This is a genomic window from Pseudoalteromonas fuliginea, assembly GCF_000690055.1.
In the GTDB taxonomy this organism is placed as follows: Bacteria; Pseudomonadota; Gammaproteobacteria; order Enterobacterales; family Alteromonadaceae; genus Pseudoalteromonas; species Pseudoalteromonas fuliginea.
Genome location: NZ_JJNZ01000030.1, coordinates 57,672 through 115,342, shown reverse-complemented (window position 1 = coordinate 115,342; position 57,671 = coordinate 57,672). Strand labels below are relative to the sequence as shown.

The following is a 57,671-nucleotide window of genomic DNA, read 5'->3' as shown; positions in this document are numbered from 1 at the left end:
TACCTGAACGTAAACTGTTGAAACACAAAGGCTTACAGTTGTACGCTGAAAATAACTGTTTTTATTAAAATGACGAATAAAACAGCTAATAAACCTGAACTCTGGATAATAAATCTATCTCTAGCAGCTATTTTCAGCGCTAACTGCGTTGAATTTACTTGCAATAGGCCAGCTATTGACGCGTAAATTCGCCTTGTTTTCATTGAAAATCTCTGGCTAGAGAAAATAAATTTAAATATCACCATGATTCAATATGTTAGTAAATCTCTTAACCAAAGTTCAGGTTAATAAATAAAAATACGATTTGGTGGGATGCAAAATACATAAAATAGGCATAAAAAAACGCAGCATAAAATGCTGCGTTTTTTAAAGTGACGTATGCTTATGGTGCTACATGAACAACTTGTTTACCCGTAAAGCCACCCGCTAATTGCTTATTAAGCGCATCAGACACAGCCTGTGCATTAAACTCAACTGCGGTGAGTGCAGGCGTTTTAATATCGCCATTACACGCGCCTTCTAGCAATAAGTTACCCATAAAGCTTAAACGCTGTTGTGCACATAAACTATTAGCAAGCCATGCACCACCAAGCGATACCACGCTAATATTGGGCGCTCTGCGATACATTAGGTCCTGATCAAAGCATGGCAATGGATTTAGGCATGCAATTTTGCCGCAAAAGCGCATTAACTCAATATTACGAGCTGTTGACTCACCACCAATTGTATCTATAACGGCATCAAAACCTTGCGGGCCGAGCTCTCTGCGAATTTTGTCACACAACTTTTTATCGTTGTAATCAAAAACCACCTCAGCACCTAACTGCTTAACCAGTTTATGGTTTCTTTTCGATGCAGTTGCAAAAACGTTTGCCCCCCGCTGCTTAGCATACTGAATAGCAAACTGCCCTACGGCCCCCGCACCACCTTCGATAAGTACAGTGTCGCCTTCGTTAATACTTAATTTGTCTATGCTTATAAGTGCAGCCATACCGGCACAAGGCAAAATAGCGGCCACCGCAGGGCTTAACCCTGCTGGTAATACCGATACTGCGTAGTTAGGTACTTTTGCGTATTCACTCAATACACCTTGACCACCCACACTGGCATGCCACATGACCCGCTCACCCACGCTAGGAAAAACGCCTTTATTTGCTTTTACCACCACTCCCACGGCGTCAAGACCTAAAACATGGGGGTATTGCCAATTACAAAAACCCGATTTGGCAAATTGCCCATCAACAGGATTTAAGCCAACGTATTCAACTTTAATAAGCAATTCGTTGTCTGCACACTCTGGGACAGGCAATTGAACGTCAGCCAAGCTAATTTCTTCGTTTGGCTCTGGTAATACAATGGCGCGCATAGTGTGCGGTATAGTGTATTCATGTGTAACATCAGTATTAGGCATCAATATAACTCTACTTCTTAGTGTTGCTTAAAGCATAACTCCATCGCCCGTTAAATGACTGATAAGCATTAACTTTAGCGAGTAGCGATGAAATTTTTGAATCGACAGCGTTCTCTTGCGCTATTAAAACATCCTGACGCGCATCTAACAACTCAAGATAAGGAATTTGCCCTTCTTCGTACATTGCCTGTGCTTGTAAAAATGCTTTATTAGCAAAGTCATAACGCTCATCGGCAAAGCGTTTTTGCTGTGCTTGATTGACCAACAATTGCAGTGAAAGTTCACTTTCACTTAGTGCACTTAACACCACTTGTTGATAATCGCTGTAAGCGGCCTCACTTAAAAACTGCTGCGCGTCACGCTGCGCTAAAAGCGCAGGATAACTTAAAATAGACCACTGTAACTGCGGCGCTACTTGCCACTGTTGTTGTGTATCACTAAAGCCATTACTACCTAAACTAAGTACTCCAGCAAAACCACTTAAACTTATATCTGGCAATAACGCTTTGCTTGCGGCAACACTTAAACTGTTAGCTTGGCTAAAGTTATAAAGCGCACGGCTAATATCGGGTCTTAGTGCAATTGCGTTATTTGGCTCATTAAGAGACACCTCAAACTCATGCTCTAAAATAGCTTGTTCATTACTTAATTCAACGTTTTGCGTTAAACGCCCAGTAAGCACGGCAAGCGTAGATAAATCGCGATATTTTGCATATTCAAAAGCAGGAACAAGTGCTTGCTGCTGTCTAAGCTGCGCCATAGTACGATTTAAATCAAGTTCGCTTGCAACACCTTCATCAACGCGAGCTTGTAGTACGTCTATGCTTTGTTCAAGCGCTTCTATTTGCAGCGCTACAATGTGTTGTTTTTCAACATTACCCTGATAGCTAACAAACCCTTTAACAACCGACGAGACTACTTCAATCTGAAGTAAACGTACTTGCTCTGCTTGGCTCATAGCCGATGCATTTGCCGCATCAACCAATGCTGTAATGCGCCCAAACAAATCAAGTTGCCAGTCGAGCGCTAAATTAGCACTTGATTGGCGGCTATTTACATCGCCTAGGCCACTGCGCTGAGCACTAATTTCAGCGCCACCTTGCGGCAGGTATTGTGCTTTTTGCTCACCTAATCGTGCGAGCGCACTTTTAAGCGTTAATTGGCTAGTTTTTAAATCGTAGTTATTTGCAAGTGCCTGAGTTACCAGCTGATTCAATTGGCTTGATTCAAGCCCTTTCCACCAGCTTGTTTCGTCAGCGCCAGTAAGCTGCTCAGCAACGGCTGCTTTTGCAACAAACTCATTAATTGCGTTTTGCTCACTGAGCGTATCTATTTTGCTCGCACAGCCTGATAAAAACGCAGCCACCAATACAGTACTTATTGTTAAGCGTGTTTTTAGCGTTTTATTTGCTAACTTATTCATGTGGTAACTCCTGCGCTTTTTCTTTTTTATTTACTACAAGCATATAAAATACCGGTGTAAACAATAAGCCAAACACGGTTACACCAATCATGCCTGAGAACACGGCATTACCCATTGCATGGCGCATTTCGGCTCCTGCGCCGGTTGCCAATACAAGCGGTATAACACCAGCTGTAAACGCAATTGAGGTCATTAATATTGGGCGCAGGCGCATACGACACGCCGCTAATATGGCATCAAAATGTGATAATCCAGTCTCATTTTGATCTTTCGCAAATTCAATCATAAGAATCGCATTTTTGGATGCCAAGGCAACTAATACGATTAATGCTATTTGCGTAAATATATTGTTGTCTGAACCTACAAACCACACACCAAGTAGCGCTGAAAATATGGTCATTGGCACGATTAAAATAATAGCCAATGGTAAACGCAAGCTTTCATACTGAGCAGCAAGTACCATAAATACCAGTAGCACTACCAGTGGGAATACATACACCATGGTATTACCCGCAAGTACTTGTTGGTAAGTAACCTCAGTCCACTCGTATTCAATACCACTTGGCAAGTTATCAGCAAGGATTGCTTCAATCGCCAGCTGTGCTTGATCTGAGCTGTAACCCGGCGCTGGGCTGCCGTTAAGTTCTGCACTTGGGTAGCCGTTGTAATGCATTACACGGTCAGGACCAATTGTTGGTGTAACCGTTAATACTGAACCTAATGGCACCATGTTACCCGCGCGGTTTCTTACTTTTAAATTAAGGATTTGGTCAGGGTCTAAACGGTAATCAGCATCTGCTTGCGCATTTACCTGGTACGTACGACCAAACAAGTTAAAGTCATTTACATACACCGAACCTAAGTAAATTTGTAATGCATTAAATACTTCATCAAGTGGAATACCCTGAATTAGTGCTTGTTCGCGGTCTACATCTATATCCATTTGTGGTACTTGAATACGAAAACTTGAGTAAAGCCCCATTAACGCAGGATCTTGCTGTGCTTTACCAATAACCGTTTGCAGGCTATTAAATAACGCTTCGAATCCTTTGTTTGATCGGTCTTCAATTTGCAACTTAAAGCCACCTGTTGTGCCTAAACCTTGAATTGGCGGTGGCGGGAATACCGCGACAAATGCTTCATCAATTGCGGCAAACCGTTGGTTTAGCTGCGCGGCAATTGCCATTGCAGATTTACTTGGATCGGCGCGGTCTTCAAACGCATCTAAAGGTGTAAAAACAATACCGCTGTTAGGGCTATTGGTAAAACCATTTACCGACAAACCAGGAAAAGCAACCGTATGCGCAACACCCGGAACATCTAAGGCAATTTGCTGCATTTGTCTTAATACATCTTCAGTGCGGTCAAGGCTTGCTGCGTCTGGTAACTGAGCAATCGCCACTAAGTATTGCTTATCTTGTTGTGGAATAAAGCCACCAGGTACGGTATCAAACAGTTTAATTGTACCGCCAACCAGTGCAACATAGGCCACCATAGCAATTAGGCTTAGACGAATTAGCTTTTTAACCAATTTTTCGTAGCCCTTTGCGCCACGGTCAAATATGCGGTTGAATGGTTTAAATAACCAACGACCAAATAATTTATTTAGTAAACGTGTAAATGCATCTGGTTTTGCATCGTGCGATTTTAATAACAGCGCTGCTAATGCAGGTGAAAGTGTTAATGAATTAAACGCTGAGATAATAGTCGAAATTGTAATTGTAAGTGCAAATTGCTTATAAAACTGACCAGACAAACCTGTAATAAAGGCGGTTGGAATAAATACTGCACTTAATACCAATGCAATAGCAATAATAGGGCCGGTTACTTCGTTCATAGCAACGCGGGTGGCTTCAAGTGGTGATAAACCTTGCTCAATATTACGTTCAACGTTTTCTACAACTACAATCGCATCATCTACAACAATACCGATGGCAAGTACTAAGCCAAATAACGATAAAGTATTAATCGACACACCCAACCACTGCATAACAGCAAACGTACCAATAAGTGAAATAGGCACAGCAATAAGCGGGATAATAGACGCACGCCATGTTTGTAAAAATACAATAACTACAATTACAACCAGTACAATAGCTTCAAGTAACGTTGCAATTACTGCGTCAATCGAGCCGCGTACAAATACAGTAGGATCGTAAACAATGTCGTATTTAACCCCTTCAGGAAAATCTTTTGATAAACGCGCCATGGTTTCGCGCACTTGATCCGAAAGCTCAATAGCATTAGAACCTGGGCGCTGAAATATAGGCATTGCGAGCGCTGGTTGAGTGTCTAACTCTGCGCGCAGTGAGTAAGTATCTTGCCCTAATTCAACACGTGCAATATCAGATAAACGTGTTAACTGACCTTCATCGCCTACTTTAATAATTACTTGTTCAAACTCTTCAATACTATTTAAACGCCCTTTCACATTTAATAGTATTTGGAATTGGCTGTCGTTTGATACCGGCTGAGCACCTAAGCTACCTGCGGCCACTTGTTGGTTTTGCGAACGAAGCGCAGTTACAACATCGGTTGCTGTTAGCTCACGTGCTGCTAATGCATCTGGGTTTAACCACACCCGCATTGAGTATTTGCCCGCACCAAATAAGCGAATGTCGCCTACACCAGGTAGTCGTGCAATTTCGTCTTTAACATACAAATCGGCATAGTTAGATAAATACGCGGTATCGTGTGTTTTTTCTGGCGAATATAAATGCACCACCATGGTTAGATCCGGTGATGACTTTTCGGCTACCACGCCTAAACGTTGTACTTCTTCTGGCAAACGCGGCAATGCACTGTTTACACGGTTTTGTACTTGTACTTGAGCACGGTCTAAATCGGTACCCAATGCAAATGTTACCGTTAGGGTCATACGCCCATCGCTGGTTGCTTGTGAAAACATGTACAACATGTTTTCAGTGCCGTTTATTTCTTGCTCCAGTGGTGTTGCCACTGTTTGAGCAATAACCGTTGGGTTAGCACCGGGGTAACTTGCTGTTACAACTACTGTTGGTGGAACAACTTCTGGATATTCACTGACCGGTAGCTGAAATAAAGAAATGCCACCTGCAATTAAAATAACTAAAGACAACATAGCCGCAAATATCGGCCGTTGAATAAAAAAGTGTGAAAATTTCATCAATAAACCTTATTGCTTAGCCACTAAGCGTGATTCGTCATTAGAGAGTGTGAATGCAACATCACTGCTGTCTATTGTCACTGTGTTTGGTGCAATTGGCATACCTGGGCCTACGCGAGCTGGACCATTTACGGCAATCACATCACCTTCAGACAAACCCGATGTTACTGCGCGAAGCGAACCATAACGCTCACCCACAGTGACTAATTTGTACTGCAATACGTTGTTTTCGCCAACGGTTAATACAAAGCGATTTTTTAAATCAGTGCCGATTGCTCTGTCTGGCACAATAATTTGTTCACTAATTGAATTAGCCGCTAATTTAATACGCGCAAATGACCCTGAACGAAGTTGGTTATTATCTTCGTCAAATACAGCGCGCACACGCAAAGTACCTGTAGAGGCATTAATTTGGTTATCAATAAAGTTGATATACCCTTTGTATGCAAAGTCGTGTTGCCCTACTTTTTGCATAACAACAGGCTGGCGGCTAGCGGCTGTTACATTACTAAAAGCACTATTCCAAGTGCGTTCATCAATATCAAAGTATGCATACATTTTTTCATTAGAAACAATACTTGTTAATACACTTTGACCCGCAATAATATTATTGCCTTTAGTAATGTTTGCACGCGAAATAACACCATCAATTGGCGATACAATTGAAGTGAATTCTAAATCTAGTTCGGCTGATGTAAGCTGTGCTCGCAAAGCAGCAAGCTGTGCTTCACGTTGGCGTAAAACAGATGTACGAGATTCAGCCTGCTCAGTAGAGATTGCTTTACGCTGTGTTAAACGTACCGCGCGTTTAGCTTCACTTTTTGCTTGCTCTAATGCAGCTTGTGCACTGTTAATTTGTGCTTCAAGGCTGGCTACCACAGCCGCAAATGGGCGGTCGTCTAACTTAAATAATAGGTCGCCCTTTTTAACATTGTCGCCTTCATTAAATGCAATGTGATCAATAACACCTGACACACGCGGCATTAATGCCACTTCTTGAGGAGACTCTAAACGCGTTGTATAGGTGTGCCAACTCTGTACTGGTTTAACAAGTACCGTTGCAACATCAATTGGTTGAAGATGTTGCGCCTGAGCTGAAGGTGGTGTGCTTTCGTCAGCACAACCCGCAAGTGTTAATAATGCGCCAGCGAGTGCAGCAGCAATTAAATGTTTTTTCATGAAGACGCTCCTTTTATAATTAGTGTTGCATAGTACGTATTAAGCTTGCGGACAAAAAGCATAGATTTTTAAATTCATTAGTGCCAAAATGGCATCAATAAATTAATTAGGATGTAATAATGGATACGACAAGTCGGCTTTTGATGTTGCTTGAGGTGGTAGAACAAGGCTCCTTTGCCAAAGCGGCTGAAATTCGTAATATTGACCGTTCTGTTATTTCTAAGCAAATTAGTCGCTTAGAAGACGAACTCGGCGTTAGGCTACTTAATCGCACGACTCGCTCATTTTCACTCACTGCTGCAGGCGCAGAAATGATAAAAAAAGCCGCTGAGCTAAGAGAGCTGCTTGGTGAAACAGTGCGCATGGCTGAAAACTACCATTTAGAGCCCCGAGGCGTATTAAAAATCACATCATCAACCTTGATCGGACGCCGTTACTTGCAACCGGTACTGAATAATTTTCAAAAACGCTTTCCTCAGGTTGAGGTAGAACTTCGTTTAGATGATAGGCTCGTTGATATTGTGTCCGAAGGCTTTGATTTAGCATTTAGAGTTGGCGAGCCAAAAGATTCATCGCTTATTGCTCGTAAAATTGCGCGTAACCGACTATTGATTGTCGCAGCACCTGAGTTTATAGAGACTTATGGGATGCCTAAAACAATGGAAGATTTAGCAGATTTGCCCGCAGCAAGCTATGCTAGCAATTCTATAAGGGTTGAAGGAGTCGATTACTACAATAGTAAAGGTGAGCCTTGTGAGCAAAAAATAAAGAGCGTATATCGTGCAAACGATGCGGAAGTACTCCTAATGAAAGCAATTTCAGGCACGGCCTATTTTGTAGCACCCGCATTTATAATTGGCAATGAAATCACCGAAGGTAAATTAATTCCGCTCTTAACGGATATAAAATTGATGGAATACAGTGCTATGTATGCTGTGTACCCACATCGTGACTTACCTGTGCGAACGCGATTGTTTTTTGATGCGGTCCGAGAGTACTTAGGAAAAGATAAACCAATTTGGGAAAATGGCATTCCTAACTTTGAACAAATGTATTAAACCAAGTTGAGTAGAGTTTTCTTCAATACGTTAACCATATACTTTATTGCGCCCAAGGCGTTTTGCTTTATAGAGTTCTTTATCTGCTAAGTTCACAAATTCAAGAAGAGTTTGACCATTTTTGTATTCAGTTACCCCAATACTGATGGTTAAATTAATCACTTTACCGTCAATGTCTATATTAGTGGTTTCAACTATCGATCTTAGTTTTTCTGCAGCGGCAAACGCATCATCAGCGTTTTTGAATGAGCTAAGAAGTGCAAACTCCTCGCCTCCTACTCTAAATACATACCCTTTAGCGAGAGTCACTCTTAACAATGCAGCAATTTCTACGAGTACTTTATCGCCGACATCGTGACCATATTTATCATTCACTTGTTTGAAAAAATCTAAATCTAATAAAAACAAAAAAAGTTGAGATTTATCTTGTAGTTCCACTTCAAAATAATGGCTCATTGAAAGTCGATTGCCTGCTCCTGTTAATGGATCAAGTAATGCTAAGTTTTTTAATCGTTTAGAAGAATGTGCCCTACTCACTTCAAAAATATGTGACACTGCCCATATACTTATGTACGTGAGTGATAAATTTAAGCTTAGATTAAATGTGGTAAAGGGGAGCAATGGCGACTTTTCGAATAAGATAATACTTTGCAGACTAAGTAAGGACGCTGATAAAATTACCCCTGCGTATTTACCAAGCAGAAGATAATACAAAATGGGGAGCGCAAATGACCAAATGAATACACCATTTTTAGGCGTTGCTATGTAAGTTCCAAACACCACTATTAATGTAATAAGCGCGCACATTACAATCGATTGCCAAGCTTGAAGCGCTTGTTTACCTAAGCGAATAAAAGTGTACAAACAATATAAAGAAAAACATATTTCTAAATAACCAAGTGTATAAAAGTTGTTTACTGTTAAATTAAAGGCAGAAAAGATTGCAGATAAGCTGCCAAAGCAGAAGCACATCCACCTAAGTACATTCCATCTCAGAACTTTAGTACTATTAAGAGCTGCGATATCCATTCATAAAACTTAATAATGAAATAAAAATCCAGTTTAACGTGAAAAATAGAGATAACAAGCTTTACAAATATAAAATTCTGAGTATTAGTACTGTTTTTAGTAAGTTAAGTTAGGGCGTGTTGACCTTTGGTGGGTGAATTTGCAGCAGTGTGTTTGGTTTTTAGGGAAGGCAGAGCCTATGTAGTGTGGTTATTCCCCATCAATAGGCGATACCGCAACATAAATACCAAACACGCGCAGCCAGTTGGCTCATCCTAAGAGCGATTTATTCCTTGTTGCATACATAGATGTAACAAGGAAAGTAACGCAGAAACTGTTACCAAATTCGCAAACTTCACGCTGCGATTAAATCGCCCTTCCATAGTAATAAAAAAACACTTTATTGCTGCGGGCTTATTTATACTTAAAAATCAGCTAGCCACCCAACATCGATAAATTAGTCGTAATACCCGTATTACCTTGTTGCAATAAGTGGGATGGCTTTTTAGTTTTAATATAGCGCGATAACAATGCGATTAACGCTTCGTTTGAATCGCTGTTCATATGCTCTCTTAGAGAGATGCCCTCTTCAGAGAATAAACACAAATGTAAATTACCTAACGAAGACACCCTTAATCTATTGCAGGTACTACAAAAGTCGTTGCTATAGGGCATTATTAAGCCAATATTACCTTGATAATCTGGGTGCGAAAACTCTTGCGCGGGGCCGGCTGAAGCACCTTGAATGATACGTTGCCACCCTTTTTGCAATAACTTGGTTTTTATTGATTCACCTGAGAGATGGTTTGCATCAAAAAAATCTTTATTATCGTTTGTCTGCATCAATTCAATAAAACGAATAGTGACAGGTCGGTGTTTAAGCCAACTTAAAAAGGTGTCTAGCTCTGAGGCGTTATATTGTCTCATCAGTACACTATTTATTTTTACTGACGAAATACCGCTATCAACCGCTGCATCTATACCACGCATCACAGACGCAAATTTATCGTGCCCTGTAATTGAGTTGAACATACGTGGATCAAAGCTATCAATACTCACATTAATGGCACTTAAGCCGGCATTTACCCAATCATTAATGTTTTTTTGTAAAGAAAAACCATTTGTGGTCGCGGCGATTTGACTTATACCAGTTGTGTCTTTTGCTGCGCGGATGACATCTATAAAGTCTTTTCGAAGCGTTGGCTCCCCGCCGGTAATACGTACCTTTTTAATACCATGATGAGCAAATGCTTTAATTGTATTACTTATTTCGTTAAGCGAAAGAAAGTCTCGGTCGTGGTCACATTGATAACCATTTGGTAAACAATAAACACACTTAAAATTACACACGTCGGTAATTGATAAACGTAAGTAACTAAATTCTCGTCCTGCTGGATCGACTAACATAACTAAACCTTGGGTATAACTTAAGTATATTTATTACATGTTAAAGAGGTCGCATTAAAATACAAACCTCTTACACATATACTGCTTTTACTGTTTTATGTTGACAAGCCCTTTTTAAGCTCATCTGGTTTCATAGGTAGGTTTCGTAAACGAACGCCAACCGCATTAAACACGGCATTACCAATCGCGGGGGCGATACCAATAACGCCCGGCTCACCTAAACCAACCGGAAACTCGTCACTTTGTATAAATTCAATATCCATATCCGGTACATCTTTCATTCTAAGTGGTAAGTAAGTATTAAAGTTGGTCGCTGAAACCTGTCCATTTTGATACGTATTTGATTCATGCAACGCAAGGCTCGTTCCCCAAAGTGCAGACCCCTCTAATTGCGCTAACGCGCCATCAGGATGAACTATTAAACCTGCATCAACAACAATATACAGCTTTTTAAGGGTAATTTTTCCATTACCACGATTTACATGCACATGTGCCGCTGTAGCAATCCATGCAGGCATTGTACGTTCTTGCCCTGAGCTCGCTGAAAAGCCGATACCTTCACTTTCACCTAACTTAATATTGGCTACTTTTTCAGATACTTTTGTAAGTACGTTATGCAAGCGTGCTGCCCCGCCGATACTCTCTGGTGCTTTACCTGCTTGCTTGCCTTTTGCATCTAGCATTTCAAGGCGAAAAGCAACAGGATCTTTCCCCTGTTTGTGTGCAACCTCGTCAATGAACGATTCAAGGCTCCACGCAATCCAACCTGGCCCAACCGAGCGTAACCATCCTGGAATGAATGTGCTTTGTACAAGCTCATTATTAATGGCTCTTGCGCGATGGCTGTTCATGCTATACCAATGATCGGCACCCGATGCAGAAAACGCGTCAAACTTGCCTTTTCCATCAACACCTGGGGATAAAAACCCCGGTGCCATTGCTTTGGTTGGCCAACCCGCAGCAAAAGCATGTTCTAAGCCCGTGAAAACGCCGTTTTTATCAAACGATGCTGTCATTTTTGCAACAGAAGCTGAGCGTGATTGGTCAAATAAGCTGTCATCAGCTCGAGTAAATACAAGTTTTACAGGTTTGCCTACTGCTTTAGCTGTAAGGGCTGCGGGTACAGTCCAATCACCAAATAATCTACGACCAAAGCCACCACCTAAATAATAAGGGCGAATAATCACTTTCTCTTGCGCTACTTCAAGTGCTTTAGCTATCGCAGGTAGTGTTAGCGACTGCCATTGATTACCGGTATGGATAATCCAATTTCCATCTTTATACTGAGCAAGGGCATTTAAAGGCTCTAATTGGTAATGGCTAGCGGTCGCTGTGGTATACATTGATTCAAGTAATTCTTTGGCATCGCTTTGCGTTTTCTTAATATTGCCTTCATCAACAAATAAAGTGCCTGAATCGGTTTGCTCACACAAACGTATACCCTCTTTTTGAATATCAGACTCAGTTACGTTTGCTGCGTTACCTTTTTTATACTTAACCTTTAGTACATCAACCGCTTTAATGGCACTGGGGTAGTTATCAGCAAGTACAACAACCCACCCTTCTACCGTATTACTCGGGTCGGTTAAAATCTCATAACCTTTGTACCCTTTAATCGCTTTTGCTGCTGTGTCATCAACACTTATCACTTTGCTGCCAAACCGTGTTGGCGGAATTACTGGACGAGCATAGAGCATCCCCTCAACTTCTACGTCAATACCATACACAGCAGTACCATTGGTTTTAGCTGGTATATCAAGCGCTTTAAAATCTTGTTTAAGCCCTGTTAAATGACGTTTATTGGCAGGTTTTAGTGGTAAAGTAGCAACTTCTTCACTTGTAAAAGTACGATTAAACTCACCTTTTTTAACTAAATCAGTATAACTAACAGATTTATCGCCAGAGATTATATACCCTTTTTCAGCGTGGCATGTATCCACAGCCACACCCAGCATTTTTGCGCCTGCTTCTATTAGCGCAATTCTACCAGCGGCACCTGCTTGGGATAGTGGTTTAAAGCTTTGAAAAACCGACCACGAACCGCCAGTTACCATATAACCCCATTTTTCATGGGTATCTACATACGTAATTGATACTTTTTCCCAATCACATTCCAGCTCATCTGCAACTATACGCGCTAATGCAGTGCCTATATGTTGACCCATTTCAGCCTTTGCAATGCTTACTTCAACGCCACCTTCGGTGTTCATTGTCCACCAAATTGTAGGAGAGAATGCTTGCTGAGCTATTGATTCTTTAGCGCTTAGCGAGCCCGAAAAAAATGCTGGAGCAAACGCCATAACCAAACCTGCGCTTGCAGTACCAATCATGAACGAACGGCGGTTTAAATTAACGGTTTCACTATTTTTTTGAAATAATTTTTTCATTATTAGCTCCAGTTAAGCGTCTTGTGCGTTTGGATCAAAAATATTGACAACACTTTGTGACTCATCAGCCGCTCGTTGAATCGCTGTTTTAATGCGTTTGTATGCCATACAACGGCAATAGTTGCCGTTCATATAGTTGGCTATTTCGTCTTCAGAGGGATTTGGGTTCGTTGCCAGTAATGTAGCTGCTTGCATTATCTGACCCGATTGGCAGTAACCACATTGTGGGACTTGTTCGTCAACCCATGCCTTTTGCAGTGGGTGTTCGTTATTTAATCCTTCGATGGTAGTAATTTTTTTGCCCGCAATAGCGCCTACAGGTAACAAGCACGAACGCGTAGCTTGTCCATCTAAGTGCACAGTACACGCACCACACATCCCAATACCACAACCAAATTTTGTCCCTTTTAGTCCAATTTCATCACGAATAACCCATAACAACGGTGTATCTTCACTCGCGTGTGATTCAATCACCTTGCCATTAATTGTAAACGTCACCATAGCTTGCCCCTTGATTAAGCTTTTATAGCAACTCTTTAAGTTATTCGTATAGCTTAAAGAGTTACTATAACTATTAAAAAATGTAATTACTGACCTTACTCATTACTTTTGTCGTGAAAATACTTTACAGCGTTTTTCTATAAACTCATGGAGTTGCGCTTGAGTGTCTATATCCAAACTCGCACATTTTAAATTAACAGTATTAACTTCTTCATCATTGCAACGCAGTAGATGCTGCGCACCTTTATCTGTAGTTAAGTCGCTAAGCTTCGATAGATCAACGTTAGGAAATATCGCAGGCACGCCTAAACGCTCGCCGTAATTAGCGCACCAACGAGCAGGATGCTTTTTAAAATTTGCAACTAATTCACTCAAATGATCTGTAGTAAGCTCAACCTGATCAGCAAGCATAAATAAAATACCATCTGGCTGCTGATCTTTTAAAATAGCTTTTGTGGCTGTCGCAATAGAATCACCTAAACCTTTATCCCATTGTTTATTTTCAATCAGCTTAATATTTTTATTATTTTCGAGCGTGTTTTTTACTTCTTTATGCCATGCACCCGTGACGACAAATACAGGTGAGCTATCAAGTGCTTGTATAACATCAACCGCACGTTCAATCATCGTTTGGCCTGCGCCAATATCGGCAGTTAACTTACAACCATTGAACCGTGATGACTGCCCCGCCGCTAATATCACCTTAGCGATTAACACTTTTCATTTCCCCAGTTACTCAATGAGGTGGCATTTTTATTTGAAAACACGGCGTGTATTTCGCTAATGAGTGAAAGTGCAATGCTCTCCGGTGAGTCGCCGCCTAGATTTAAGCCTACAGGACCAAATACAGGTGACTTTACTTTCTCTAGCGAAGTATTCGCCTGCGTTAGCACTTGCGCCCGTCTATGTTTAGGGCCAAGTAAACCTATGTATTTAAATGTTATATCAGCGAGTTTGCAAAGCACACTAGCATCAAGCTCAACACTGTGGGCCATTAAAACAGCGGCATCCACTTTGTTTTCTATACAATACTCACGTAATTGATTTGGCTTAGAACGTAAAATAGCATCAGCATTTGTAAAGTACTGCCTTTTAGCATTTGCTGGACGCGTATCCCATACGGTTACACTCCAACCAAGTTGTTTAGCAAGTGTATAAACAGGCACCGCGTCTGCCCCACCTCCTACAATAAGTATATGAGGCGCAGGGTAAATAGAAATATCTAAAAACGTTGCATCATTAATTTCAATCAGTTGAGCTTTTCGATTAATTGATAAACCTTGTTGCTCTGCGTTTAGAGCAAATTCACCACAGCCACTGGGTATAATAGGGGTCACTTGTTGAAGGTAGTGCCCCGCTATATTATCGTTAAGTGCTTTTCTCATATGTTCAAGCTGCAAATACTCGTTAGCCTTATGAATTGGCTGAAGTAAAATATGCACTATACCGCCACATCCAATACCTAACTGAAATGTTAAATCATCTTCATCTGTTGCATCGTAACTTATCGTTTTACTAGTTAACGTGCTCATTACTTGCTTAGCATGTCGCTGTATGTCAGCCTCTAGGCAACCACCAGAGAGCATACCTAAACGCTGCCCTAAACTCGAAATAAGCATCATTGCGCCTAGCTTACGATAACTAGAACCTTCTATTTGATACAAAGTGGCTAAAACCCACTCTTGTTTATCTTTGAGAGGCTCCCAGCTATTTAATATATTTTTTAAATCAGTAACCATACACTTTTACCTTAAAAAATCATCGTGTGTGCCGATGATTACTGCCACTTTACGTGACAATTTTTAGATTCGTTTAAACAACTACAAAAATTGAACAGCAACCTTACTTTGCCGTAACCTTATGTAACACTTTTATAGCAAAGTGATTGATTATTAATGTTTTAGCCCTCAATAATATCATCCAATGTGTCGATTAGCTCATCAAAACGTTCATTTACATTTTCGCGTTGTTTATCACTTAAAGTGGTATTTAACTCATTTAATAAATTTACATATAAACTAAGATTTTCATCATTAATTTTAAGCAGCTCTGGGCTCATATATAATTCACGCTCTTTTATAACCGTGCTTAATTGCTCAATAAACTCAGATTGCGTTAAATTTTCACTTTCAAATACTTGCTTAGCAGCATTTAAACGCTGTTGTTTGTATTCGAGCCACAGCTCACTTGAGTCCTGATGTTTATCGTTGGTCAGTTTAATTAGTATTTTTTGCTCAGCATTAAGTTTTCCGAGCCATTGCTCGTAATATTCTAATTGTTCTTCTAAACGATCTTTTTTACGTGCTATAAATGTTTGCTCGTTAAGTTCATCGCGTTCTTCATCAATTTTTTCTTGAATATTATTTATGAATGTTTTGCGCTGTAAAGGCGTTAAATTTTCACCTAATTCAGCCAAAGGCAAATAAGCGAATTCAAGTAAATTTCGCCAATGTTTTTTTGCAAAAACAACGTGTTCTTTAAGCCGAACGGGTTTTAAACCTTCGTTAAACAAGGTTTTTATATTTTGTATATCTTGTTTGTATGCTGGTAACTGCGTTGACCTATGCCAATGCTGTGTTGTTTCGATAATTTTTTTTAGTTGCTTGTTTTGTTGTTTATTTAAATCAACATAATCATCAACCCAAAACGATGAAAGCCAGCTTAAATTATTATAAGTAAATGAGGCAGAGCAACTGCATAAAAACAACATGCTAATAGCGACGCCTACATGTTTGAATTTTTTCATTTTAGTGTTGTTTAGCATCCCATTCCTTTTTTAACTTATATTGTTATTAAATAAATTCATTTGATAATAATTATCATTTACCATTGACTTGCATTCTATTACAAGTGATAATCGTTCGCATAAACACAGTGTAACGACCTCAGTGCCTAAGGAAGAAGTTACAGCAAGGATGCTGATATTTAATTAAGAAGACTGTGCCGCTTCGTGTTTGCTACTTACTCGACCCAAGTAGTCAGCACTCAAGATCACAATTACTTGCTACATTGCTCATATTAGTGACGGTTGATATGACTCAAAAAAGCCCTAACGGGCTTTTTTTATTTCTTTAAATTTTCTGCAATATCTGTATCTTACACACCACTTATAAATTTACTTCATGCAAAAAAACTCTGTTTTGAGCTATACATTACATATTCAGCCAAACTAGAAGCACTGTATCTTGCGTTTATATAAAAGCTGGCGTAAAACATAACAGTAGACACTTCTTTTTGCACTCACATTTAAACGTTACGACAGTCTATTTAGCGCATTAATTTGTAATAAAATGACGTTTGACTAATACATATTGCAACGATTACTAATTGGAGACATGAATATGTCACAGTTTAATTTAAAAACTTTAATACTTGCTAGCGTGTTGCTTACAAGCCCTTTTGCCCATGCAGGGCTCGAAGATGGCATTAAAGCAGCTAATGAAGGTTACTTTGAAGAAGCCCTGAAAGAGTTTGAATACCTTGCTGATAAAGGTTATGCACCTGGAATATATGAACTCGCGAAGTTATATGAAGGGGGTTACGGTGTAATTCGCGATTACCGTAAAGCCGCTCAACTTTATCAAGAAGGTGTTAAGAAAAACCATGTAGACTCTATGTTTGCATTAGCGGTGTTATATGATGAAGGCAAAGGCGTTAAGTTAGATAAACAAATGGCATTAAACTTATTTGAAAAAGCAGCCAATAAAAATTTACCCGCTGCGCAGTTTAATCTTGGTGTTATGTACGCGAATGGTGATGGCGTTAGCCACGATTTTGAACTTGCAAAAAAATGGTACGAAAAAGCAGCCGCTAATAATTACTCACTAGCGCAATTTAACTTAGCGCTCATGTATTTTGAAGGTTTAGGCATGCCAAAAGACTTAGAAAAGTCATACATTTGGAATACTATTGCTGAATACAACGGTAATATGCAAGCAAGCCATAGCCGAAAGCTCGATGAACGAAAAATGCTACCTAAAGAAGTTGAGGAAGCTAAAGAAAAAGCGGACGCTATTTATACCAAAATTTTAGCTGGTACATATGCAGGTGAAGGCCGATTGTTCTAATCTTTATATTCACTAAAGCTGAACTATTACCATAGTTCAGCTTTTTTCATCTGAAGCCACACCTACTTAATATAAAGCCACTTTAAAAGCTTTATAAGCACGTTACTTTGCTTGAGTAACATACCAACTCGCGGATTAAATGAACCTGAAACTAGCGTGTTTTTAGCATGGCTAAAGGTTAAAAATCCTTCTTTACCATGGTAATGACCCATACCTGAGTGCCCAACACCACCAAATGGTACATCATCTGCTGTAACTTGCACTAGCGTGTCATTAACAGCAACTGTACCGCTGAGTGTTTGCTTAATAATATAGTCTTGAGCAGATTTATCTTGCCCTAAAATATAAAGTGCTAATGGATGGTGATGTTGTTTAATGTAATCAATAGCATCGTCAAGTTTGTTATAACTCATTATTGGTAATATAGGGCCAAATAATTCATCCTGCATGAGCTGCATTTCATCGCTTACCTGTGTAACAATATGCAGCCCCATACGGTGTTTTTCTGCATCTTGCTGGTTTTGCTCAAGCGGTTTTACAATCGTTGCACCGAGTTCTTGTGCTTGCGCTAAATAACCCGTTAAACGCTTGTAATGTGCATCGCTAATAATCGATGTTAAGTTTTTACCTTCAACACCCTCTTTAAAATGCTTTTTATAAAGCTCACATAATTGCTGAATGAGCTGATGCTCAAGTGCTTGTGGTACCAATACATAATCGGGTGCGACACATATTTGCCCAGCGTTAGCCATTTTCCCAAATAGTAACGTTTGCGCTGCTTTTTTAATATCAGCCTGCTCGGTAATAATAACGGGTGACTTCCCCCCAAGTTCAAGTGTTACTGGTGTTAAGTTATGACTCGCTGAGGCCATCACCAATTTACCCACCGCAGTTGAGCCCGTAAACAATAAGTGAGCAAATGGCAACGATGAAAACTCACTTGCAACCTCACTGCCGCCCTGAATTACTTTGCAGTGCTCTTGTATTTCGTCGCTAAATAATTTTTCAAGTACCACATTTGTGTGTGGTGTAAATTCGCTCAGTTTTAACATCACTCTATTACCTGCGGCAATCGCTGTTACAACAGGTACTATGGCTAATTGAATAGGGTAATTCCACGGTGCAATAACACCAACAACCCCTTTAGGCTGATAAGTTACACTGACTTTTGAAGGCCATAAACTTAAACCTACCGCACGATTACTTGGTTTAGACCAGTTAGGCAATTTTTTTATTATATGCGCAATTGTTTGTACTGTAGGCAGAATGTCGCCAAGTAAAGTGTCAAATGCCGTTCGGTAGCCAAAATCTTTTGAAACTGCATCGACTAGCTCTTCTTCAAGTTCAACAATTCGTAATCGGAGATTTTTTAGCAACGTAATACGTTTATTGATTGGTAAATAAGGCGTACTTAGAAAGGCATCTTGTAACCCATCAAACTGTGTGGTTAAAGAAACTGTATTAGAAGTGTCAGTGGTCAAAGTAGGTTACTCAATTTTCAAAGTTACTACAGATAATAACCCTGAACTGTTTTTCGAGCAATCACACTAATTTAGCTATAATAGCCAAACAAGTAAGCATTAAGAGTCGTTTTGCCCAGCACTGAGATGATAGGCAAAACGACTCATATTGAGATAGCTATAAGCTAAGTTTAAGTTTGTTTAAAAATTAAATACTTTTGCTGCAATAGTCATCGTCACTAATGTAATTAAAATTATCGCAATAATATTAAGCATAAACCCTGCTTTTATCATATCTCGTATTTGTATTTTTCCCGAGCCAAAAACAATTGCATTTGGTGGTGTTGCCACTGGCATCATAAACGCACAGCTACATGCAATAGCTGCTGGAATAACCCAAACTAAAGGCGATCCGAAAATACTTTCCGCAACAGGGCCTAAAAGAGGTAAAAAACCAGCGGCAGTAGCCGTGTTACTGGTTATTTCGGTTAAAAATGTAATTAACGCAACAACCACTAATACAGCCATAACCAGAGGTATTGCGCTTGCACCTTCAATTAAATGCGCAATGTATTGTGCTAAGCCAGATGATTTTATTTGCGAAGCGAGTGATAACCCTCCTCCAAATAATAATAGTACTCCCCATGGTACTTTCGATGCACTCACCCAATCTAAAATTCGTTCATCACTGCCTTTATTGGCTGGTAAAACAAATAATAACAATGCAGCCGCTATTGCTATTGCTGTATCTGAAATTTTAAGTCCATAAAAATCAGCGAGTAAAGGTCTAAAAACCCAACAAAGAGCGGCTAATACAAACACATAAAACACCCCTTTTTCAGCACGCTGCAAAGGACCAAGGGTCGTCAGTTCTTTTATAAAAACAGATTTACTGTCGTGTAAATGTTCTGTTTTTTCATCAACCTTGTAGCTGAATTTTGTGAGCCAAACCCAACATACTATCAACATAACAATTGCTAACGGAACACCAACAAGCATCCATTGACCAAACCCTATTTCGATTTGATAGCTTTCTGACAAATAGGCCGCCATTAAGGCATTCGGCGGTGTACCTATTAGTGTTGCAATTCCTCCAATGCTCGCACCATATGCAATAGATAACAAAAGTGCTTTAGCAAATCCATCATCCTCTGAGTTTGATTCGCTCACTAAGTGTATGATTGAAAGTGCAATTGGTAGCATCATTACTGTCGTTGCAGTATTTGACATCCACATAGATAAAAATGCTGTCACCAACATCATGGCTAAAATCTGTAAACTCGGCTTTTTACCCGCATAAAGCATCGTCGTTAACGCGATCCGTTTATGTAGCCCCCAACGTTCCATCGCAATGGAGATCAAAAAACCACCTAAAAATAAAAATATTAAGGGGTGCGCATAAGGCGCTGCGGTACTTTTTATAGGTGCTATATCAGCAATCGGCGATATAACAAGTGGCAATAATGATGTTGCAGGTATTGGCACAACTTCACTAACCCACCACGATGCCATCCAAAAAGCTAACCCTGCGGTTTTAAATGCAAGACCAGACATACCACTAGGAGGGTCTATCAAGCACGTTAATAGCATTACAGCAGGGCCAAGCCATAATATAATTTTTTGCGTTAATGTATTTTTCACTGGCTCGTTTTTTATAATTTTCTGAGTCATAATTTGCCCTTAAAATTTGTACTTGAGACCAAGTGCGACACTATTATCCGCATTTTCTTGGAGATCTAAATCGGTATACAAAAGATACGCTGTGGTTTGCTTGTCAAAGACATAGTCAAGTCCAGTACTCCACTGAATCGCTTTTGACTCTTGACGAATTGCAGAGTCATCTTTAGCAAATTGTAATTTTGGAACCCATTTATCAATTGTATAACTTGCACTTAATACATAACCGTTGCCTGACTTAGTCTCATCAACTGATTCCGAATGTTGGTACAGTGCACCTAGCTGTAATTTCTCAAATTTATACACGCCCACGATTCGGCTAGCTGTAATATTGTTCAAAGAATCAACCCTACTTAATGAGACGTAATAAGGTGTATTATTTAAATTACGGTCACCGTAGATTAGCGTCGCTGCAAACCCTGCTTTGTTATTTTTATTATCGTCTTTTGGAGCATAGGTAAACGAAAACTGAGCATTAGACCAATATTGAGATGTGTATGTAAGCGTATCACCAAGCCGATCTTGCCCAGCAATTACCTGCGCCATATCACCTTGGGTTTCATTGAAGTTATCTAATTTTCCTTCGGAGTATTTAAAGCGCGTATCGTTTCTACCTATAACGATTTCACCAAACGCCCCTTTTAGACCCAAATAAGTATTACGTGCTGTAAAGGGCTCTTCTGTATCATCCTCTTCAAAGCCCTTCACCTGTACTTCGTATTTAAAAACTGCACTTAAGTATTCATTTAATTTATGCTGACCTTTTATACCAATACGAGAAAAAGGCGCTTCAATTTGCGTACCTTCTTTGGCGTAGCGCATAATACCAGTGTCGGTATTTGCGATTTGAACTTCTGCTTTACCGTAAACGGTATAATCAGCGGCTAAAGTAATACTGGGCAATATTGCTAAACTACTCAGGGGTATAAGCAAAGTAGATAGGTGTGTTGTTTTTATCATTGTGCGTCCTAATTATTAGAATCAACTTATTGTCGGCTCTAATAAGGCAAATTTACTGCCAATGATATAAAAACCTTTTTTTTCATAACCTTAAAAAAAATTGCTGTTATTATTTACACAAGCGTGTGCGGTTAACCGCACACTTAGAAATACATGTTGTCACTAAATCCGCACAACTATTCCGTAAACATATCTCGATTGAGATTATATTTACTCATTTTATCGTAAAGTGTTTTACGCGCAATTTGCAGTGTTTCCATGGTATTTTTGATGCTTCCATGATTTTGCTCAAGCGCATATTCAATCAGTGATTGCTCATAAAAAGCCACTTTTTCTGATAAGCTCAAATCAGGAGATAATCCACCAAACTGCTGCGTATTCACCTCGGTAAAGGCAAGTTCGGCGCCAAGTAATACCGCACGTTCGGCTTGGTTTCTGAGCTCTCTTACATTACCAGGCCAATCATAAGCAACTAAGCGCTGTTGTATTTCGCTGTTCAGGGGTGCTGGAGGCTTGTGATAGCGCGTTGCAGCAATGGAACTAAAATGCTTAAACAAAAGTAATATATCGGCTTTGCGATCACGTAATGGCGGGATATTAACTTTAACTAAGCTCAACCTGTAATATAAATCAGCTCTAAATTCCCCTTTCTCCACCAAGGAAAGTAAATCAACTTTTGTCGCAGCTACAATTCTTATATCTAAATCAATGGCTTTATTATCGCCCACTGGTGTCACTTTTCGCTCTTCTAAAACGCGCAGTAATTTAACTTGCAGCGACATTGGGGTACTTTCTATTTCATCTAAAAAGACCGTACCGCCTTGTGCATATTCAAACTTACCTTTACGGCTTTGCGTAGCACCCGTGTATGCTCCACTTGCTGCGCCAAACAGTTCACTTTCTATTAATTGCTCTGGTACAGCCCCACAGTTAATCGCCACAAAGTTACAACTCGAACGAATACTCTGATCATGTAAATAGCGTGCTACGAGCTCTTTTCCTGTGCCGGTTTCGCCTTCAATCATTATATCTGTTGGCGTATCTATTACTGTATTTAATAAATGCATCATATGTTGCATTTTGGGCGTATCCCCCAATATACGTACACCCGGCGCAGATGCTTTTTGCACAACCACTTTTAATGCGCGATTTTCCATAACAAGACTGCGCTTATCACAAGCTCTGGCAATACAATCAAGTAAGTGTTCGTTCAGCGGTTTTTCGAATAAATCGTATGCCCCTAATTGCATCGCTTTTACCGCAATGGACACGTCGGCATAGCCGGTTAAAAATATCACAGGAAGCTCACTGTCAAAGGCTGTGATTTGCTCGAGTAAAGTTAAACCGTTCATTGTGGGCATATTAATATCGCTAAGCACAATTCCATTATACCGTCGGCTAAGCTTACTAAGAGCCGTACTTGCGTCGTTAAAACACTCTACTGTATAACCTTCTAGTGTGAGTAGTTGTTTTAGCGAATCTCTGATCATCGCTTCATCATCAATCACTATAATGTGTTTACACAACAAACTATCAATCATGCTTATCCCCCTGCTTACTTGAAAGACTAATAATAAATTCAGCCCCACCTTGCAATCTATTGTGTGCGCTTAAAGAGCCATTAAATGAATCAATAATCTGTTTTGATATTGATAACCCTAAACCGAGACCTTTGTTATCTTTAGTGCTGTAAAAGGGCTCAAATAAATGACTAAATACATGTTGTTCAATACCCGAACCGGTGTCTAAAATAGAGAATTTAACGCGTTCTTCAAAACACTCCAAATTGAAGGTCAAATTACGTTCAACAGCACCATTCATAGCTTGGCTGGCATTGGTAATTAAATTAACCAGCACTTGTTCAAACTTAAGAGCATCAACCCAGACGATGACTGCTTCATCAAATTGCGGGGGCTGCACCTGCACATTGTCTTGCTTTAACTGCGCGCTAGAAATCATTAATGCATTATTAACAAGCGCAGCAAGCGGGTATGGCCTTAATTGCATCCCTGATGGTTTACTAAAGTGCTTCAGCTGCCCCACAATTTTATGCACTCGCTCGACTAGCCCTTCAATAATAACCAAACTTTGACTTAAGGCTTCGTAATTACCTTTTGCTAATAGCCGCTTAGCACTTGCTAGGTATGTATTAATTGCACTAAGAGGTTGGTTTATTTCATGATTTATACCAGCACTCAGCTGCCCTATAGTAGCCAGTTTAGCTGATTGCACTAAAGCCGTTTGTACCTTTTCAAGCGTTTGGGTACGCTCTATTACTTTTTGCTCAAGACTATGCCTTGAATAAAGTAATTTTTTATATCCAGCAAAACGAGCTAATAAGCTATACCCAATAATAATTATAAAACTGTAGATAATAATAACCCAAAATAAGCGCGATATTTGTGCGCTATCGACCTTTGATACATCGACAAGAATATGCATTGTGGCATTAAGGTTATTGAGTTTCATTGAGGACGAAACATATCGCTGTTTATCAATTTTAAATTGCGTCGTACCTTGGCTCTGAGACTGATGCTGCTTTATGTATATTGGTTGATGATCCAGATAAGAACGGCTAGATTTAATCTCCTGCTTTGCAGTAACTCCGAGCTGAGTAAAGCTATTCAAACGCCACTGTTCAATATCAGACATGGCAATAACGTGATCGGGAAGTTGTAAATAAAAATGGCTCCCTTTCGACGTATTTAGCAACTCTCTATCATTTTCGAACTTACTTACATTAACTTTTAAAACCACTACTCCAATGGCTTTATTATCACTATAAACTGCTTGTGAAAAATATATGCCTCGTTTATTTGAACGTATACCAAGTGCAAAATAGGCCACTTTATCATCCGTAAAAGCACGTTTAAAATAGGGTCTAAAAGCATAGTTACTGCCCAAAAAAGTGTAATCAGTCTGCCAATTACTACTTGCAATAACATCACCTTGCGTATCCAACACAAAGATGTCAGACGCACCGCTGGCTTGCTGAATATCAGCTAGATAATTATTAATTGCGCTATAATGTTGTGGTGATCCTGATACAAAACTTATCATCAACTCATTATAAGTTAATAACTCTGGGATCGCAGAAAAGCGTGCAAGTTCAGTATCAATATAATTATTTAATTGAGTAACTTGGCGTTCAGCCTGAAGGTTTGCTTGCTCAATATCATGAATTCGTCCGAGAAAAAATGATATCAACAAAATAAATATGGGTAATATACAAGTAATAATGATTCTTTTAGAAAGAGAAAACATACTGACCCACAAAATAACCTGATGAATTTAAAGAACCTAGTTTAACGGCTTATTGGCCATAGCGATATAAACTTTTGTTAACAAAAATCAGAGCGAGTAAAAACAAAAAATCACCGCAAACAAAAATATTCACGGTGATTTTTATTATACCAATTCACTTCATTAAATTATCTATTTTGAGGTAGTAAACATTGCCGATAACAAGGTAAAAATTCGTTATTTCGTTGTTCCCAGCAATGACTTCTGCATTGCTTTATCTACTGCATCCATGGCGTTATAAATCAGAAGTTTTGACTTCTGTTAGCCTCAGGCTTTATCCCTTAAATTGATAACGTATTATTGCAAATTGATATAGAGCATTATCTATTCGCTAAATTAGCTTGCAGTTACAGCTCTTCGATTTTTAACATATTTGTATAAACCAATTAATGACGCTGCAATCCAGAATATTTCGATTACAAAACTGGCTAAGTTAAAGTTATAACAAAGGCTGATCAACAATAAAATGGCCCCTGTTAAATTCATCATATTGTACATTAAGCTAGTTGGAGATGTTTTACCTAGCTGCAGTAAAAAGAATGAGCCAACGACTAAAAAAGTACCTGTCATACCTATGATGTCAAATAAGAGTGCTATCACGAAACTATCCTTTATCCATTTTTAAATAACCCAAAAAACTGGCCCGATCCGTGGGGAGGGTATTTTTTCATTCATTGAAACAGCAAAACCGGGCGATTCTATCAAGATGATAAATTCTAACAAGGGCATATGTCCGTATAAGCAATATGCTTATTTAAATGTAACTTTACCACCAATAATTTTATAAGCGGGTATCCCTCTTATCACAGCAGGCCTTGCAAAAGGACGATTACAGTTAGGGCAAATACAGGGCTCTTTTGTGAAATTTTGGCTAATACGTTCTATAAAACATTTAACAAGCGCTCCTTTACCGCCCTTTCGATACTTAAATAAGGGGGTTTTGCAAGCAGAACAAAAAATATCAACCGTTTTTGTTGGCCCTTTTTTATTTGGTTTAGCCATAATTAGTCATTAATTCAAAGTAATACCTAAAGTGTAACAAGACTAAGGCCAAATACCCAAAATTAGGCCCATTAAAGAAAATTGTAAAATATGAAAACTACCATTAATTAAAAACAGCTTCATCGGCCGTTGCTCAAAAATATAACTAAGCCCAAGTGAACTACTAACCCAAAATACACCGATAATAAATCCAGTTCCTACACTTTCACCAACGTTAGGGTTTTCACCTAGAAACAATGCAAGCAAAAAAGTGGCTATAAAAGATAATAAAAAGCTCCCTCCAAAAATTAATTTTGGATCTGCTGATTGCAAATCTAGCTCTGTTAAACCACAACTTTCAAGCCAAGCTTGTTTAAACATTTTATTTGAATACCAAATGCCGCCAAGCATAAAGCAAGAGAGCGCGGCAATTAATACCGCAAAATAATCAACATCAGAAAAATTCATATACTGCCATAACTTATGCATGATGGGTTATTTGACTGTAGTTAATAATTATTAAAGCGGCAAACTCATAATCTGGAAACTAGGGCCTTATATGGACTCCCCGTAAATGTCAAAAAGAAAAAGTTAAAATATCCCCAGTTTTGCACCAGTTAATGTAATAAGATCGGTTGTCATTAATTTCACTTCTAAACCGCGTTTTCCTGCACTTACATATACGTGCTCAAACTGTGATGCACTACCATGAATGTAGGTAGCGAGGCGTTTTTTTTGTCCCAGTGGACTTACCCCTCCTAAAATATACCCCGTACTGGCTTGTACTTTTTGTGCAGCCGCCATCGCCACCTTTTTAGATGAGGCTAATTTTGCCAATTGCTTTAAATGAATTTGTTGAGAAACAGGTGTTACTGCAACAATTAATTCGCCTTCATGTGTTTCAAGCACTAATGTTTTAAATACTTGATGGCTATTAAGCTTTAACTTTTCAACTGCTTCAAGCCCATAGTGACTATTGCTAGCGTCGTGCTCGTAACTTAAGACATCAAACGAGATTTTTGATTTTTTCAATAGATCGATTGCAGGTGTCATAATACTTAATCATTTTTTATTAACAGTAACAAAAATAAAATTTAAAGCAAAAAAAACGACGCTAAAAAGCGCCGTTTCATTATTTATAATAATTTAAATTTACTTAGTTAAATCATCAAAAAACTTTTTAACACCGTCAAAAAAGCCTTGCTCTTTAGGACGGTTTTTAGAGCTATCTGTGCCCATGCTTTCATCTAATTCAGTCAGTAATTCACGTTGACGCTCGTTCAAATTAACTGGCGTTTCGATTACCACTTTACAAATTAGATCGCCTTGGGCACCACTGCGTACAGACTTAACACCTTTGCCACGCATACGGAACATTTTTCCCGTTTGCGTTTCAGACGGTATTTTAAGTTTTGCACGACCATCAAGTGTCGGCACCTGAATTTCGCCACCAAGGCCTGCTGTAGTAAAGCTAATTGGTACTTCACAATATAAGTTATTCGCTTCACGTACAAATATTTCATGCTCGCGAACCGATACTTGCACGTACAAGTCGCCAGATGGCGCGCCGTGCATTCCGGCTTCGCCTTCACCTGTTAAGCGAATACGGTCACCGGTATCAACGCCAGCTGGAATCTTAACTGAAAGCGTTTTGGTTTTTTCTACGCGGCCTTGACCATGACACTTGTTACAAGGATCTGAAATAATCTGACCTTGTCCTTGACACGTTGGACATGTTTGCTGCACAGCAAAGAAACCTTGGCGCATTTGCACTTGGCCAGCACCATGACATGTAGTACATGTTTTAGGTTTAGAACCCGCTTTAGCACCACTGCCGTCACATGGCTCACAACCCACCCATGTTGGTACTTTAATTTCAACTTCTTTACCACGAACCGCTTCTTCTAAGCTTAAGTCCATGTTGTAACGTAAGTCAGAGCCACGTTGCTGACGAGATTGACGTCGACCACCGCCACCACCAAAAATATCGCCAAATACGTCGCCAAATACATCACCGAAATCACCTTGGCCGCCGCCGAAACCACCATGGCCACCACCGCCGCCTTGCTCAAATGCCGCATGACCATGTTGGTCATACATTTGGCGTTTTTGCGCATCGGTTAAAATTTCGTAGGCTTCTTTAACCTCTTTAAACTTTGTTTCGAGATCTTTATCGCCTGCGGTACGATCTGGATGATATTTCATCGCTAAGCGTTTATACGCCTTTTTTATGTCTCGCTCACTCGCATCTTTGCTTACGCCGAGGGCTTCGTAATAATCGCGTTTTGACATATCTATCACACTACTCTTTTCTATTTGCAGCGTAAGCTGCTGGATAAACCGATAAATCCCATCGATTTATCATTGAATTTGAACCTTAAACACATGTAAAAGGCGCGACAAGCTATTGCTCGCGCGCCTCAATTGTTCATCCTAACCTAAACACTCAACTGAGTTAAGTATTTTTGGCTAGCGAGAAGCGTTAGCAACAATTATTTGTCGTCTTTCACTTCTTCGAACTCTGCATCAACAACGTCGTCGTCTTGCTTAGCTGATTGCTGTTGCTCGCCTGCATCTGCTGAACCTTGCTGTGCTTTCGCTTGTGCAATTTCCATCAGTTTTTGAGACTTTTCAGCAAGCGCTTGAGTTTTAGCTTCAATCTCTTCTTTATTGTCGCTCTTAATAGCCGCTTCTAAATCTACAACAGCCGCTTCAATCGCTTCTTTGTCTTCATTTGGTAATGCATCGCCAGCTTCTTCAATTTGCTTGCGAGTACCATGAACTAAAGCATCAGCTTGGTTACGAGCAGCTACAAGTTCTTCAAACTTTTTATCGTCCTCAGCATGTGCTTCTGCATCACGAACCATTTTTTCAACTTCTTCATCGCTTAAGCCTGAAGATGCTTGAATTGTGATTTTTTGCTCTTTACCTGTATCTTTATCTTTCGCAGATACATGTAAGATACCATCGGCATCAACATCGAATGTTACTTCGATTTGCGGTGTACCACGTTGTGCTGGGCGAATACCTTCTAGGTTAAATTGACCTAGAGATTTATTGTCGCTTGAACGTTTACGCTCACCTTGTAACACGTGAATTGTTACAGCAGATTGGTTATCTTCAGCGGTTGAGAATGTTTGCGATTTCTTAGTAGGAATCGTCGTGTTTTTCTCAATTAATGCAGTCATTACTGAACCCATTGTCTCAATACCTAGAGATAATGGAGAAACGTCTAGTAATAGTACATCTTTAACGTCACCAGCAAGTACACCACCTTGAATCGCTGCGCCTACTGCAACTGCTTCATCAGGGTTTACGTCTTTACGTGGTTCTTTACCGAAGAAATCAGCAACTGTTTTTTGTACTAAAGGCATACGTGTTTGGCCACCAACAAGAATAATATCGTTGATGTCGCTTACTGATAAATCAGCATCAGCAAGTGCACGTTTAAGTGGCTCTAGAGACTTAGTTACTAAATCTTCAACTAGTGATTCAAGCTTAGCACGTGTTAGTTTCACGTTCATGTGCTTAGGACCAGATGCATCAGCAGTTACATACGGAAGATTTACTTCAGTAGATTGTGCAGATGAAAGTTCAATTTTTGCTTTTTCAGCAGCTTCTTTAACACGTTGCATTGCAAGAGGATCAGCTTTTAAGTCTAAGCCTTGATCTTTCTTGAATTCAGCTACTAGGTAGTTGATTACACGGTTATCGAAATCTTCACCACCTAAGTGAGTGTCGCCGTTTGTAGCAAGTACTTCAAAAGTGTGCTCGCCTTCAACTTCATCAATTTCAATGATTGATAAATCGAAAGTACCGCCACCTAAGTCATATACTGCAACGATGTTTTCGCCACGGTTTTTATCCATACCGTAAGCCAGTGCCGCAGCAGTTGGCTCATTGATAATACGTTTAACTTCAAGACCCGCAATACGACCAGCATCTTTCGTTGCTTGACGTTGTGAATCGTTAAAGTATGCAGGTACTGTGATTACAGCTTCAGTTACTTCTTCACCTAAAAAGTCTTCAGCCGTTTTCTTCATTTTTTTCAGTACTTCAGCAGAAATTTGTGGTGCAGCGCGTTTTTCGCCGCCCGCTTCTACCCATGCATCGCCGTTATCTGCTTTAATGATTTTAAACGGCATGATGCCGATATCGCGTTGTACTTCTTCGTCTTCAAAACGACGACCAATTAAACGCTTGATTGCAAATAATGTGTTTGTCGGGTTAGTAACCGCTTGACGCTTAGCAGATTGACCTACTAATGTTTCGCCGTCTTGCGTGTAAGCAATAATAGACGGGGTTGTGCGATCGCCTTCCGCGTTTTCAATAACACGTGCTTTGCCACCATCAAGTACTGCAACACAAGAGTTTGTAGTACCTAAATCGATTCCAATAATTTTACCCATGAAACTTCTCCAACTTCAATATTCGTTAATACGTTCGATGACTTAGTAAATAGGGATGCGCCAAACTTATTTCAACTGTAAAAATGAAAAAAAATTCATTTTTTATGATTTATTTACAAAATAACCCTAATAATTGTAAGGAATGATGATTTTTACACCGCCAGAGGCGCTTTTAATTACTGGTCTGACTAGTTTGGTTATGTTATAAATTTATTAAATCGCACTTTAAAAGGACATCTTCATGCATTTTGAACAATTACTTCTCCAAGCTTCAAAAATTGGAAGTTCAGACAATACCGAACAATTAACTAGCACAATGCAATTTCCAGAAAACTGGTGCCAAGGCAGAACTGCTTTTGGTGGGCTATCAGCCGCACTGTTGTATCAAGCAATCAGAGGTAAGGTTGCAAGTGATCGTCGTCTACTTTCTCTTAGCACTAATTTTGTAGGACCATTGCTTGCCGATACTCCCTTTTCTTTATCAGTAGAAATACTACGACAAGGTAAAAGTAGTACACAAGTACTTGCCAAAGCCATTCAAAATGAACAAGTGTGCGTTATCGTACAAGCATGTTTTGCTAAAAGTAGAGAGTCGGGTGTTAATGTGCCCGTTTCGAAATCTTTAGGGTTAAAACCGGTAGACGAGCGCTATACGCTCCCTTTTGTTAAAGGTCAGATGCCTGAGTTTTTTCAGCATGTTGATTTATGCCCACAACAAGGCGCTATGCCATTTAGCAGCGCAGAAACTTCTCACTTAGGGGGCTGGATGCGCTTTAAGCACACCCCAGAGCAAATAACAGAAGCGCACGTTATTGCATTAACAGATGCATGGCCACCTACGTTATTACAAATGTTTAAACAACCCGCTCCAGCTAGTAGCATGTCTTGGTACTTAGAGTTTGTGCAAGAACCAAACTTAACACCTGGCGAATGGCTTGGCTTTGAAGCAATCACTCATCATTCAAAAGATGGTTATGGTTTAGAAGATGGCTGTATTTGGTCACAATCAGGGGAGTTAATAGCCCTTACACGCCAAACGGTGGCGTTATTTGACTAAAAGCCCTAAAGCCAAACAATATTAAAGTGTTTGGCTTTTAAAGGCTTATTCACTGTTCGCGTTGTATTAATGCATTAAATATTGCAAAATTGGACAAACATTCTTCTTGCTTGGTATTAAATTGCAAACTGTCTGCCCCTGCTGCGATCTGATCATAGACATACCTCGCATAATCGCGAAACAAATGGCGATATGCCCACATTGCCATCATAAACTTTGCGAAGCCGATGTGAATCACGACAGCCGTATTGTTGCACTGAGTTTTAGCGCTTTGTTAATGTTGCTAAGCAGCATGTTTTACCCTTTCATTTCATTTAGCAGTAGCGGCATTACTCAAACAATTACTCTACCCGATGCCGCACGAATTTTATTTAATTACGATAGCGAACTACTCGGCTTATTTATTGATCTTAGTATTATTGCCCTGCCTATGGGTTTACTCCTTATTTTGATCCCTCTGCACTTAGGGGTATTAAAAACATTGCCCGAAGGCATAGCAAGGCGGTTATTGAAATTCACGCTTGCGTTAGAGCCTTGGATTATGTCAGAAATATTTTTAATCGGTGTGCTGGTCAGTATGGTTAAAATTATGTCGCTGGCTGATATTAGCTTTGGGGCAAGTTTCTGGGCTTATGTAGGGTTTGTTATTTTATATATAGCAGCACTTGTTCACTTAAATCGCCCGCGTTTATGGGCTCAAATTAAGCCTGTAAAAATACTCGAAGGCGCTGATAACGCAAAACGCGCAATTGATGAAAATATTAAAGCCTGCCATGTATGTCACCAACTATGCACCGGTGATATCTGCCAACGTTGCCACACTAAAACACACATCAGAAACCCTTATAGTGTACAAAAAGCAACTGCATGGTTAATAACCTCTGTTATTTGCTATATTCCTGCTAATGTTTTACCAATAATGCATACCACTAGTTTAGGTGATGAATCCCCCTCTACATTAATTGGTGGTGTAATTACACTTTGGAAGAGTGGTTCCTATCCCATTGCTGCCATTATATTTTTAGCCAGTGTGGTTGTACCGCTTGCTAAAGCGTTTGTGCTGAGCTTTTTATGTATTATGGTTACAAAACCTGCAAATCGGCATACAAAAAGTTATACTCGAATTTATCAACTGACTGAGTTTATTGGAAAATGGTCAATGATAGATGTATTTGTCGTTGCTATTTTAGTTGCCTTGGTACAGCTTGGTAATTTAATGTCGGTAACTCCAGGTCTTGGCATTGTATTTTTTACAGTTATGGTAATATGCCAAATGATGGCTGCCCATGCCTTTGACCCACGCTTGTTGTGGGATTCACCTAAAAATAAGATATCAGAGAATAAAGCATGACCGAAACTGCTGAAATAACAAAAGAACCGAAGATTTCCGCCATCTGGATCATTCCGGCAATTGCGCTTTTAGTGGGCATGTGGATGCTATATCAGTATCAAGCAAATAAAGGCCCTACTATTTTTATCGAAATGCCACAGGCCGAAGGTATTATTGCAGGTAAAACGGAAATAAAAGTGCGCAGTGTAAAAATAGGTCAAATTGATCATATTCGGCTATCCGACACGCAAGACAGTGTTATTGCTCGTGCACAAATAGATAAAAATTACAATAGCTTATTAACCGATGATGCAAAAATTTGGGTCGTTAAACCTCGCATTGATGAAACAGGTATTAGTGGTATGAGTACTCTTTTATCTGGTGTTTATTTAGAGTTTTCTCCAGGAGAAAGTAAAGAACTAAAAGAAAGGTTTACACTCCAAGATGAACCCGCACTTATCGGCAAAGACGTTAAAGGCGGTCGCTTTAAACTCCTTAGTTATAACGCTGAAGTACTAGATGTAAGTACCGGTATATTTTTCAAAAATTACAAAATAGGTCAGATAGAAACCGCTATTTTTGATTGGGAAAACCAAGCAATGAAGTATGGCGTGTTTATTAAAGAACCTTATCAAAACCTCATCACTATGAATTCTATTTTTTGGGTGAACGCGGGTATTGAAATTGACCTCTCTGCAGACGGTATTAATATAAATACTGGCTCTTTAAGCAAACTTTTAAAAGGCGGTGTTTCTGTTGGGTTACCTGAGCAACAGGCACCGGGTGAAATAGCACAAGATGGGCATAGCTTTTCATTAAGCCAAAGCTATAAAGAAGCGTTAGAAGAGCGCTTTTACGACTTTGATTACTACCTAATTGAATTCGAACAATCCGTTAGAGGGTTGCGCACAGGAGCGCCTGTAGAATATAGAGGTATGCGTGTAGGGACTGTTGTAGAAGCCCCTGCTAATGTAATTGTTAACGGTAAGCCCGCTCACTTTAGAAACCACAATACGGCCGTTCCGGTACTTATAAAAGTAGAATACGGACGCTTGTATCATGACAGTGCTTCAGCTAAAGAATATTGGCAAGGTAGTTTAAAAGGCTGGATTGAAAGTGGGATGCGCGCTTCATTAAAGCCCGGCAATTTATTAACGGGTGCGGTGTATGTTGATTTTGATATATATCCCGACGCACCCGCAGCGCATTTAGGCAAACTTGTTCAATATGATGTTTTTCCAAGTATTTCCAGCGGTATAACCGTATTGGCAGATCAAGTATCTGATGTACTCAATAAAGTTAATGACTTAAAAATTGAAGATAGCTTAGCGCAAATGCAAGCGACATTTACTGACTATCGAGCGCTTGCTAATGAAATGCGAGAGCTACTGAGCCAAAAAGATACACAAAACTTACCAGGCGACTTTAACCGTAATTTTGAGAAAATGACAAAAAGTATGGTGCAATTTGAAGTAACCATGCGTCAATTCGACAAAACAATGGCCAGTTACCAAGCCGGTTCTGAACTGCATCATCAAATACAGCAAACATTAAAAGAATTTAAACGTTTAAGTGAAGGGTTACAACCGCTTACTCGTGGTTTGAACGAGCAACCTAATATGCTAATTTTTGATAAATCATTACCCGCAGATCCAAAACCAAGGAAGCAATAATGAAATCGTTATTTTTAACTGCAAGTTTATTATTACTATTGTCAGGTTGTAGTTCATCAATACAAACTGCGACACAGTATTACCAGTTTGAACAGCCTATAGGCGCTTCGTCTCGAAACATTGCGGATACAGATGCGCAACTAAGAATACAAACTGTTGTACTCAGAGGCGCTTTAAATAATTTGGGCATTGCTATGAAAATAGACAGCAACCAAATTCATGCTGCTAATTACAACCTGTGGGGTGAATCGCCAGATGTAATGCTTACTGCCACAGCCCAGCAAACTCTTTTTAATGCTATGCCAAATTGGATGGTTATAAAGGGCTTACCGGTCATTACTGAACTCGATCAACAAACATTTTATGAGCTTGAATACGAAATTCATCACTTTAATGGCGATATGGAAGGTAACGCTGATATTTCAGGGCTTTGGCGTTTATATTACACACACCCAGAAACAGGCCGACGTCTTATAAGTATCCATAATTTTTCAAACCTAGTGCCTATAGATGATGATGGATACGATGGCCTGGTTTCGACACTTGAAGCAACATGGCTAAATATAAACCTAAATGTTGCAAAACAAATAGAACAAGCAAGACTTTAATCATTAAGTGACAATATAATCATGGCGGTTTTATCATTATTGATAACCGCTTTGCCCTCTATTTTAAAACCCAATTTTAACAACACATTCTGCGATACCCTATTATCTAGTGATGTTATTGCACACAGTTTTGTAATTCCAAATTTATGTTTATGTTGCAAAAGTGCGCTGGCCGCTTCAAAAACATAGCCCTTTTTTTCAAAACCGCTTACAAGTGCAAAACCTAAATCAGGTTGTTGTAACGCTGCACGTTTATAAAACCCAACAACGCCAATCACTTCAGCATTATGCAAAGTAATAACGTAAGGACCAAAGCCTTGGTAGTTATGAGAAGCAATAAATGACTGATTGATGTACGACTTGGCATCATCAAGGGTATAAATTGCTTTATCGCCAATGTGCTTTATAAAACTAGCCTGATTAACTAGCTTAAGTAAAACCGCTGCATCAATCTCATTCGCATGGCGTAACAACAGACGATTTGTTTTAAATACTGCGTTCAATGTAAGTTCCTCTAAAAAACTTTGTTTAGCATGTAACTTTTTGTTGACTGAAATTAAAAAGCAGATTATTTTTGCGCCGATGTTTTTACAGGCACAACAATAGCGGTTTGCACTCCTCGCACCGTCTGGCGCCAAAGCCAACGCGTTTCACTTAAACAGCTATTTAACATAACTGTTTAAGTGTCCCTCCCACGCGTACAAAAGCAGTGACTTGGAAAATGATTTAACAACAAACTTATCATCTTCTTTGTTTTTGTATAAGCAGTTTAAAAATTAATACTATTTTAATTTTTATACATGCTTTTAATTTTGTGAATACTTAAATGCTTGAACCTTCTGCGTTAAGTTTACTGCCACCGTTGGTGGTAGTTGTATTGGCTGTTGTATTACGCCGCCCTATTTTATCTTTACTTATTGGTGCTTTAGTTGGTTTAGTTATAGCCGACCCTGCACAGGTACTTACTAACTTTGCGAGTACATCGCTAAAAGTGATGACAGACGAAACCATCGGCTGGCTAATACTTGTATGTGGTGGTTTTGGCGCACTTATCGCACTATTAGTGCGTACAGGTGGTGCATCGGCTTTTGGCAAGCTAGCTCTTAAGTACACCAAAGGTAAGCGTTCATCTTTGTTTATGACCTTTTGTTTAGGTGTGGTTATTTTTATTGATGACTATTTAAATGCGCTTACTGTGGGTGAAACCATGAAACGCATTACCGATAAATTTAAAGTGAGCCGTGAGATGCTTGCTTACGTTGTTGACTCAACTGCTGCACCAATTTGTGTGCTTGTCCCTTTATCTACCTGGGCGGTATTTTTTAGTGGCTTATTGGTAGATAACGGTATTGCTGAGGAAGGCAAAGGGATTGCTGTTTATATTCAAGCTATTCCGTACATGTTTTACGCGTGGTTTGCAGTGCTTGTTGTTTTACTTGTTGTGCTGGGTGTTATCCCTGCGATTGGCCCAATGAAAAAAGCAGAGCAAATGGCTCAAATTGAGCAAGCTCAAGTTGATCCAGCCCAATACAATGACGTTCAAACAGCGGATGAATATGCAGTAAAAGCCGTAGAAGAAAACTTTGAAGATGCTGATCCTAAAGGTAAATTACGTAACTTTTTGGTGCCGATTATTTTACTGGTTGCATTTACTGTTTACTTTGAAATAGACGTATACAAAGGCTTATTAGCAACAATGGCGGTCACTCTCCCGTTTTATGCTCTACAAAAATTAATGAGCGTAAGTGAAATGATTGAACGCATGCTTGATGGCTTTAAAAGTATGATCCCCGCGATTGGTACTGTTATAGCTGCGTTTATATTTAAAGATGTATGCGACTTAATTGGTTTGCCTCAGTTTGTTATTGGCAGCTTAAGCCCTTATATGACCGCTGCATACTTACCAGCCGTGGTATTTATTTCAATGGCTATTTTAGCGTTTGCAACTGGGTCTAGCTGGGGTATTTTTGCTGTATCAATTCCGATTGTTATGCCACTGGCAAATACGGTTGATGCAAACATACCACTGGTCATTGGTGCGCTATTATCGGCTTCCTCTTTTGGTAGCCAAGCGTGTTTTTACTCAGATTCAACCGTACTCGCAGCGCAAGGTTCTGGTTGTAATTTAATGAGCCATGCCGTTACACAATTGCCATATACACTGATTGCTGCGGCATTAGCTGTTATAGGCTTTTTGATAATGGCTTAAATTTGCTTAAATAAAAACCCCAATGTAGTGATACATTGGGGTTTATTTTTAGCTACATAGATAAAGCTTATTTTTGTAGTTTAATACCATTGTAATAGGCATCAAGCGTTGTGATTTTAGTTTGATTTGGTAAATCGGCAAAGTCACTTTCTATAAACTTAGTCCCGCGTAATTGCACATTTAAACGTGCAGCATTAGGGTTAAGCATTGTTTGCTTGTAGTAGTCTTTTATATCTGCAAGCGTTACTTTTTCAACTTCATCAATCAGCTTTTGCTTAGAATCAAAGGTAAAGTTTTCACGGTACCAATCGTTTATAAGTGGGCTCATTTCGTCACTTAAGTTTTTAGGCTGCTCTTTAAGTGATACAAGGGTAGAGTTTTTCAGCTGCTCAAAAGTCTCTTCGCTCATGTTATCGAGTTCAACTGCGTATTCTTTTTTAAACTTATCAAAACGAGCTTGTATTTCTTTTGGTCCTTTAACCGGTGTTTGGATATACAAACCAATTGCTGAGTAATCTTCAATTGGGCGAGCTAACGCACCTACTGCGTATGCAAGTTGCTCCTCAGTACGCATTTTATCAAACGCAACTGTTCTAAAGTGGCTTTGTAATACAGCTGCTTCTGCTTTTTGTTTGTAACCCGCAACAGGATGAACGGTCATATCAACCACCGCTACATCGGCTACATCAATATCTTTTTGCAGTACCTGCGTTTCGCCCGGTTGTGGCAACCACGCTTTGCTTCGTGCAAATTCACTGCGCTTATGATTACTTGGTAATGTTGCACTTAACTCTTGTGCAATCGCGTCAATATCTTGCTGATCGTAGTTACCGTAACTAAATACGCGTAAATCGTTTTGTGCAAACGTAGCTGTTTTTAATTGTGCTAAGTCGGCAACACTCAGTGAGTCAGCGGCTTTTATAAGCGCATCTGTATCAAAGCCACCTGTACGCGTTAGTTTTGAATACTCGCCAAATGCTTGTGCATACGGAAACTGCTTTTGTTGGTTTAGTAAATTACGTTTAAAACGATCTACCGCTTGGCTAAATGCTTGTGCTGTTTCATCGGCTTTTAACCCGGTTAAAGCTTGTTTAAGCAATACATCTTGCTTATCTGTAAAACCACTCATAGATAAAACAAGACCATTACTCGGTGCTAAGCTTACGCTCATACCGGCGATTGCTGCTTCGGTACTTAACTGACTTTGTTGAATATTATATAAATCAGCCCAAACAGAATAAAGGACTTCTGCTTTAATATCGTTCAAACCGGGTTGAGTATTTATATAAACTTCGACAAGCCCTTTTGGCTGCTCTGCAAATTTTTGACTTGCTTGGCGCCATACTTTTACACCATTTTTATCGTAAGCAAGTTCTGGGTGTTTTTGCTCTTTAAATGCTTGCGTTTTTATTGCAAAATTTTCAGGCAATAAATTGTTTACTGTTGGTAGTGCTAACTTAAATTCGCTTGGTTTTTTCCAGCTGGCAATTTCATCATCGCTAATGTCACTGATGCGGTATTTACCGTCGTAAAAGTGTAGTTGTGAGTCAGTCTCTTCTTGCTGCGATACATACCAAATACGAAGGGTATCGGCATTTAACTGCTCAAGTACATTGTTTACAGCGTCAGCGTCAAACTTTGCATAATAATAAGGTGCATTAATAGCGTGATTTAACGGATAATCTTGCATACTTTGTGTAAGTGAGCTTACATAATTAAACTCATCACCTTTTTCTAAAAACTTAAATTGGTTATTAAGGGAAGTACGAATTTCGTTGAAGTACTTGCTATCAACGCCTTCTCTTTTAATTAGGTCGATGTACTGCATGATAGTTGCAACTATTTCGTCACGATTTTTCATGCCTTCATCTGTAAGCTCTACATTTACATTTAACGAACCGTAGTTGCCATATTGATTTGGTGCAGCTGAAGCTGAAAGCTGAGATACCCACCCTTTATCACGAAGAAGTTGCGCTGGGCTGCCCGGCATTTCATTACTTAGTAAATACGCTACAAATCGGTTTGGTTTAAGTGCAAATTCACTATTATTATTAGCAATGGTGAAATCAAGTTGCAGCTGTTTTACATCTTCATTTGGTGCATAAAACACGCGTTTTCCGCCAGCGTTATCAAAATCAAGCTTTGCAGTCACTGTAGGTTTTTCGATGTTTTTATTTTTTATATCAGCAAAGTATTTTTGCGCTTTTTGCTCCATTTCAGCAATAGGTAAATTAGAAATAAGCGCAACTTTCATAATATTTGAAGAGTAGTATTTATTATAAAAATCGACGGTTTCCTTATGCAGCGAGCTGCTTTCTTTATCGCCAAGCGTTTCAAGGTTCCCGATTAAAAAACGATTAGCGGGGTGATCGCCCATCATTTTACGCGCGAGTTTAAACTGACCAAAAAAGTCCATTTCGCGGCGCATTGACCACTCTGCGTTCACTGCATTTTTTTCTTTGTCTGTGTATTCTGGGTATAGCTTTGGCGCTTTGAAAAAATCGGCAAAACGATCTAATCCTTCATCAAACGCGTCGTTATTAATTTTAAACATGTAATTGGTAATATCGAGCCACGTATACGCGTTGTGCGCGCCACCATTTTTGGTCATAAAATCAGAATACCCTTTTGTATCTGGGTAACGATCTGTGCCTAAAAACAGCATGTGCTCTAAATAATGCGCCATACCTTGCTGCGACATCGGGTCGTGCAGTAAACCAACACCAACGCTTAGTGCCGCTGCTGATTTTTCAGCACCCGGATCAGACACTAAAATAACTTCAATGTCGTTTGCCAGCTTAAGTGTTTTATATTCGCGGTTATCGTTAGGACTTACGACTAACGTATCTGATAGTAAAGAGGCCTGAGGCGCCACTGAAACCGAAGCCGTATTTGAACAACCACTTAAAACTGCAAGTGCGATGGCACTAAAACCAATAATCTTTTTCATTTTTGTTTTCCATTAAAAAGTATTGCGCAAAATAGCGTGCGCCAATTCAAAGCAATATAGTTAAGCTAAACTAACATTTTCAATTAATAACTTTCTACAAAATAACGCTATTTTGTGTAACACATTGTGAAAAATGACTTCATAATCGAATATTAGATTGGGAATCTGCCAACCTTGTGAGATTAAAAATCATTCAATATCAAAAGATACACAAACTCTAAATAATAATAAGGAAAAATAATGGAAAAAATCATCATACTTGCCATGTTCACACAAGTTACACTTTCACTGGTTGTTATGCTCATTATGGGTAAAAGGCGCTTTGCAGCAGCTAAAAATAAACAACTAGATTTAAGCGATTTTAAAACAATGCAGTTAGATAAGGCTGGCGACACTATTAGGGTTGCAGATAGGAACTTTTCGAATCAGTTTGAAATACCTGTACTTTTTTACGCGGGATGTTTACTTGCACTACAACTAAGTAGCGCCAGTACACTTGTGGCTATATTGGCCTGTTTATTTGTAGCAACACGAATTGTGCATAGTGTTATTCATTTAGGTAAAAATAACGTACGCGCACGTTTTAACGTGTTTTTACTGGGTTGTATTTGTGTGTTTTCAATTTGGCTTGCGATGGTTTGGCGAATATTATTTTAAATAGCAAAGTTTAATAATAGTAATGTGGACGGCTGGTTTACGCCATCCACATTACCGTTAATTTTAATTATTTAGCACGTTTTAAACGAGGTACCGCAAGTAAGAAAGCACCTAAAAGCCAAATTAACCCGCCGCCAGAGCTACTACCTGAATCTGTTGATGTGTCAGCGTCAATTAACGTATTTGCAGTGACTGTAAGCCCTGCTGAAGAATTCGGGTCATCATCCATTACAGTTACGCTTTGAATAGTCACTAAATTAGCACTGCTAATCGTTACGTCATTGCTTGAACATTGTTCAGCAGTAATATCAACAACTGGAGTTTCACCACAGTGCACCAAAGCTGCAATTTTATCTAAAGTAGATTGACTCGCTGCAGTAATTTGTCCGAACACAGTAAAACCACCATTTTGCGTATCAAGTGCAGCACTGTTATCGGTGATATTGAAAAACCACTGGCTTGTCGCGCTATTAGCATCACCTGATAATTTAGCCATAGCAATTGTACCCTTAACATTAGAAAAAACCGGCTCATTTATTACAGTAGGCTTTGTCGTAATCGCATCTAATGAATCAGAAAATGTAAATCCACCACCTTGAATAACGAAATTACTGACAGAGCGGTGAATCACTGTTTCGTTATATGAATCATCTTGAACATAACTTAAAAAATTTTCGACTGTTTTAGGTGTTTGTTGATCAAAAAGATTAATTTCTATCACACCTTGGCTCGTGTTCATTTCGACAATAGTAGCGGTGCTAGTAAAACTTGCTGCAGCGAGTACTGAGCCAAGTAAAAGTTTTTTCATGTTACATTCCTGTTGTTATATTTTTTAGATAAGTAGTTAATACGTTAACACATTAATACCATAGGCGATTAAAATCGATTCTAAAGTGCGAGTTGATACAAATTAGACCGTGTTGATAACAAATTAATTACATACATCATTATTTATATGCTTTTTAGCTATATAAATTTAATTATTTACAAATAAATCATCTAAAAAGCGTGACTACTTTTTGTTACTTTAAAAAAACACAAACAACAGGATCTAACAATGCCACACACTAAACAAACGATTTGCGACTTTGGTTTACACAAAGGTGAACCATACACAAAACTACCGGCGAGCTTTTTAACATGGATGATAGGTACTAATCACAGCAAGCGGGAATATGCGAATACCGAATTAAGGCGTCGTGAACGTGCTGCAACAAATCAATTAACTGCACCTTCTAAATAAAATGTAAATAAGTACGTTTTTTTAAGATTAAACTAGTTTAAACTACCCGTTCAATAAATTAAGTAGACCTTAATCCATAGGTATTTTATGCGTATTATTATTTTATTCTCAATTATTCTTAGTGTACTTGGTTGCACTTCATCATCAACTAGTAGTCCCTCAACTCAATACTTAACTGTTCTACATACAAATGATAACCATGGACGTTTTTGGCACAATGAAAAAGGCGAATACGGCATGGCTGCACGTAAAACGCTTATTGATTCGCTTCGAGCTGAAGCGAACAAACAAGGTCATGCCGTTTTACTACTCTCTGGTGGTGATATTAATACGGGCATTCCTGAGTCAGATTTACAAAAAGCAGAACCTGACTTTAAAGGAATGTCGCTGATTGGTTACGATGCAATGGCATTAGGTAATCACGAATTCGATAACCCTATTGATGTTTTGAAGCAACAACAAAAATGGGTGAACTTCCCTTTTTTATCAGCCAATATATTTGAAAAAGAGACAGGCGAGCACGCTTTTGATGGCTACAAAATATTCAAAAAAAATGGCTTAACTATTGCTGTTATTGGTTTAACAACAACCGACACTGCTAAAATTGGTAATCCTCAGTATATTGGGCACTTAGAGTTTAAAGACCCTGTTGACGTTACCGCAAAACTAGCTAAAGAAATAAAAGCTAAGTACAACCCTGACATTACCATTGCGCTGACTCATATGGGTCATTATGTTGATGCCAGCTTTGGCATTAATGCATCAGGCGATGTAACGCTTGCCCGCTCACTTCCTGCAAACACGCTTGATATGATCATTGGTGGTCACTCACAAGAACCTGTGTGTATGAGTGATACAAATGTAAATGACGATAACTTTAAACCAGGCCTTGCCTGTAAACCAGACCAGCAAAACGGTACTTACATTATGCAGGCCCATGAATGGGGTAAGTATGTGGGTAAAGCTGAGTTTAAACTTGAAAACGGTAAATTAACATTACTTGACTACAAACTTATGCCAGTTAATTTATATGTTGATAAAGTACAAGCTGATGGTTCTACTAAAGCAGTCTTAGCAAACGAGTACATTAAACCAGACTCAAAACTTGAATCTTATTTAGCGGTATATCAAGCTAAAGGCGCTAAACAAATTGAAGGTACCATTGGTGAAGTAGATGCTCGTTTAGAAGGTGACAGAAACAAAGTCCGCTATCAACAAACAAATCTTGCACGCGTAATTATTCAAGCGCAAATGGATGTAGTGGGTGCAGACTTTGGACTGATAAGTGGTGGTGGCATTCGCAGCTCAATTGATGCTGGTGAAGTAAGCTATAAAGATATTTTAAAAGTACATCCTTTTAAAAATCGCATTACTTATATGGATTGGCAAGGCAGTGATTTATGGGATTATTTAAATACAGTAACGAGCTTCCCACCGGATGCAGGTGCTTATTTGCAATACCATAAACTATCGTTTGAGCGTAAAGATGGCCAGCTAATTAATCTGGTTATTAATGGCCAGCCTTTTAATAAACATAATACGTATAGAATGAGTCTAAATAGCTATAACGCATCAGGCGGTGATGGCTACCCTGCGCTTACAAATAAAAAGGGGTTTGTTAGTACAGATGAAACAGATGCCCAAGCCCTTCAAGACTTTATATCAAAGAACAGCCCTCTTAAAACGGCTGAGTTTGCTCCTAAGTAAATAAATATAATAAGAGGAAAGTAGCTAAGCTACTTTCCTCTTATTTCAATATTGCCTTTTCTAATATTTGCCAGCCCATAACTATGTAAACGAGAGCGAGAGCCCTCACCATACGCTTTTGGTGGATAATATAACTCTTTCTCTTCAGGGCATTCGTTAAGTACTTCATCTAGTGCCGCACGTATTTCACTCAACGTTTTTTCAAGACTATTATTAAAGTTTGGTCTTTTTCTAACCGTGTGACCAAGTTGGACTAACCTATAAAAATACTTGTTAGCAAGCTCTAGCAGTTCCTCAGGTACATCTTTATTATGGCTAAGTGCTACATCATCGTTATTTGTACAATACTCTACAAGTGCTAAATAAAAGCACAATGGCTTATTGGCTAAACATATTTTTTGTTCTGGGTTACAACTACTAGATAATGTTTTATCGTTAAGATCAACAATAAGTATCAGCGGCGTAGGCTCTGCAATTGATTGATGCTTTGCATTATTAAACTGCTTATTGCTTTGTTTAATAAACGCAAACTTTACCCAAAAACTAATCAACACACTTAATACCGAAAATATGAAATAATAAATAAAATGACTCAGCGGAAAGTGAATGTGTTTAACACTAAAAACAACTAGTACGAGTCCGTTATTTGTGCTCAAATTACGTATTATTTGGCTTGAGTTTATAGGTGTTGCCATTTCGCTTTTTGGTGCAATAGCAACAACTTTAAGCCCACTCATATTAATGTAGCTATTTAAGATTTTGATATAGCTGTTAACTGCATCTTTATTACCTGAATGCTTAAGCAGCTCATTTGGTAAATCAAGTAATGGTAAGTCGAGTGCTATTTGCCTTTCTATCTGCGTTATTTTTTGTTTAGTTACTTGCTGGTTTTTTTGAGTTACAGAAATATAAAAAACAGACGATAAAGTTAAAAACAAGCAAAATAAAACAAGCAGTTGTTTATATTTACTCATCACTAACTTCCTCTTTTAAGTTTACTGAACTAGTACCGCAACTCCAAAATGGCTGTACGTTTTGATAGTAATGCAAACTTTGATCTTTAGACATATCAAGTAAATTTGCTTGCACTGCACACAATAAATCAGTATTGTTTTGCTGCATTTTTAAGTACCATCTTGTTCCTGAAATGTTATTACTCAATGGCGTAATATAGTTTTTAGAAAAACGTTTTTCGTCGCTCTCTTTCCAAAACGAGGCAATAATATCTACTTTTCCGTCGGCGAGTAAATCACGTAATTCGTTATGAGAGCTAGCATAAGTGATTTTCAAATTAGCTAAATTTATATCCAACTCTTTAAACGTCTGCTTTGGTAAAATATGCCCTGAGCGGCTAGTCGGATAATCAAGCAAACCTATGCGCTTATCTAAAAAGTATTGTTTTGTGATTCGAGGCTTTTCTTTAGAAGATATAAAAAAGGCCGTGTAGTCAGAAAAGCCAACAACAGGCTGGTAGTTATAGGTCGACTCTGCTTTAAAGGCTGCCATAATATTATTTTTAGCCAAAATTAAATCAGCAATGCCTTTACCAACAAACTCAAAGCTGTCCGCCGTTCTATACCCCCAATACCCTTTTACAGAGCCGTACTGCTTAGACACTACGTTATCAGAACACAAGTTTTGTGTTAATAACTTGGCTATTTTTTTTGATTGCGTAAAAACAATCAATTGGCTTTTATTACTTGTTGCTGTTGTTTGACACTCTGTTGAGGTTTCGATCATAACTGGGAAATGCAAATCATCGTTATACACACTAACTTGTCCACAAACCCACGTTACTATCAACAATACAAACAAAAATGTAACAATTAACGTTTTATTTAGCACGATATTTTTCAAATTCAACGCAATGCCACTAAAAAATAAATCATATATTGCATTTGAACAACTTTACTTACTTATTACAACAAGTAATTTTACCTGTTAAATATAAGCCATTGATTTTAATCATAAGTGAATAAGAAAGTATGAATTTTAATGACTCCTTCCTATCAACATTAAAAGTGAGGACAATTGACCGTATTAGCTTATAGCAACCCCATGAAATATTCATTTAGGAAGTTCTAATGCATAACAATATAAAATACTCGATATCTTCTGTGCTTTTGATTAGTGCAATATTCACAAGCACTAACTCATACGCTTGGGGTCAAAATGGCCATCGTATTGTAGGGAAGATTGCAGAATCTCATATAAGCGAAACAACAAAAACGGCAATACAACCCTACCTTGATGGTGAGTCACTTGCGCAAATATCAACGTGGCCTGATGAAATGCGCTCTGCTCCTGGCGACTTTTGGCAAAAGAAATCATCTCGTTGGCATTACATTAACGCAGCCCCAGGAAAATCTTTCAGCTTCAATCACGATCACACTAAAAACAAAGAATCTGTAAGTAATATCCTAGAAGGCATTCACTATTCAATGCAAACGCTCACTGATAAAAATAGCACCTTGGATGCTAAACAGTTCAGTTTACGTTTTTTAGTACATTTGGTGGGCGACAGTCACCAACCATTTCATGCGGGTCGAGGTGAAGACAGAGGTGGTAACCGTATCAAGGTTTCATTTTTTAACGAAGAAACAAACCTTCACAGCCTTTGGGATACTAAGTTAATCGAAAACCAGAACTTGTCTTACACCGAATTTGCACAATTTATTGATACAAACAATAAAGAACTAATTGCTGAGTATTTACAAAGCTCACCTAAAACTTGGGTTGAAGAATCTCATAATTTAGCAACAAAAATTTATAAATATACCAACGATGAAATTGGTTATAGCTACATATATAACAACACTCCGATTATAAAAACGCGCTTACAACAAGCAGGTATTCGACTAGCTGGATTACTAAATGCCTTATTTGACCCTTCTGCAAAAGAGTTAGAAACGGCGCTGAAAATGACGACTGACAAATAAACTGTATTAAATTTATATAACCTACACACGGGAAATCAACATTATGACTAAGCTTCGCCTTTCGAAATTAACTGGAGCGGTAATTTTAGCTCTAGGTGTTTCTACAAGCGCAATGGCTGCTGATACTTCATCTGCAATGCGTGGTAAAATCACAACGCCTTCAGGTGGCAGTGCTGCAAACGTTAAAATCAAAGTAGTTCACCAACCAACGGGAACTATTAGCGAGCTCACTACAAACGAAAGTGGTACGTTTATCGCTAATGGTTTACGTGTAGGTGGTCCTTACATGGTGATCATCGATTCTGATACGTTTAACGACACAACGGTTGAAAATATCTACTTAAACCTTGGTGAAACTTACCGTTTAAGCTCACAGCTAGCTCCGCTAAACATCGAAAAGATTGAAGTGTCTGGTTATAAGATTGTTCAACAATCAGGTGGCTCAAGCAGCTCTTTTGGTTCTGATACTATTGAGAACATGCCAAGCTTTAATCGCGACATTAAAGATATTGCGCGCTTAAACCCACTTGCCAGTATTAATGGTAATGGTGAACTAACGTTTGCAGGTAGTAACCCTCGTACCAACGGTTTAACAGTTGACGGTATTGGTCAAAATGATGACTTTGGCTTGAACTTTGGTGGCTACCCTACTTCTCAGCCTCCTGTAGCACTTGATGCTATTGAACAAGTCTCTGTTGATGTATCGCCATTTTCGGCTTCTAAAGGTAACTTTGGTGGCGGTACTATTAATGCAGTAACAAAATCTGGTACAAATGAGTTCAAGTTTTCTGGCTTTTACGAAATATCTACTCCTGAGATAGCTGGCGATGTTGATAATATTGTACAAGAAGACGATCTTGATGAGCTAGGTCATAAAACTTACTCTACAAATAAAGTAGAGCCGATTAAAACTGAAGAAAGATTTGGTTTTAACGTTGGTGGAGCGATTATTGCTGATGAACTGTTTTACTTTGTTAACTATGCAGAATGGTCAAGTGAATTAGATCTAGATTACGGCTTTGACGGCTCTGGTGCTTCAAATGAATTTAATACTTCTGAAGCTAACTATAATCGTTTTATTTCTATTTTAAATAATGAATACGGCTTAACTGATTCATTAGCCGGTGCGCCAGAAGATACAAACAAAAACTTGCTTGTTAAATTAAGCTGGAACGCAAGTGATGACCATCGTTTAGATTTCACTTATCAATGGCAAGACGACCAAGATGAGCGTAACTCTAGCACAGGCGGTGATAATATAGCCTTAGTTTCAAGTACTTATGCATACGTAACTAAGTTTAATAACTTTTCATCTAAGCTTTACTCTGATTGGACTGAAAACTTTTCAACAGAAATTGGTGTGTCGTATAAAGATGTTACCTCTGATAGCGCAACTCGCTCTAACTTAGGAAGCATTACTGTTGAGGAAGACGGTCGAAATGGTCCTTCTTACAACTTTGGTACAGATCAATACCGCCATGCAAACCGTTCAGAAACACAAAACCTAACTTTTACGTTAGACGCTACGTATTTAATGGATGAGCATGAAATAAACTTTGGAGCTCAGTACGAGTCACTTCGTTTATATAACTTGTTTGCTCAAAACTCTCTTGGAACGTGGAAATTTGATAGCTTAGAAAATTTTGAAAACCGTGAAATTGGTTCTTATGATTTCTCTTATCAAAATGCTTACACTAATGATTCAGCTGATACAGCATATGATGTAAGACGTAACCAGCTAGCGCTTTACATAGAAGATACTTTTTATGTAGGTGACGATTTAGAAGTTACAGCAGGTATTCGTTATGAGCGCTTATCATCTGATGATAAACCAACTCTAAATGAAAACTTTGCTAATACGTATGGCTTTACTAACCAAGAAAATCTTGATGGCCTAGATATTATACTTCCTCGTGTTGGCTTTAAGTACTACGTAACAGAAGCGCTTACTATTAATGGTGGTATTGGTCGTTTCCAAGGCGGCATTCCAAATGTTTGGTATAACAATTCATTCCAAAGTGATGGCATTACTTTAGTATCAGCACAAAACGATGTAATTAATGATTACTATGCAAATAACACAGCTGATATTACTCAGGTTCCTGATGAAATAAAAAATACATTAGAGCAAGGTGCTGGTAGCGTTGCGTATATCGACCCTGACTTTAAATTGCCTTCAAGCATTCGTACTCAAATAGGTTTTGAATATGAGTTTGATTCTGAACTATTAGGTGATGGCTTTAAATGGCAAGCAGAGATTGCTTATCATAAAAAAGAGAATGAAGCGGTATGGCATAATTCGTCTATTAACCCAGTAGGCTTAGCAGCGGACGGCGAACGTGTTATCAATCAAAGTATTTACAGTGGCGATAATGTTGACATAGAAATGACTAATTCATCGGATGATGGTCGTTCAATTATTATTTCAACGGGTATTGCTAAACAATGGGACAATGGCCTGTTTGTATCGGCAAGCTATGCTCACCAAGATGTTACAGAATCATCAGCAGGTTCAGCCTCTCAGGCAGAAGGTAACTATAAGCACAATATTACAGTAAATCGTAATGAAGATATTGCAGCACGTGGCTTTTACGAAGTTGAGCACAGCTTTAAAATTAACTTAGCATATAACACTGAAATTTTTGAAGGATATGCTACTAAATTTAACGTGTATTTTGAGCGTCGTTCAGGTCGCCCATTTAGTTATACTATGAATATGTATAAAAAAGGTGATTTAGGAGATACAAGCTCTTTATTCTCTAATGGTGCCTACTTACCTTATATTCCTACAGGTGCTGATGATCCGAATGTAAATTGGGCTGATTCTAAAATGACTTGGGCTGAGTTAGAACCGTTATTAGAGCGTGCTGGTATATCTCAACGTGGTGGTATTTTAGGTAAAAACACAGCAACTCAGCCTTGGGTAACAACCATGGATGTAAGCATCAAGCAAGAAATACCTGGCTTTGCACAAGGTCACAGTGGTGAGGTTTACTTTATGATTGATAACTTCGCAAACCTTTTAAACAGTGACTGGGGTATAGAAAAGCGCTTAGGTTACTCTAACCAAACTATTTATGACTTTGGTGGTCTTGATGATCAAGGCAGATATAAAATAGACAACAGTTTTGGCGGTGCGGATGTGCGTAATTACTCGCAAATCAGTTCATCGTCATCAGCTTGGCAGGCTAAAGTTGGTATCAGCTACAAATTTTAAGCCTTAAAAACAATACAAATAACGTGTTAAGTTATTTGTAAATCACAATAAACCCATTGCAATTTGTAATGGGTTTTTTCATATTCCTCCCTATAATTTCACATGTTTGTCATAAAGCCCGCGTAATATATACCCCGATATAGAGTTATTGCTCAAAAAAACACTCAAATAGACAAAAATAGTACTATTTATTAAAAATATATTGCAGTTGTATTTTATTTGTAACGAATAAATGAGGTACACTAGTAACGGATTTTGAATAAATGAACTTCGACTGTTTATTTTTCAAAATTTAAAATAAAAATATAAAAATTTAATTATTAACTACACGGGAAAATTAAATGAAAACTCAATTACGCAAAACAGCTCTTTCACTTGCTATTGCAGCATGTGTTGGTGTAAGTGGCGCTGCAATGGCTAACGAAACGACCTCTGCAATTAAAGGTCAAGTAATGGGGCCTAATGGCAACCCAGCAGCCGGCACTAAAGTAACAATTTTACACGTGCCTTCTGGATCAGTAAAAACAACTGAAGTAAATGACGCTGGTTATTTCACAGCCAAAGGCCTACGTGTTGGCGGTCCTTATAAAGTAATTGTTGATTCTGATGTATATGCAGACCAAGAATTCAATAACATTATTCTTAATATTGGTAACGACTACCCAGTAAACGTTTCTCTTGAGTCACAATCAAGCATGGAACAAATTGTAGTTTCTGGCGCGCCAATTAGCTCTATGTCTGGTGGTACTGGTCCGGCGTCTACATTTACGCTAACTGATCTTGAAAATACACCAGCTATTAACCGTGATTTAAAAGACATTATCCGTATTGACCCACGTATCACAATCGATGATAGCCGTGGTTCAATTAACTGTGGTGGTGGTAACCCTCGCTACAACAGCTTAACGCTAGACGGCGTTCGTATGAACGATAACTTCGGCTTAAGCTCAAATGGTTACCCAACTATTCGCGCCCCTTTCTCTTTTGATTCAATTGAACAAGTTTCAGCTGAACTTGCACCGTTTGACGTTCAATACGGTGGTTTTACATCGTGTAACATCAACGCAGTAACCAAATCTGGTGGCAATGATGTTCATGGCGCTGTTTTCTATGATTACACTAGCGACTCTTTCAAGGGTGATAAAATTGAAGGTGATGACGTTGATAACGGTAACTATACTGAAAAACGTTACGGCTTCAACGTAGGTCTTCCACTAATTGAAGATAAACTATTTTTATTCACTTCATATGAAAAACTTGAAGGCGTTCAACAGTTTAACTACGATGGTTTAAGCAGCGGTAGTGTAACTGCTGATGATATTTCTCGAATTCAGAGCATTTCTCAATCTGTTTACGGTTATGATGCCGGTGGTATGCCTTCAAGTATGCCTGTTGAAGATGAAAAAATACTAGTTAAACTAGATTGGAACATCAACGAAGATCACCGCGCAAACTTAATCTACAACTACAACGATGGTAATACTGTTTCACAGTCTGATACTGGCTCTAGCCGTGTATCACTATCTAACCACTTTTATGACCAAAGTGCAGAATTCACTTCAATCATTGCATCTGTTTACTCTGATTGGTCAGATGACTTCTCTACTGAAGTTCGAATTGGTAAATCTGAGCTTGATGCAACAGTACAATCACTAGATGCAGCAAGCAGCTTTGGTGAAATGCAAATTCGTACCGACGATGGTGGTACAGTTTATATTGGTCCAGATGATTCACGTCAATCAAATGACTTAGATTACGATACAACTACATTTAAAGTTGCAGGTACTTACTACCTTGATCAACATACAATTACTGCTGGTTATGAGTTCGAAGAGTTAGATGTATTTAACTTATTCGTTCAGCATACTGAAGGTGAATATCGTTTTGACTCAATAAATAATTTTGAGGCAGGTCTTGCCGACCGTATCTACTACAATAATGCGGCAGGTACGAATGATCCAAATGATGCTGCTGCGAGCTTTTCATACGCTCAACATACATTTTACGTGCAAGACGAGTACTCGTTCACTGATTTAGATGCAAACATCACGTTTGGTCTACGTTATGATAAATACACCAGTGATGATGCACCTAACTTAAATCAAAACTTTACTGATCGCTATGGCTACAGCAACCAAAGTACATTTGATGGTATTGATTTAATTCAACCTCGTGTAGGCTTCCAATGGTACGCTACAGACGCACTTGAAGTACGTGCAGGCGTTGGCTTGTTCTCAGGCGGTAATCCTAACGTTTGGTTATCAAATTCATATTCGAATGATGGTATAACAAACATTGGTACATTACTTCGCGATGACGATAATAAAATTGATTTATTCAATACAGCTAATGTAAATGCTGGTAAACCAGGTTTTGAAGTTCCTCAGCAATTATTTGATGAGGTTGGTAATACTGTAATCGGCTCAGGTGATTCAGCAACAAACGCTGTTGACCCAGACTTCGAAATTCCTTCAGAATGGAAGTATTCACTTGGTGCAACATACACAACTGAAAACGAGTATGTTATTTCACTTGATTACTTATACTCTAAGAAAAGAGACGCTGCATTAACGCGTGACATCGCTCTTCAAGATAGCGGCGAAAATACTTTTGACGGTCGCCCTATCTACGAGTCAATTGAAGGTCGCAAGGAGGAATACCTTCTTACAAATGTAACTGGTGATAGCGGTGATTCATCGGTTATCTCATTAGCGGTTAGCAAGATGTTTGATAATGGTGTGAGCGTAAACTTTGGTTATGCATACACAGATTCTGATGATGTTAACCCAATGACTAGCTCTACAGCAGGTTCTAACTACGGTAATATTGCGCTAACAGATCCAGGTAACCCAGGTGTTGCTTCATCTGATTACGAAATCCCACATCGTTTTACTATGACTCTTGGTTATAGTCATGAGTTTGTTGATGGATTTGCTACTCGCTTTAACCTATTCGGTGAAGCATATAAAGGCTTACCTTACAGCTACACATTTGATGGCAGTGATAGCAAATTCGGTGACTCAAACTGGAATGGCAACCGCCAGCTATTGTATGTTCCACTAGAAAACGATCCTAACGTTGTTTACGACATGAGTGCTGCTGATATCAATGAATTCAATGAATTTATTGCATCAAATGGTTTAAAACGTGGTCAAACGACTAGCCGTAACGCAGAGAACTCTGATTGGTTTGTTAAGTTTAACTTTAAAGTGACACAAGAGCTTCCAGGTTTTATGGAAGGTCACAAAGGTGAAGCATTCTTCGTAATTGATAACCTTACAAATCTGTTAAACGATGATTGGGGCGTACTTAAGAAAGGTCCTTTCGTAGGCGCTAGCATGATTTCAACATCAATTGATGAAGAAGGCCGCTACGTATACTCAGACTTTAACAAAAACAACGCAAATACATCAGTACAATCTGATGCGTCTTTATGGCAAATGCGTGTAGGTGTTCGTTACACTTTCTAATTTAGAATTGTAAACAAATACATTTTTTAAAAGCCCACTTTGTGGGCTTTTTTATGCTTTTAATTTATTATTTAACTTTTCAAAAATACTCACTAATACTCCGTATTCTTCGTTGGTTAAAGTGCTCAGTAATTGTTTTTCCCAATTCAGTGCATCGGGCGCTATATTTTCATATAAGCTTTGCCCTGCTTTGCTCAGTACAAGTAAGGCCGCGCGTTTGTCTTGTGCATTTAACTCACTTTTCACTAAACCTTTATCTATTAAAACTTTTACCGCACGCGACACTGTCGACTTATCCATGTTTGCTTGCGTGCATAAATCCTTTGCGTTGCTCTGGCCATACTGCGCTAAGTTAGCAAGTATTCGCCACTGGGGAATATTTAAACCGTACTTAGTTTGATAAACCTCGGCAAAGTCGTTACTTACACGTGTTGCTACATTCGTTAATTGATAAGGTAAAAACGTTGCTAAATCAATTTTCATTTTTGGTTATCCCAGCTTTATAAGGCTTACTTTGGTGTTCATTAATATTTACGCAGGTGCATACTTGCACATTTGATATTAGTCTCACTTGAGAGTATCTTAACTGAAATAAAAATAATATTAAACCAACCCCCTCTCACAGGAGTCAGTAATGGCGACACAATTAAGTTATATGACCGGTTTTGGTAATGAATTTGAAACACAAGCGCTACCCGGTGCACTGCCAATAGGGCAATTTAGCCCACAAAAGGTTAAATACGATTTATACACCGAGCAATTTAGTTCGACTGCGTTTACGGCTCCTCGCGCTTCAAATCGCCGCACTTGGTTTTACCGTCTTCGTCCGTCTGTAGTGCAAGGAGATTACCAAGCAATTGATAACGGCCTAATAAGAACAGCTCCAATCACTGAAGCCGTAACACCACCAACAATGCTACGTTGGAATCCTATTGATATGCCTTCACAGTCTACTGACTTTATTGATGGCTTGGTAACGATGGCAGCTAATGGCAATGCTAATGGGCAATCTGGTATTGGCATTCATGTATATGTCGCTAATCGGTCAATGCAAGGACGTTACTTTTACAATGCCGATGGCGAAATGTTGTTTGTTCCTCAGCAAGGTGAGTTATTAATTCACACCGAGTGCGGTAAGTTAAGCATTAAGCCAGGTGAAATTGCTGTAATTCCCAGAGGAATTAAGTTCTCTGTTGATTTAATTGACGATACAGCCCGTGGTTATATTTGTGAAAATTATGGCCATGCTCTTGAGCTTGCCGAGCGAGGACCTGTTGGTGCAAACGGTTATGCCAACGACAGAGACTTTCAATACCCCGTTGCTGCCTTTGAAGATAAAGAAGGTGACTTTGAGCTTGTTTCTAAATTTAACGGTAATTTATTTAGCTGTGAAATTAAGCACTCTCCTTTTGATGTGGTTGCATGGACAGGTAATAGTGCGCCCTATAAATACGACTTATCGCGTTTTAATGTGATGAATACAGTGAGCTTTGATCACCCCGATCCATCTATATTCACTGTGCTAACCTCTCCTTCTGCTACTGAGGGTATGGCAAATGTCGATTTTGTGATATTTCCACCGCGTTGGATGGTAGCCGAAAATACATTTCGCCCGCCTTATTATCACCGCAATATTATGAGTGAATTTATGGGCTTGATTGAAGGTGTGTATGATGCAAAAGAGCATGGTTTTGTACCTGGTGGCGCAAGTTTACACAATTGTATGTCGCCACATGGACCTGAAGCCGACGTATTTGAAAAAGCCTCAAACGCTGAGCTTACACCACAAAAATACGAAAACACATTGGCCTTTATGTTTGAGTCGCGCTATATAATTTCACCGACAAAATATGCATTAGAAGGTAAAGAGCGCCAACTAAACTACACCGATTGCTGGCGTACTATTAAAAAACAATTTACAGGTTCACAGGATTAATTATGAAATTATACAGCTACTTTCGCTCATCAGCGGCTTATAGAGTGCGTATAGCGCTTAACTTAAAAGCAATCGATCATGAACTTGCTATTGTTAACCTTTTAAAATCGGAGCAGCTTGGGGAAGAATACTTAGCGACTAATCCGCAAGGGTTACTACCTGCACTTGAAACCGATAATGGTGTTTTAGCACAATCGCTTGCAATACTGGAATGGCTAGATGAAACTTATCCGCAATCGCCATTAATTACAGGGACTGCGTGGCAAAAGGCGCAAATAAGAAACTTAAGCTTTGCCATTGCTTGCGATATTCATCCTGTTAATAATTTACGCGTGCTGAAGTATTTATCAAACGAATTAGGTGTTGATGACGAGGCTAAAAATAAATGGTATCGACATTGGATAGAAGTTGGTTTTGAAAAAATAGAACTGATGCTAAACGAAAATGATGGCTACTGCTTTGGTGACCAACCAACACTTGCTGACATTTGTTTAGTGCCGCAAGTATTTAATGCAATTCGTTTTAACGTAGATATGAGCGCTTATCCAAAAATTGCAGCCATTTACGAACACTGTAATAAATTAGCTGCATTTAATGACGCTGCACCGCAAAATCAACCCGATGCAAATTAAGCCAATTTAGATTAACTTTGTAGCGCGCTATGAATAACCGTAACGTGCTCAATTAAATCTAAGCCCAGATCAGTTAAATATCCGCCATCTGGGCTATCTATAATCCCTTTTTCAAATAAACGTTGCGCTGCGCTAAGTAAGCTTGGCTCTGCGTCTGAATGTAATTTAATACCTTGCATTTTACTGTCGCGAGGGAATTTTGCTAATAGTGTGAATTCTTCGATCATTGTTTGATTAAATTGCATTGTGTGCACCTTTTTATTGTTCTGTGAATAACTAAGTTTATAATTAAATCACTTTGTGTACTTTACACTAGCACGTTTTTTAGCTTAATGTATTATTTTTACCCCCTATTTAAAGGCCTCTAATGCGTAACTTTTTAATTCTATGTTTTTGTTTTAGCAGCTTATCGTATTCAATACTTAGTGAAGCAACAACGCTTAAAACCCATTCAATTATTGATGCAAACCAGTTTGTAAATGAAGAATCAAACTGTTGGTATGACAACAAACGCTATAGCGAAGGGGCGTTAATACAAATTCACTCATTTACACTTTTGTGCGGTGCTAAAACACCCCAGCACAGTAACAGCCAACTCATTTGGCTTAAAATAGATAAACAAGGTAATGCTATTTACCCAACAGTTCCTAAAACAATCACTGTGAATTAGCGCTAAAAGCTGATTTGAGCTACAATGCACGCAGTTTAAATAAGTAGTATGGCTATGGATAATCAACCTAAAAACCCTTTACATGGGGTAACGTTAGAACAAATACTTGTTGAGTTAGAACAGCGACTTGGCTGGAGAACACTTGGCGAGCAAGTAAAAATCAAATGCTTTACTGATCAACCGAGCATTAAATCGAGTTTAAAGTTTTTGCGTAAAACGCCTTGGGCTCGCGATAAAGTGGAAGCACTTTATATTCACACTATAAATAACAAACCTATTCGTAGCCCAAAAAGTGCACCGAGAGAAACATCTTCTCAAGCGCCGGATACTACAGGGTTTGTTTGGCCATCAATTAAAAAATGATGTAAAAAAGGAGCTAATTTAGCTCCTTTTTTGATTGTAGCAAGCGCGATTTATTGCTCTTTACAAATCACATTTAATGAGGCTGGTTCAATAGTAATAACCAGTTTTTGAGCTGTTTTAACCTCACCGTCAAGTACATACTTAAGCTCTCCTTCGCCTGTAACCTCGACCCTTTTAGCATTTGTATGGTGCGAATTTATTGCTAAATGTGTTTGCGTTAAACTACTAAACATCAGTTCTGCAATACTTAGTACTGTAGTTGAATCTTCATTATTTGGTGTTAACCAATTTACATCGAGTAGTCCGTCACTATGATCAGGTTGCCCGCCACCTTGCGCCAATAACGTTGTAAAAGGCGCAGCATTAGCCACAATAAAGCTATTGGTGCAAATTTCTTGAGGTTCATTGTCATCAAGCTTTACGTTAAGTAACAATGATTTTTGCTCGTTAAAGGCTTGAAAAAAGCCGTTCAAATAAGCAAGTTGCCCTGATTTATTTTTGGATTTTCTATCTGCTTTTTCAATCATTGACTGCTCAAAGCCAATACCCGCAAGCAACAATACCAGTTCATTATTGCAATAAGCAGTATCTATTAAACTTGTTTGACCATTTATAATTAAATCACAAGCTTGTT

The 57,671-nt window shown here is 38.9% G+C and carries 47 protein-coding genes (1 of these 47 only partly in view); 17 read left to right on the top strand and 30 right to left on the bottom strand.

The annotated features are described in order from the left end of the window. Positions 1–382: 382 nt before the first annotated feature. The 4 genes from DC53_RS09955 to DC53_RS09970 are packed head-to-tail and all read right to left on the bottom strand — an operon-like array spanning position 383 to position 7,158. Positions 383–1,411, bottom strand: a complete 1,029-nt coding sequence (locus tag DC53_RS09955; protein ID WP_033029865.1) for a zinc-binding dehydrogenase — start codon at positions 1,409–1,411, stop codon at positions 383–385. Positions 1,412–1,421: 10 nt separating this feature from the next. Then, positions 1,422–2,834, bottom strand: coding sequence for a TolC family protein (locus DC53_RS09960; RefSeq protein WP_033029863.1), 1,413 nt, complete (start codon positions 2,832–2,834; stop codon positions 1,422–1,424). Next, on the bottom strand, positions 2,827–5,979 hold the full coding sequence (locus DC53_RS09965) for an efflux RND transporter permease subunit (protein ID WP_007375508.1): 3,153 nt from the start codon (positions 5,977–5,979) through the stop codon (positions 2,827–2,829). Before DC53_RS09965 ends, DC53_RS09960 begins: the two co-directional genes overlap by 8 nt. Before the next feature lie 9 nt (positions 5,980–5,988). Continuing rightward, positions 5,989–7,158: an efflux RND transporter periplasmic adaptor subunit gene (locus DC53_RS09970; RefSeq protein ID WP_033029860.1), complete on the bottom strand. Its 1,170-nt coding sequence runs from the start codon at positions 7,156–7,158 to the stop codon at positions 5,989–5,991. 119 nt (positions 7,159–7,277) lie between these two features. Here DC53_RS09970 and DC53_RS09975 point away from each other — a divergent pair, with 119 nt between their 5' ends. After that, positions 7,278–8,216 (top strand): LysR family transcriptional regulator, encoded by a 939-nt coding sequence (locus DC53_RS09975; RefSeq protein WP_007375510.1) that lies wholly within the window; start codon positions 7,278–7,280, stop codon positions 8,214–8,216. 30 nt (positions 8,217–8,246) lie between these two features. Here DC53_RS09975 and DC53_RS09980 read toward each other — a convergent pair whose 3' ends face one another. The 7 genes from DC53_RS09980 to DC53_RS10010 all read right to left on the bottom strand — a co-directional run bounded on the left by DC53_RS09980 (position 8,247) and on the right by DC53_RS10010 (position 16,283). Continuing rightward, a complete protein-coding gene (locus DC53_RS09980; RefSeq protein ID WP_007375511.1) occupies positions 8,247–9,245 on the bottom strand; it encodes a GGDEF domain-containing protein in 999 nt (332 codons plus the stop codon). Positions 9,246–9,659: 414 nt separating this feature from the next. Then, entirely contained in the window at positions 9,660–10,631 is a 972-nt protein-coding gene (moaA, locus tag DC53_RS09985) for a GTP 3',8-cyclase MoaA (protein WP_007375513.1), read from the bottom strand. A gap of 95 nt (positions 10,632–10,726) precedes the next feature. Then, positions 10,727–13,018: a xanthine dehydrogenase family protein molybdopterin-binding subunit gene (locus tag DC53_RS09990; RefSeq protein WP_007375514.1), complete on the bottom strand. Its 2,292-nt coding sequence runs from the start codon at positions 13,016–13,018 to the stop codon at positions 10,727–10,729. A gap of 12 nt (positions 13,019–13,030) precedes the next feature. Beyond that, complete coding sequence (locus DC53_RS09995) at positions 13,031–13,519, bottom strand: (2Fe-2S)-binding protein (protein ID WP_007375515.1); 489 nt, start codon at positions 13,517–13,519, stop codon at positions 13,031–13,033. 102 nt (positions 13,520–13,621) lie between these two features. Then, positions 13,622–14,236 (bottom strand): nucleotidyltransferase family protein, encoded by a 615-nt coding sequence (locus DC53_RS10000; protein ID WP_007375516.1) that lies wholly within the window; start codon positions 14,234–14,236, stop codon positions 13,622–13,624. Further along, positions 14,230–15,258, bottom strand: a complete 1,029-nt coding sequence (locus DC53_RS10005) for an XdhC family protein (protein WP_033029858.1) — start codon at positions 15,256–15,258, stop codon at positions 14,230–14,232. The genes DC53_RS10000 and DC53_RS10005 overlap by 7 nt, the downstream gene beginning before the upstream one ends. A 161-nt stretch (positions 15,259–15,419) precedes the next feature. Beyond that, on the bottom strand, positions 15,420–16,283 hold the full coding sequence (locus tag DC53_RS10010) for a DUF6279 family lipoprotein (RefSeq protein ID WP_007375518.1): 864 nt from the start codon (positions 16,281–16,283) through the stop codon (positions 15,420–15,422). 577 nt (positions 16,284–16,860) lie between these two features. On the opposite strand from DC53_RS10010, the gene DC53_RS10015 reads away from it, so the two are divergent. Next, the gene (locus DC53_RS10015) at positions 16,861–17,586 is read left to right on the top strand and encodes a tetratricopeptide repeat protein (RefSeq protein ID WP_007375520.1); all 726 of its coding nucleotides are present in this window, start codon (positions 16,861–16,863) and stop codon (positions 17,584–17,586) included. Positions 17,587–17,648: 62 nt separating this feature from the next. On the opposite strand, the gene DC53_RS10020 is transcribed toward DC53_RS10015, so the two are convergent. The 11 genes from DC53_RS10020 to dnaK all read right to left on the bottom strand — a co-directional run bounded on the left by DC53_RS10020 (position 17,649) and on the right by dnaK (position 30,376). Beyond that, positions 17,649–19,067 (bottom strand): coniferyl aldehyde dehydrogenase, encoded by a 1,419-nt coding sequence (locus tag DC53_RS10020; protein ID WP_033029856.1) that lies wholly within the window; start codon positions 19,065–19,067, stop codon positions 17,649–17,651. Positions 19,068–19,247: 180 nt separating this feature from the next. Next, positions 19,248–20,717, bottom strand: a complete 1,470-nt coding sequence (locus DC53_RS10025; protein ID WP_033029852.1) for an SLC13 family permease — start codon at positions 20,715–20,717, stop codon at positions 19,248–19,250. Positions 20,718–20,726: 9 nt separating this feature from the next. Beyond that, on the bottom strand, positions 20,727–21,683 hold the full coding sequence (locus DC53_RS10030; RefSeq protein ID WP_007375523.1) for a porin: 957 nt from the start codon (positions 21,681–21,683) through the stop codon (positions 20,727–20,729). A gap of 176 nt (positions 21,684–21,859) precedes the next feature. Next, positions 21,860–23,224 carry a sigma-54-dependent transcriptional regulator gene (locus DC53_RS10035; RefSeq protein WP_007375524.1) on the bottom strand — a complete coding sequence of 455 codons (1,365 nt, stop codon included), beginning with the start codon at positions 23,222–23,224 and terminating at the stop codon, positions 21,860–21,862. Continuing rightward, positions 23,217–24,947, bottom strand: a complete 1,731-nt coding sequence (locus tag DC53_RS10040; protein WP_033029849.1) for a sensor histidine kinase — start codon at positions 24,945–24,947, stop codon at positions 23,217–23,219. The genes DC53_RS10035 and DC53_RS10040 overlap by 8 nt, the downstream gene beginning before the upstream one ends. A 375-nt stretch (positions 24,948–25,322) precedes the next feature. Continuing rightward, the gene (locus DC53_RS10045) at positions 25,323–25,586 is read right to left on the bottom strand and encodes a CBU_0592 family membrane protein (RefSeq protein ID WP_007375526.1); all 264 of its coding nucleotides are present in this window, start codon (positions 25,584–25,586) and stop codon (positions 25,323–25,325) included. Positions 25,587–25,736: 150 nt separating this feature from the next. Next, positions 25,737–25,988, bottom strand: coding sequence for a hypothetical protein (locus DC53_RS22580; RefSeq protein WP_007375527.1), 252 nt, complete (start codon positions 25,986–25,988; stop codon positions 25,737–25,739). A gap of 42 nt (positions 25,989–26,030) precedes the next feature. Next, positions 26,031–26,435: a DUF1761 domain-containing protein gene (locus DC53_RS10055; protein ID WP_033029847.1), complete on the bottom strand. Its 405-nt coding sequence runs from the start codon at positions 26,433–26,435 to the stop codon at positions 26,031–26,033. A 123-nt stretch (positions 26,436–26,558) separates the two neighbouring features. Next, entirely contained in the window at positions 26,559–27,020 is a 462-nt protein-coding gene (gene ybaK, locus DC53_RS10060; protein ID WP_033029845.1) for a Cys-tRNA(Pro) deacylase, read from the bottom strand. Between the two features lie 99 nt (positions 27,021–27,119). Then, a complete protein-coding gene (gene dnaJ / locus DC53_RS10065) occupies positions 27,120–28,259 on the bottom strand; it encodes a molecular chaperone DnaJ (protein ID WP_007375530.1) in 1,140 nt (379 codons plus the stop codon). 200 nt (positions 28,260–28,459) lie between these two features. Further along, complete coding sequence (gene dnaK, locus DC53_RS10070) at positions 28,460–30,376, bottom strand: molecular chaperone DnaK (RefSeq protein WP_007375531.1); 1,917 nt, start codon at positions 30,374–30,376, stop codon at positions 28,460–28,462. Between the two features lie 241 nt (positions 30,377–30,617). Between dnaK and DC53_RS10075 the strand changes: the two genes are divergently transcribed. From DC53_RS10075 to DC53_RS10090, 4 genes are all read left to right on the top strand, one after another. Further along, entirely contained in the window at positions 30,618–31,433 is an 816-nt protein-coding gene (locus DC53_RS10075; protein ID WP_033029842.1) for a thioesterase family protein, read from the top strand. Between the two features lie 184 nt (positions 31,434–31,617). Further along, complete coding sequence (locus DC53_RS10080) at positions 31,618–32,784, top strand: paraquat-inducible protein A (protein ID WP_239462840.1); 1,167 nt, start codon at positions 31,618–31,620, stop codon at positions 32,782–32,784. Continuing rightward, positions 32,781–34,436, top strand: a complete 1,656-nt coding sequence (gene pqiB, locus DC53_RS10085; RefSeq protein ID WP_033029838.1) for an intermembrane transport protein PqiB — start codon at positions 32,781–32,783, stop codon at positions 34,434–34,436. The genes DC53_RS10080 and pqiB overlap by 4 nt, the downstream gene beginning before the upstream one ends. Then, positions 34,436–35,044 (top strand): PqiC family protein, encoded by a 609-nt coding sequence (locus tag DC53_RS10090; protein ID WP_033029835.1) that lies wholly within the window; start codon positions 34,436–34,438, stop codon positions 35,042–35,044. The genes pqiB and DC53_RS10090 overlap by 1 nt, the downstream gene beginning before the upstream one ends. On the opposite strand, the gene DC53_RS10095 is transcribed toward DC53_RS10090, so the two are convergent. Next, on the bottom strand, positions 35,041–35,547 hold the full coding sequence (locus DC53_RS10095) for a GNAT family N-acetyltransferase (protein ID WP_033029833.1): 507 nt from the start codon (positions 35,545–35,547) through the stop codon (positions 35,041–35,043). The genes DC53_RS10090 and DC53_RS10095 overlap by 4 nt on opposite strands. 323 nt (positions 35,548–35,870) lie before the next feature. Here DC53_RS10095 and DC53_RS10100 point away from each other — a divergent pair, with 323 nt between their 5' ends. Next, a complete protein-coding gene (locus tag DC53_RS10100) occupies positions 35,871–37,253 on the top strand; it encodes a Na+/H+ antiporter NhaC family protein (RefSeq protein WP_033029831.1) in 1,383 nt (460 codons plus the stop codon). 67 nt (positions 37,254–37,320) lie between these two features. Here the strand turns inward: DC53_RS10100 and DC53_RS10105 are convergent, their stop codons facing one another. Further along, positions 37,321–40,203, bottom strand: a complete 2,883-nt coding sequence (locus DC53_RS10105; RefSeq protein ID WP_033029828.1) for an insulinase family protein — start codon at positions 40,201–40,203, stop codon at positions 37,321–37,323. Positions 40,204–40,443: 240 nt separating this feature from the next. Here DC53_RS10105 and DC53_RS10110 point away from each other — a divergent pair, with 240 nt between their 5' ends. Further along, positions 40,444–40,860 carry an MAPEG family protein gene (locus tag DC53_RS10110; RefSeq protein WP_007375539.1) on the top strand — a complete coding sequence of 139 codons (417 nt, stop codon included), beginning with the start codon at positions 40,444–40,446 and terminating at the stop codon, positions 40,858–40,860. A 67-nt stretch (positions 40,861–40,927) separates the two neighbouring features. On the opposite strand, the gene DC53_RS10115 is transcribed toward DC53_RS10110, so the two are convergent. Then, a complete protein-coding gene (locus tag DC53_RS10115) occupies positions 40,928–41,668 on the bottom strand; it encodes a peptidylprolyl isomerase (RefSeq protein WP_033029825.1) in 741 nt (246 codons plus the stop codon). 249 nt (positions 41,669–41,917) lie between these two features. Here DC53_RS10115 and DC53_RS10120 point away from each other — a divergent pair, with 249 nt between their 5' ends. After that, the gene (locus DC53_RS10120) at positions 41,918–42,103 is read left to right on the top strand and encodes a hypothetical protein (RefSeq protein ID WP_007375541.1); all 186 of its coding nucleotides are present in this window, start codon (positions 41,918–41,920) and stop codon (positions 42,101–42,103) included. Positions 42,104–42,190: 87 nt separating this feature from the next. Then, positions 42,191–43,810, top strand: a complete 1,620-nt coding sequence (ushA, locus tag DC53_RS10125; protein ID WP_033029819.1) for a bifunctional UDP-sugar hydrolase/5'-nucleotidase UshA — start codon at positions 42,191–42,193, stop codon at positions 43,808–43,810. A gap of 29 nt (positions 43,811–43,839) precedes the next feature. On the opposite strand, the gene DC53_RS10130 is transcribed toward ushA, so the two are convergent. Together DC53_RS10130 and DC53_RS10135 are read right to left on the bottom strand one after the other, a co-directional pair. Next, a complete protein-coding gene (locus DC53_RS10130) occupies positions 43,840–44,784 on the bottom strand; it encodes a hypothetical protein (RefSeq protein ID WP_033029812.1) in 945 nt (314 codons plus the stop codon). Continuing rightward, on the bottom strand, positions 44,777–45,673 hold the full coding sequence (locus DC53_RS10135; protein ID WP_204247255.1) for a type 2 periplasmic-binding domain-containing protein: 897 nt from the start codon (positions 45,671–45,673) through the stop codon (positions 44,777–44,779). The genes DC53_RS10130 and DC53_RS10135 overlap by 8 nt, the downstream gene beginning before the upstream one ends. A 221-nt stretch (positions 45,674–45,894) precedes the next feature. Here DC53_RS10135 and DC53_RS10140 point away from each other — a divergent pair, with 221 nt between their 5' ends. From DC53_RS10140 to DC53_RS10150, 3 genes are all read left to right on the top strand, one after another. Continuing rightward, on the top strand, positions 45,895–46,749 hold the full coding sequence (locus DC53_RS10140; protein ID WP_033029809.1) for a S1/P1 nuclease: 855 nt from the start codon (positions 45,895–45,897) through the stop codon (positions 46,747–46,749). Positions 46,750–46,792: 43 nt separating this feature from the next. Beyond that, complete coding sequence (locus DC53_RS10145; RefSeq protein ID WP_033029807.1) at positions 46,793–49,966, top strand: TonB-dependent receptor; 3,174 nt, start codon at positions 46,793–46,795, stop codon at positions 49,964–49,966. A 341-nt stretch (positions 49,967–50,307) separates the two neighbouring features. Beyond that, positions 50,308–53,436, top strand: coding sequence for a TonB-dependent receptor (locus DC53_RS10150; RefSeq protein WP_007375547.1), 3,129 nt, complete (start codon positions 50,308–50,310; stop codon positions 53,434–53,436). Positions 53,437–53,487: 51 nt separating this feature from the next. On the opposite strand, the gene DC53_RS10155 is transcribed toward DC53_RS10150, so the two are convergent. Next, positions 53,488–53,919, bottom strand: a complete 432-nt coding sequence (locus DC53_RS10155; protein ID WP_007375548.1) for a MarR family winged helix-turn-helix transcriptional regulator — start codon at positions 53,917–53,919, stop codon at positions 53,488–53,490. 151 nt (positions 53,920–54,070) lie between these two features. Here DC53_RS10155 and hmgA point away from each other — a divergent pair, with 151 nt between their 5' ends. After that, positions 54,071–55,372, top strand: coding sequence for a homogentisate 1,2-dioxygenase (hmgA, locus tag DC53_RS10160; protein WP_033029804.1), 1,302 nt, complete (start codon positions 54,071–54,073; stop codon positions 55,370–55,372). A 2-nt stretch (positions 55,373–55,374) separates the two neighbouring features. Further along, positions 55,375–56,004 carry a maleylacetoacetate isomerase gene (gene maiA, locus DC53_RS10165; RefSeq protein WP_007375550.1) on the top strand — a complete coding sequence of 210 codons (630 nt, stop codon included), beginning with the start codon at positions 55,375–55,377 and terminating at the stop codon, positions 56,002–56,004. Between the two features lie 11 nt (positions 56,005–56,015). Here maiA and DC53_RS10170 read toward each other — a convergent pair whose 3' ends face one another. After that, positions 56,016–56,249, bottom strand: coding sequence for a TIGR02647 family protein (locus DC53_RS10170; protein WP_007375551.1), 234 nt, complete (start codon positions 56,247–56,249; stop codon positions 56,016–56,018). 122 nt (positions 56,250–56,371) lie between these two features. On the opposite strand from DC53_RS10170, the gene DC53_RS10175 reads away from it, so the two are divergent. Together DC53_RS10175 and DC53_RS10180 are read left to right on the top strand one after the other, a co-directional pair. After that, entirely contained in the window at positions 56,372–56,674 is a 303-nt protein-coding gene (locus tag DC53_RS10175) for a DUF1496 domain-containing protein (RefSeq protein WP_033029801.1), read from the top strand. Positions 56,675–56,728: 54 nt separating this feature from the next. After that, complete coding sequence (locus DC53_RS10180) at positions 56,729–57,037, top strand: VF530 family protein (RefSeq protein WP_033023078.1); 309 nt, start codon at positions 56,729–56,731, stop codon at positions 57,035–57,037. A gap of 50 nt (positions 57,038–57,087) precedes the next feature. Here DC53_RS10180 and DC53_RS10185 read toward each other — a convergent pair whose 3' ends face one another. Then, a protein-coding gene (locus DC53_RS10185; RefSeq protein ID WP_033029794.1) for a diacylglycerol kinase family protein crosses the window boundary here: on the bottom strand, positions 57,088–57,671 show its 3' portion. 1,036 nt of this gene lie beyond the right edge of the window; the window shows 584 of its 1,620 coding nt (coding positions 1,037–1,620); its start codon lies off the right edge, out of view — the gene reads right to left on this strand; the stop codon is at positions 57,088–57,090.

Coding starts and splice junctions, on each gene's coding strand:
- pqiB (WP_033029838.1), top strand. CDS start 32,781: ATGACCGAAACTGCTGAAATAACAAAAGAACCGAAGATTTCCGCCATC.
- DC53_RS10105 (WP_033029828.1), bottom strand. CDS start 40,203: ATGAAAAAGATTATTGGTTTTAGTGCCATCGCACTTGCAGTTTTAAGT.
- DC53_RS10175 (WP_033029801.1), top strand. CDS start 56,372: ATGCGTAACTTTTTAATTCTATGTTTTTGTTTTAGCAGCTTATCGTAT.
- DC53_RS09975 (WP_007375510.1), top strand. CDS start 7,278: ATGGATACGACAAGTCGGCTTTTGATGTTGCTTGAGGTGGTAGAACAA.
- DC53_RS10130 (WP_033029812.1), bottom strand. CDS start 44,784: ATGAGTAAATATAAACAACTGCTTGTTTTATTTTGCTTGTTTTTAACT.
- DC53_RS10015 (WP_007375520.1), top strand. CDS start 16,861: ATGTCACAGTTTAATTTAAAAACTTTAATACTTGCTAGCGTGTTGCTT.
- DC53_RS10005 (WP_033029858.1), bottom strand. CDS start 15,258: ATGGTTACTGATTTAAAAAATATATTAAATAGCTGGGAGCCTCTCAAA.
- DC53_RS10180 (WP_033023078.1), top strand. CDS start 56,729: ATGGATAATCAACCTAAAAACCCTTTACATGGGGTAACGTTAGAACAA.
- DC53_RS10010 (WP_007375518.1), bottom strand. CDS start 16,283: ATGCTAAACAACACTAAAATGAAAAAATTCAAACATGTAGGCGTCGCT.
- ushA (WP_033029819.1), top strand. CDS start 42,191: ATGCGTATTATTATTTTATTCTCAATTATTCTTAGTGTACTTGGTTGC.
- DC53_RS10035 (WP_007375524.1), bottom strand. CDS start 23,224: ATGATTGATAGTTTGTTGTGTAAACACATTATAGTGATTGATGATGAA.
- DC53_RS10030 (WP_007375523.1), bottom strand. CDS start 21,683: ATGATAAAAACAACACACCTATCTACTTTGCTTATACCCCTGAGTAGT.
- DC53_RS09955 (WP_033029865.1), bottom strand. CDS start 1,411: ATGCCTAATACTGATGTTACACATGAATACACTATACCGCACACTATG.
- DC53_RS09995 (WP_007375515.1), bottom strand. CDS start 13,519: ATGGTGACGTTTACAATTAATGGCAAGGTGATTGAATCACACGCGAGT.
- DC53_RS10155 (WP_007375548.1), bottom strand. CDS start 53,919: ATGAAAATTGATTTAGCAACGTTTTTACCTTATCAATTAACGAATGTA.
- DC53_RS22580 (WP_007375527.1), bottom strand. CDS start 25,988: ATGGCTAAACCAAATAAAAAAGGGCCAACAAAAACGGTTGATATTTTT.
- DC53_RS10080 (WP_239462840.1), top strand. CDS start 31,618: ATGGCGATATGCCCACATTGCCATCATAAACTTTGCGAAGCCGATGTG.
- moaA (WP_007375513.1), bottom strand. CDS start 10,631: ATGTTAGTCGATCCAGCAGGACGAGAATTTAGTTACTTACGTTTATCA.
- DC53_RS09960 (WP_033029863.1), bottom strand. CDS start 2,834: ATGAATAAGTTAGCAAATAAAACGCTAAAAACACGCTTAACAATAAGT.
- DC53_RS10145 (WP_033029807.1), top strand. CDS start 46,793: ATGACTAAGCTTCGCCTTTCGAAATTAACTGGAGCGGTAATTTTAGCT.
- DC53_RS10150 (WP_007375547.1), top strand. CDS start 50,308: ATGAAAACTCAATTACGCAAAACAGCTCTTTCACTTGCTATTGCAGCA.
- DC53_RS10115 (WP_033029825.1), bottom strand. CDS start 41,668: ATGAAAAAACTTTTACTTGGCTCAGTACTCGCTGCAGCAAGTTTTACT.
- DC53_RS10110 (WP_007375539.1), top strand. CDS start 40,444: ATGGAAAAAATCATCATACTTGCCATGTTCACACAAGTTACACTTTCA.
- dnaK (WP_007375531.1), bottom strand. CDS start 30,376: ATGGGTAAAATTATTGGAATCGATTTAGGTACTACAAACTCTTGTGTT.
- DC53_RS09980 (WP_007375511.1), bottom strand. CDS start 9,245: ATGGATATCGCAGCTCTTAATAGTACTAAAGTTCTGAGATGGAATGTA.
- DC53_RS10100 (WP_033029831.1), top strand. CDS start 35,871: ATGCTTGAACCTTCTGCGTTAAGTTTACTGCCACCGTTGGTGGTAGTT.
- DC53_RS10140 (WP_033029809.1), top strand. CDS start 45,895: ATGCATAACAATATAAAATACTCGATATCTTCTGTGCTTTTGATTAGT.
- DC53_RS09965 (WP_007375508.1), bottom strand. CDS start 5,979: ATGAAATTTTCACACTTTTTTATTCAACGGCCGATATTTGCGGCTATG.
- maiA (WP_007375550.1), top strand. CDS start 55,375: ATGAAATTATACAGCTACTTTCGCTCATCAGCGGCTTATAGAGTGCGT.
- DC53_RS10120 (WP_007375541.1), top strand. CDS start 41,918: ATGCCACACACTAAACAAACGATTTGCGACTTTGGTTTACACAAAGGT.
- DC53_RS10040 (WP_033029849.1), bottom strand. CDS start 24,947: ATGTTTTCTCTTTCTAAAAGAATCATTATTACTTGTATATTACCCATA.
- DC53_RS09970 (WP_033029860.1), bottom strand. CDS start 7,158: ATGAAAAAACATTTAATTGCTGCTGCACTCGCTGGCGCATTATTAACA.
- DC53_RS10090 (WP_033029835.1), top strand. CDS start 34,436: ATGAAATCGTTATTTTTAACTGCAAGTTTATTATTACTATTGTCAGGT.
- DC53_RS10170 (WP_007375551.1), bottom strand. CDS start 56,249: ATGCAATTTAATCAAACAATGATCGAAGAATTCACACTATTAGCAAAA.
- ybaK (WP_033029845.1), bottom strand. CDS start 27,020: ATGACACCTGCAATCGATCTATTGAAAAAATCAAAAATCTCGTTTGAT.
- DC53_RS10025 (WP_033029852.1), bottom strand. CDS start 20,717: ATGACTCAGAAAATTATAAAAAACGAGCCAGTGAAAAATACATTAACG.
- hmgA (WP_033029804.1), top strand. CDS start 54,071: ATGGCGACACAATTAAGTTATATGACCGGTTTTGGTAATGAATTTGAA.
- DC53_RS09990 (WP_007375514.1), bottom strand. CDS start 13,018: ATGAAAAAATTATTTCAAAAAAATAGTGAAACCGTTAATTTAAACCGC.
- DC53_RS10075 (WP_033029842.1), top strand. CDS start 30,618: ATGCATTTTGAACAATTACTTCTCCAAGCTTCAAAAATTGGAAGTTCA.
- dnaJ (WP_007375530.1), bottom strand. CDS start 28,259: ATGTCAAAACGCGATTATTACGAAGCCCTCGGCGTAAGCAAAGATGCG.
- DC53_RS10055 (WP_033029847.1), bottom strand. CDS start 26,435: ATGAATTTTTCTGATGTTGATTATTTTGCGGTATTAATTGCCGCGCTC.